Origin of the sequence: Spirillospora sp. NPDC047418, assembly GCF_040643275.1 — a bacterium.
Classification (GTDB): Bacteria; Actinomycetota; Actinomycetes; order Streptosporangiales; family Streptosporangiaceae; genus Spirillospora.
This window is the reverse complement of the sequence record NZ_JBEYTW010000078.1, coordinates 1-42,388: the sequence shown is the minus strand read 5'-3', so window position 1 is coordinate 42,388 and position 42,388 is coordinate 1. Positions and strand designations below refer to the sequence as shown.

Genomic DNA, 42,388 nt, shown 5'->3' with positions numbered 1-42,388 from the left:
TACCTATCTATAAATAATCTTTAATAATCCTCGACGGCACCGTGATGGGGTGCGGGGCCGCTCCGGGCAGGCCGGCACGCTGGGTAAACGAACGGGCCGGTGCGCGATCGCGCACCGGCCCGTCGAACCCCGGACCCTACTTCGTGAAGGAGAGGCCGCTCCTCGGCTCGACCGTCAGCCGGTCGGCGGCCTCGTCGAGGTCGACCACGACCTCGTCGCCGTCGCGGACCTCCCCGGAGAGCAGCTCGCGGGCGAGCTGGTCGCCGATCGCCGTCTGCACGAGCCGGCGCAGCGGCCGCGCCCCGTACAGCGGGTCGTAGCCGGTCAGCGCCAGCCATTCGCGCGCGGCGGGCGTCACTTGCAGCGTCAGCTGCCGGTCGGCGAGCCGGTCGCCCAGCTTGTCGACCTGCAGGTCCACGATGCGGGTCAGCTCGGTCGTGGAGAGCGCGTCGAACAGGATCACGTCGTCGAGGCGGTTCAGGAACTCCGGCTTGAACGAGTTCCGGACGGCGTTCCACACCGCCTCCCGCTTCGCCCCGTTCTCCAGCGTCGGGTCCACGAGGAACTGCGACCCGATGTTGGACGTCAGGATCAGGATCGTGTTGCGGAAGTCGACCGTGCGGCCCTGCCCGTCCGTCAGCCGGCCGTCGTCCAGCACCTGCAGCAGGATGTCGAAGACCTCGGGGTGCGCCTTCTCCACCTCGTCCAGCAGGACCGCCGAGTACGGGCGGCGCCGGACGGCCTCGGTGAGCTGCCCGCCCTCCTCGTAGCCGACGTATCCGGGCGGCGCGCCGACCAGCCGCGCCACGGAGTGCTTCTCGGAGTACTCGCTCATGTCGATGCGGGTCATCGCCCGCTCGTCGTCGAACAGGAACTCCGCGAGCGCCTTCGCCAGCTCGGTCTTGCCGACGCCGGTCGGGCCGAGGAACAGGAACGAGCCGGTCGGACGGTCCGGGTCGGAGATGCCCGCGCGGGCGCGGCGCACCGCGTCCGACACGGTGCGGACCGCGGCCTCCTGCCCGATCAGGCGCCTGCCCAGCTCGTCCTCCATGCGGAGCAGCTTCGCCGTCTCGCCTTCGAGCAGCCGGCCGGCGGGGATGCCCGTCCACAGCGCGACCACGTCGGCGACGTCGTCCGGGCCGACCTCCTCCTTGACCATCGCGTCGCGGTTCTCGGCCGCCTCCGACGCCTCCTCCAGCTGCTTCTCCAGCGCCGGGATCTCGCCGTAGGTGAGTCGCGCGGACGTCTCCAGGTCGCCGTCGCGCTGGGCGCGCTCGGCCTCCCCGCGCAGCTGGTCGATCGTCTCCTTGATCTCGCCGACCCGGTTCAGGCTCGCCTTCTCCTTGTCCCAGCGGGCGACGAGGCCGGTGAGGTGCTCCTGCTTGTCGGCGAGGTCCGCGCGCAGCCGGTCGAGCCGCTGCCGGGACGCCTCGTCGGTCTCCTTGGCGAGGTTCAGCTCCTCCATCTTCAGCCGGTCCACCGAACGCTGCAGCTCGTCGATCTCCACCGGACGGGAGTCGATCTCCATCCGCAGCCGGGACGCGGCCTCGTCCACCAGGTCGATGGCCTTGTCCGGCAGGTACCGGGAGGTGATGTAGCGGTCCGACAGGGTCGCCGCCGCGACCAGCGCCGAGTCGTTGATCTGCACCTTGTGGTGCGCCTCGTAGCGGCCCTTCAGCCCGCGCAGGATCGCGATCGAGTCCTCCACGGTCGGCTCGCCGACGAAGATCTGCTGGAAGCGGCGCTCCAGCGCCGGGTCCTTCTCGATGCGCTCGCGGTACTCGTCCAGCGTCGTCGCGCCGATCATGCGCAGCTCGCCGCGCGCCAGCATCGGCTTCAGCATGTTGCCGGCGTCCATCGCGCCCTCGGCCGCGCCCGCCCCGACGACGGTGTGCAGCTCGTCGATGAACGTGACGATCTGCCCCTCGGACTCCTTGATCTCGTTCAGGACGGCCTTCAGCCGCTCCTCGAACTCGCCCCGGTACTTCGCGCCCGCGACCATCGCGCCGAGGTCGAGGGAGACGAGCTTCTTGCCGCGCAGCGACTCGGGCACGTCGCCCGCGATGATGCGCTGCGCGAGCCCCTCCACCACGGCGGTCTTGCCGACGCCGGGCTCACCGATGAGCACCGGGTTGTTCTTCGTCCGGCGCGACAGCACCTGCACGACCCGGCGGATCTCCGCATCGCGGCCGATGACCGGGTCGAGCCGCCCGTCGCGGGCCGCCGCCGTCAGGTCGACGCCGTACTTCTCCAGCGACTGGTAGGTGCCCTCGGGGTTCTCGCTGGTGACGCGGGCGTGGCCGCGCACCTTCTCGAACGCGTCCAGCAGGGCCTGCGGCGTCGCGCCGAACTCCTTCAGCAGGCCCGCCGCGGGGCCGCCGTCCGCGGCGAGGCCGACCAGCAGGTGCTCGGTCGAGACGTACTCGTCCTCCAGCTGCTGCGCCCGGTTCGCCGCCGTGTTGATCGACCGCTGGAGCTGCACCGCGAGCCGCGGCGACGACACCGTCGACCCCTGCGCCTTCGGCAGCGCGGCGAGCTGCTCCTCCGCCCGCCGCTTGATCGCCTGCCAGTCGGCGCCGACCGCCTCCAGCAGCGGCACCGCCGTCCCGTCCGGCAGCGCGATCAGCGCCACCAGCAGGTGCTGCGGCTCGACCTCGGGGTGCCCCTCCGCAGCCGCCCTGCGGACCGCGACCGACACCGCCTCCTGGCTCTTCTGCGTCAGCTTGTAGTCCATGTCCTGTCCCCGTGAATGTGCTGTGCTTACCCGGTGTCGCTTACTCGGTGTTCCGTTCGTGCCAGACGACGACGCTCGTATGCCTGATGGGCACCAGGTCGGCGCCGGGAGTGCCGGTCGGCTCGCCGTGCCGCCGCTGCTGCGCCAGCCGCGCCGCGACCGCGCGGGTCGACTCGAGTTCGTTCGCGAGCTCCTCCAGCGCGGCGTGCGCCTTCACGAGCTCCTCGCGGAGCCGCACGTTGTCGCGCTGCAGCTCCAGGATGTGCTTGATGCCGGAGAGGTTGATGCCCTCCTCCTGGGAGAGCCGCTGGATCTCCCGCAGCATCACGATGTCGCGCATCGAGTAGCGGCGGCCCCGGCCGGCCGTCCGGCCGGGGCACACCAGGCCCATCCGGTCGTAGGTCCGCAGCGTCTGCGGATGCAGCCCGGACAGCTGCGCCGCCACCGAGATCACATAGACCGGAGTGTCATCGCCGAAGGGGTCCATGAGGGTCTCACTCCTGTCTGGCCTTCTGGAGCACGTCGGCGCGGAGGTCCTCGCCGCCGCCCGCCTCGCGGAGCTTGGCCAGCGCCTCCCGCGACTGCTCGTCCAGCTTCGGCGGGACGTGGACGTCGACGGTGACCAGCAGGTCGCCCTTCGTCCCGTCGCGCCGGGGCGCGCCGCGGCCCTTCACCCGGAACTTGCGGCCGTTCGGCGTGCCCTCCGGCAGCCGCAGCGTGACGGGCTGCCCCTGGAACGTCGGCACCCGGATCTCGGCGCCGAGCGCCGCCTCGGGGAACGTCACCGGGATCGTCAGCGTCAGGTTGTCGCCGCTGCGCCCGAACACCGCGTGCGGACGCACCTTGATGTTCACGTACAGGTCGCCGGCCGGGCCGCCGTTCTCGCCGGGCGCGCCCTTGGCCTTCAGCCGGATCTTCTGCCCGTCCGCGACGCCCGCCGGGATGCGCGCCTGGATCGTGCGGGTGCCGGTCGCGCGGCCGCTGCCGTGGCAGATCGGGCACGGGTCGTCGACGACGAGGCCCCGGCCGCGGCACTCCTTGCACGGCTCCTGGAAGCCGAAGTTGCCGAGGTTGCGGGTCTCGTGCCCGGTGCCCTCGCAGTTCGGGCACACCCGCGGCACCGTGCCGGCCTTCGCGCCCGTCCCGCGGCAGCTGTCGCAGGCGGCCTCGCTGGTCAGCTTGATCGGGACGGTCACGCCGTTCATCGCGCGGCCGAACGACAGCGTCACCTCGGTCTCGACGTCCGCGCCGCGCCGCGCGCGCCGCGTCGTCCCCGTGGTGCGGGTGCCGCCGCCGCGGCCGAACAGGCCGCCGAACAGGTCGCCGATGCGCTCACCGGCGCCGCCCGGCTGCGTCCCGGTGCCGCCGCCGCCCTGGCCGAACAGGTCGCCGAGGTCGAACCCGAACCCGCCGCCGCCCTGCTGGCCGCGGAACCCGCCCGGCATCGACCGGACGGAGTCGTACTCCTTGCGGCGCTTCTCGTCGGACAGCACGTCGTACGCCTCGGAGACCTCCTTGAAGCGCTCCTCGGCGTCGGCGTCCCCCTTGTTGGCGTCCGGGTGGTACTTGCGCGCCAGCTTCCGGTAGGACTTCTTGATCTCCTCCTGCGAGGCCGTCTTCGCGACACCGAGGACCTTGTAGTAGTCCTTCTCCAGGTAGTCCTTGGTGCTCACGGCGCCCCGCCTTCTGCTATCGCCACTTGCCACATGCCTTCATGCCCCCGTGTGGGCCCGCCCCGCTTCACGTGGGACGGGCCCGTGGGGCCTCATTCGCCCGATTCGCCGTCCGGGCCGCCCGCCTCGCCGGCGGACTCCGCCGCGTCCGGGTCGGGGTCGGCCACCGCGACGCGCGCCGCCCGCAGGATGCGCTCGCCGATCCGGTAGCCGGGCTGCAGGACGTCCACGACACTCGTCTCGGTCACCTCGGGCGAGAGCGAGTGCATGAGCGCCTCGTGCACGTTCGGGTCGAAGGGCTCGCCCTTCTCCCCGTACCGCACCAGGCCGAGCTTGCCGGTGACCGCCTCCAGGCTCTCCGCGACGGACCTGAACCCGCCGGTGAGCTCGTCGTGGTCACGGGCGCGGCCGATGTCGTCCAGGATCGGGAGCAGTTCGGACAGCACCTGCCCGAGGGCCTGCTCGCGGACCGCGACCCGGTCGCGCTCGACGCGCTTGCGGTAGTTGTCGTACTCGGCCTTCAGCCGCTGGAGGTCGGCGACCCGCTCCGAGAGCTGGGTCTGCAGCGCGGAGACCTCCTCGCCGGCGGCCTTGCCTGCCTTGCCGGCGCCCCCGTCGGCCGGGGCCTCCGGGGCAGGCGGACCCCCCGCCTGCGCCCGGACTTCCCCCGTTTCGGGGTCGATGCGCCGCTTGTCGCGGATCACCGGACCCTCCTTCTCCTCGCCCTCGTTGTGGGAGGGCGTCACGATGCGTCCTTGGGCTTGTCCTCGTCCACGATCTCCGCGTCGACGACCTCGTCGTCCTGCGGCCCCTGCGCGTCGGCGGTGGGACCGTGGTCCTCGGCGCCCGCCTGAGCGCCCTCGGGGTTCTGCGCGTACATCGCGGCGCCCATCTTCTGGCTGATCTGCGCGAGCTTCTCCGCAGAGCCCTTGATGGCGTCGACGTCGGTGCCCTCCAGGGCCTTCTTCACCTCGGCGACCGCGTCGCTCACCTCGGTCTTCAGCTCCGCGGGGACCTTCTCGTCGTTCTCCCGCAGGAACTTCTCGGTGGAGTACGCGAGGGTGTCGGCCTGGTTGCGGACGTCGGCCTCCTCCTTGCGCTTGCGGTCCTCCTCGGCGTAGTCCTCGGCGTCGCGCATCATCTTCTCGATGTCGTCCTTGGGCAGCGCGCTGCCGCCCGTGATGACCATCGACTGCTCGCGGCCGGTGCCCTGGTCCTTCGCGCTGACGTTCACGATGCCGTTCGCGTCGATGTCGAAGGTGACCTCGATCTGCGGGACGCCGCGCGGCGCCGGCGGCAGACCGGTCAGCTGGAACGTGCCGAGCTTCTTGTTGTACGCGGCGATCTCGCGCTCGCCCTGGTAGACCTGGATCTCCACGGACGGCTGGTTGTCGTCGGCGGTGGTGAACGTCTCCGACCGCTTGGTCGGGATCGTGGTGTTCCGCTCGATGATCTTGGTGAAGATGCCGCCCTTGGTCTCGATGCCGAGGCTGAGCGGGGTCACGTCCAGCAGCAGGACGTCCTTGACCTCGCCCTTCAGCACGCCGGCCTGCAGGCTGGCGCCGATCGCGACGACCTCGTCCGGGTTGACGCCCTTGTTCGGCTCCTTGCCGCCGGTCAGCTCCTTGACCAGCTCGGACACCGCGGGCATCCGGGTCGAGCCGCCGACCAGCACGACCTGGTCGATCTTGTCGACGCCGATGCCGGCGTCCTTCAGCACCGAGTGGAACGGCGCCTTCGTCCGGTCGAGCAGGTCGGAGGTCATCCGCTGGAACTCGCCCCGGGTGAGCTTCTCGTCCAGGTGCAGCGGGCCCTCGCTGGACGCGGTGATGTAGGGCAGGTTGATCTGCGTCTCGGACGAACCGGACAGCTCGATCTTCGCCTTCTCCGCGGCCTCGCGCAGGCGCTGCAGCGCCATCTTGTCCTTGGACAGGTCGACGCCGTTGGCGTTCTTGAACTTCTCGACCAGCCAGTCGACGACCTTCTGGTCCCAGTCGTCGCCGCCCAGGTGGTTGTCGCCGCTGGTGGCCTTGACCTCGACCACGCCGTCGCCGACCTCCAGCAGGGAGACGTCGAACGTACCGCCACCGAGGTCGAAGACCAGGATGGTGGCCTCGTTCTCCTTCTCCAGGTGGTAGGCGAGCGCCGCCGAGGTCGGCTCGTTGATGATGCGCAGGACGTTCAGGCCCGCGATCTGGCCGGCCTCCTTGGTGGCCTGCCGCTGGTGGTCGGAGAAGTAGGCGGGAACCGTGATGACCGCGTCGGTGACGGTCTCGCCCAGGTAGGACTCGGCGTCCCGCTTCAGCTTCTGGAGCACGAACGCGCTCATCTGCTGCGGGTTGAAGTCCTTGTCGTCGATCTTGACCTTCCAGTCGGTGCCCATCTCGCGCTTGACCGACCGGATGGTGCGGTCCACGTTGGTGACCGCCTGGCGCTTGGCGACCTCGCCGACGAGAACCTCGCCGTTCTTGGCGAAGGCGACGACGGACGGCGTGGTCCGCGACCCCTCCGCGTTCGCGATGACGGTGGGCTCGCCGCCCTCCAGAATCGCGACGACCGAGTTGGTCGTCCCGAGGTCGATGCCGACCGCACGTGCCATGTTCTCGTCCTCCGTCTTTTCCGGTTAACCCCGTTGCCGGTGTCATGCAGCCCCGGTCGCCGCCGAGGGCGCGGCCGGTTCGTCTTCTGTCCGCAAGATTGCCCGGATCGTGGTCCCTTGTCAAATGACTTGAGCCGACCCGACTCAACTTTGCTGACGACCTCTACAACAGGACGATTGAGCCACCTATTCCGGTTCCCCGAACGACCCCGCCGACGCAGAGATCGCCTGGACGGAGGAGCACGCGCCCGCCTGTCGTCCCCCGTCAGGAGGACCACCTCCTCCCCACGGCCCGGGGACGTCACCACCTCGTCCACATGACCCCGGCGTCGTCGCGCCGAGCGTGGCCGACGAGGCCGAGGACGATGTACTCGCTCTTGCCGTACAGGGACACCGTGACGAGCCGGACGGCACCGCACACACCCGTGGCCGCCCCGCGAAGAGCGAGATCGACATGGGTGAACGCGGCGTCCATGTCGTCGGTCACCCCGGCGTGGCCGTTCCCGACGTCCCAGGCGTACATCCGCGGCGGCACGTCCGCCCGTCCCTTCACCGCCAGCCCCCGATCAGGACGCGCCGCCGCCGCTTCGGCCGTCCATGGCCCGGCCGCGCCGATTCGCGGGGCCGTGAGGGAGCGGCCGGACGCCCCCGCAGCTTCCGTCCGATGGGCGGGACCGTCCGCCGGACGGCGAGGACCGCGCGGATTTCGTCGGCGAGAAGCCGAGGGGTGACCGCCTCCACCAGACGATCGTCGACCAGCGCCCACCAGTGCCCGGTGTAATCGCCGAGCCATGCCCGGACGCCGGGGAAAGCGGCCTCCAGCTCCCGCCGGATCTGGTCGGGGTCGACGTAGACCCAACTCGTTGCGGAGCAATCAGCTAGGTTGCCCATAGATCGGACCTCACTCCGATTGAGGCCCCGGGCGTCATGGTGTTGCTGCACCTGTCCGGGGCCGCCCTATGTCTACGAGCGCGCAGGGGCGCGACTCGCTGTTGTCGCGCCACGCGACCGGGAGCCCGGGGGTGAGCCCCCGGCCGCGCGACACCCGCCGGCACGAACTCGCAGACGCCGCACCAACGGTCCACGTGATCACCGTCCGCACCTGGGGGCAGTGCGGCGATGGCCACGCTGTGCGCTCTCGCAACTGCGCTGAGTGGCTGAACGCACTCGCCTATCATGACCCGCACTTGTGCGGAGCGCCAGTGTTAGCGTGAAAGATCTGTTACGAATTGGCCACGCATGGTGATCGCTCTGATGGAAGGCTGCTCCCATGCCTGTTGAGCACGGACCGACCGCACGGCATCGCCGACTCGCGGCCGAGCTGCGACGCCTTCGTGAGGCGGCAGACCTGACACCCGAGGTGACCGCCGGCATCCTCGGCTGGAGCCGAACCAAGCTCGTACGGATCGAGACAGCCAAGAGCATGCCTTCCGTCGGCGACGTCGAGCGCATCCTCGACGTCTACGGAACCGACTATGCGACGCGGGCGGCGCTGCTCCAGCTCACCCGCGACGTTCGCACGCGTGGTTGGTGGGCGGCGTTCGGCGACGTCCTGGCCGGCGGCTACGCCGAACTGGAGGACGCCGCCGATCGCATCCGGATCTGGCAAACGGAAGTTGTTCCGGGTGTACTCCAGACCCCTGATTACGCTCGTGCCCTGATCGCGGGGACATTTGCGGACGACCGGGATGAGATCGACCGGAGGTTGCAGGCGCGGATGGCAAGACGTGCACGCTTCGCACGTACAGACGCCCCCGAACTGGACATCCTCCTGGCAGAAGAGGTCTTCCGTCGGCCGGTCGGCGGGCCGACTGTGATGATTGGCCAGCTCACTGCACTCCTGGAGGCGATGGAACACGCGTCGATAGCTGTTCGCGTCGTCCCGATCCCGCTCGGATACCGGCCTGGGCTCGGCGAGGGCTCAGTGGAAATTTTTGAGTTCTCAGCGCCTCTGGAACTCGACACCGCACATGTGGAAACTATGGGAGGAAGTATGTACATCGAGGACATTGCGCAAGTGCGACGCTGTGGCTCGATGCTGGACCGCATCGCGGACGTGGCGTTGTCTCACGATGAGACGGTGGCGCTCATGACCACTATCCGGGAGGAGTTCCGAGTTCATGACCAGGCCTGAGCTCTTGGCCGAGCCTCAGTGGCGTATCAGCACCCACTCGGGCGGAGGCAACAGTTCGTGCGTGGAGGTGGCGCTGAACGTTCCTGGTGTTGTGGGTGTTCGTGATTCGGTGGATCCGGATGGACCCGTGCTGGTGTTCGGGCCGTCCGCATGGCGTGTGCTGACTTCGCGGATCAAGAACGGCGAGGTGTAATCGAGGCGTCAGGGGTGGCGGACGGCCTTCCAAGCCCACTGCCTGCGGCCTTGGGCCGCCCTGGGTGACCGTCGGCGGTTCGCCGTCGCGGGACTCGGCGCGCGCCCATGAGCCGTCGCCCGACCACATCAGCGCCACCGTGTGCCGTCGCCCTCGTCGGTGAAGCCGTGCCGGACCCCACGCGTGATGCCGCAGCGTCCCATCGTCCTGCTTGGTGGGCGCCGCCGCGCCGGGCCGCCACGTTGTTGATCTGCGGCGTGTTGTTGTTTTGGGTGCGCTCATAACAACAACACGCCGCAGGTCAACGCATCCGGTGAGTGTTGGTCGCCGTCGGCGCCAGGTCGCCGCTCACCAGCGCTGGCTGCTGCCTGCCCAGCGAGATCGCCGTCCCGGTTGCGACCATCGGATGCGCGCCGACCGGCCGGTGGGCTGCGCCCGGCCGGAGTTCGGGCGGGCGCAGGCCGGTGCGGGGTTAGCCGAGGGGCTCCTGTGTCTGCTCGGCGGGTATGGAGAATCGCCAGGCGATGAACCCGGCCGTTGCGAGGCCGGTGGTCGCTAGGAGGCTGGCGGTGAGGAACGGGTCGGTACCGTTCAGGGCCGGGGCGAAGCCGATGCCGACGTAGAGGGTGATCCCGGTGGAACCGCCCAACTGGTCGGCGGCTCGTTGTACGCCGGAGGCGATGCCGGCGTCGTCTTCGGTCACGCCGGTCACCGCGACGTACTGCAGGCCGACGATTCCGAGCCCCATCCCGGCGGCGATCAGCACCATGGCCGGGATCAGCGCCGGGCCGGTGGCTTCCAGGCGGGCGACCAGTGCGATGACGATCATGGCCGCCGCGGTGAAGCCGATGCCGGCCAGGACGCAGGCTCGCGCGCCCCACCGTCCGAGCAAGCGGGGAACCAGCACCGAGGCCACGATCAGGGACACCGCCAAGGGCAGCATTGTCAGACCGGCCTGGAGTGGGCCGGCGCCCAACCGGTCCTGCAGGTAGTAGGTGAACAGCAGGAACGAGGCGGACAGGGCCGCGCTCAGCAGGGCGGTGGCGAGGTTGGCCAGGACGCGCGGCCGGTTGCGGAAGAACCGCAGAGGCACGAGCGGGTTCCGTGAACGGCATTCGACCTTAATGAACAAGGCGCCCGCCGCTACCGCACCGACCAGCGCGACCGGCGGCAGCCATGGCAGCGTGCCGTTCGCCTTCCCCGCCTCGACGACCCCGAGGGTGAACAGCAGTGGGGCCGCGGTCAGCAGAAACGCCCCGGGGACGTCCAGCGGTGTGCGCTCGGCGGGCCGTTCGCCCGGTATGAGAAACACCACCGCGGCGAGCACGACCAGGATGAAGGGCACGGACACCAGGAAGACCCACCGCCAGCCCAGCAGCTCGGTGATGATGCCGGAGACCACGAACCCGAGGACGAGACCGCAACTCGCGACGGCCGCCCATACGCTCAGCGCCCGCGACCTGCGCGGTCCCTCGGGGAACATGAGCACGATCACCGCCATCGCCGCCGGCAGCGCGATAGCTTCACCGGCCCCCTGCAGCAGCCGCGCCGTCACCAGCACGGCGAAGGACGGCGCGAGCCCGGCCAGCAGGGATGCGGCGCCGAACAGCGTTGTGCCGAGCAGGAGGATGCGACGCCTTCCGAGCACGTCGCCCAGTCGGCCGCCGAGCATCAGCAGCCCGCCGCCGGTGATCGTGTACCCGACCACGACCCAGGTCAGTGCGTGATCGTCGACGCCGAAGCCGGCGCCGATCGAGGGCAGGGCGACATTGACCACGGTCACGTCGACCGCGATGAAGAACTGCAGCATGGCCATGCCGCACAGCACTGGCCACGCGCGCGCTGGGGACGATGCGTCCCGGCGCGAAGAGAGAATGCCTGAAGGCATCAAGCGCTCCGTTGCTCAGAAGAAGTTCCGAGCAGCACGAACGTGCCGCTTCGGATCGTCCACGAAGCGGCGGAACGTTCAACGAGAAGTGAGACGAACGCCCCGCCGCTAGCGGAGCGTCCTCGTCACTGCGGCGCAGGCGGCCGCGCACGAAGCGCCGGACATGCCGCCGATGCTACCGACTTCTGCCGTGAAGTTGATCAGCCGTTGCGGGTGATCAACATCGACCGTCCGGTACGGGGCGGTTCTTGGCAGAGGAGAGTTGATGACGCACAGACGTCGGAGCCGGGCCTTGCTCGGTGTCCTGCTCGCGGCCGGGGCGCTGGCCGCGGTCGCGCCGCCCGCGCAGGCCGCGCCGCCCCCGGCGGGCGGGCTGGAGCCGGGGCAGTCGTGGAAGGTGACGCTGCTGACCGGGGACGTCGTCTCCGTCCGGACGGTCAAGGGCAAGCCGCCGCTCGTCTCGGTGACCCCGGTGCCCGGCAGGGAGAAGCGGTCGTTCCGCAAGGAGATCCGGCCGGACGGGCACGTCGTCGTGACGCCGATCGATGTCGCGGGCCTCGTCGGGCGGGTTCTCGATCCGGAGTTGTTCGATGTCACCGCGCTGATCGCGCAGGGCTACGACGACGCGCGCAGCAAGGACCTGCCGCTGATCGTGCAGCGCGAGAAGGGCGTCCGGTCGCTGTCGGCGCTCGGTGGGGCGGTCGACCAGGGCAGGGAGCTGCCGAGCATCGGCGCCGTGGCCGTGCGGCAGTCCAAGGGCGATGCGGGTGGGCTCGGGCAGGCCCTCGCCGGGATGCGGGGGCCGTCGGTCAAGGCGACCGGCGGTATCCGGCAAATCTGGCTGGACGGCAAGGTCAGGGCGAACTTCGCTCCGACCGCGACCCGCCGGGTCGACCGCAACCTGCGGCAGGTCGGGGTGCCGGCGGCGTGGCGGGCCGGGTATACCGGCAAGGGCGCGAAGGTCGCCGTCCTCGATACCGGTGTGGATGCCGGGCATCCCGACCTGAAGGGGCGCATCGCCGAGTCGGCGAACTTCTCCGAGTCGGCCGACACCGTCGACCGCTTCGGGCACGGCACGCATGTCGCCTCGACCGTCGCGGGGACCGGCGCCGCGTCCGGCGGGGAGCGCAAGGGCGTCGCGCCGGACGCCGACCTGCTCATCGGCAAGGTTCTCGGCGACGACGGGTTCGGCACCGACTCCAGCGTCATCGCCGGGATGCAGTGGGCCGCGTCGCGCGCCGACGTCGTCAACATGAGCCTCGGCGGCGCTCCGACCGATGGCAGCGACCCGGTCTCCATGGCACTGACGAACCTCACCGCCGAGTACGGGACGCTGTTCGTCGTCGCCGCGGGCAATGAGGGCACGTTCGCGTCGGTCGGCTCGCCCGGCACGGCCGAGGCCGCGCTCACGGTCGGCGCCGTCGACGGCCGCGACCGGCTCGCGGAGTTCTCCAGCCGCGGCCCGGTCGGGATCGCCGCCAAGCCGGAGATCGTCGCGCCGGGCGTCGACATCGTGGCCGCCCGTGCCGCTGGCACGGCGGCGGGCACTCCGACGGGGGCGCACTACACGAAGATGTCGGGTACGTCGATGGCGGCGCCGCACGTCGCGGGCGCCGCCGCGCTGCTCGTGGCGAAGCACCCCGACTGGAAGGCCGCCCGGCTCAAGGCCGCCCTTGTCGGCACCGCCGACCCCGCCACCGGCGGCGACGTCTACGAACTCGGCGCGGGACGGCTCGACGTCGGCGAGGCCGCGCAGGCGCCCGTCCTGGCCAACCAGGGCATCGCCGACCTCGGGACGTCGAAGTACCCCGAGCACCGGGCCCTCTCCACGCGACTCGGCTGGACGTCGAACACCGGCCATCCGGTCGGGCTGCGGCTGAGCGTCAAGGTGACCGACCGGGAAGGACGCGCGGCGGACGGTGTCGCGAACGTGCCATCCAGTGTGAGCGTGCCGGCAGGCGGTACCGCGACGGCGCCGCTGACCGTGGACGCCTCCCGTGTCGGTGACCGTCCCGGCCTGTACACGGCCGTGGTCACGGCCGAGGGCGGCGGTGTCACGCTGGAAACGCCCGTGACGTTCTACGTCGAACCGGCGACGCATACGCTCACGCTCAAGGCCACGCAGTTGCCGGGTACCGACCCGGAGAACTTCTTCGCAACCGCCACCGTGGTCAACCTCGACGACCACTCGCTGTACTCCGAGGGTGTCCGCGTCGGGGCCGAGGGCGCGACGGAACTCCGCGTCCCCGCGGGCCGCTACGCCGTCCTCGGCAACGTGGAAGACTTCGGCGACTGGCGCTCGGCCCTCGTCGGCGACCCCGAGGTCGCCGTCGACCGGGACGTGACCGTGACGCTCGACGGCGCCGCGTCCGTCGAGATCGGAGCGAGCGTCGAAGGCGTCGAGACCACGACGACGATGGCCGCCGCGGACATGGTGCAGGACGTCGGCGACGGGCTCTGGTTCTACTCCGTCTACGCCTTCGACCCCGTCAACGCGCCCGTCTACGCGCAGCCGATGGAAGGCGTGACGAAGGGGACGTTCAAGGCGGCGACTCAGTACCGGCTGACCGCGCCCGGTGCCGTGTACGACATCGTCCACCCGCTGGGCAACGGGATCCCCACCGACCCGACGCACACCGTCACCACCGCCGAACTCGAGCGGATGGCTCGCGTCCACCAGGAGTTCGCCGCGTTCGACGGGGACACCGGTCGGGCCATGATGGAGAAGCGCTACGGCATGAGCCCGGAGGGCCTGCTCACCTTCGAGGGGAGCGGCGACGTCCAGCCCGGAACGTCCCGGACCGACTACGTCTCGACCGGGTCCGGCATGCTCTGGATGAGCGAGGGATTCGTCAAGTTCGGTGAAGACTTCTGGGTCGACCAGGGGGAATTCACCGATCTGAAGCCGGGACAGCGGATCTCGCACCGGTGGGGACGCCAGCCGCTGCGCCCCGGCCCGTACTCCGGCACCGGCATCACGCCCAGCGGATGTGCCCGGTACCCCACGGCTCGCACCGGGGACAACGTGCGCGTCTCGCTGGTCGACCTCCAGACCCGTCCGGACGGTTTCGACTGCGCCATGCATGAGGTGAAGGGGCACATGACGCTGTTCGCCGGCGAGCGGAAGGTCGGTGAGAAGGACGGCCCGTTCGGCGACTTCACCGTCCCATCCGGGGCGGCGGATTACCGGCTGACGTATGAGAACGACGCGTCGGCCATCATGCCGGTGTCGACGCGGACATCGACGTCCTGGACGTTCCGTTCCCGTACGCCGCGCGGGCGCAAGAGCGCCAATCTCCCGCTCCTGCTAGTCGACTACGACCTTAACCTCGACATGCACAACCAGCCCGCCGGTGAGCCCGCCGTGTTCACCGTCGCGCGGATGGCGGGCTCCGGCGGAGCGAAGGCGAAGGTCACCGGGCTGCGGTTCTGGACGTCCGCGGACGACGGCACGACGTGGCAGGCCGTCCAGGTGAAGGACCTCGGCGGCGGGCGGTTCAGCGCCCCGCTCCCGGCCCCCGTCAAGGGGCAGGCCGTGTCGCTGCGGGTCAGCGCGCGGGACGCGGGCGGCAGCGGCGTCGATCAGCGGATCATCCGCGCCTACCGCGTCCGGTAGCCCGGCTGTGACGAAAGCGGTGAGGGGGTCCGGGTGATACGTGTGTGACCGCCATCCGTGCGACGGAAAGGCACCACATGACGGGGAACCCCCTCGCCGCGGCGCGACCGGACCGGCCTCCCGCCGGTCCGGCCGCGCCGCTGCCGTCCCTGCACGACCCGGAACGGTTCGGTGACGTCTTCGACGCCTACTTCGCCGAGATCCACGGGTACGCCGCCAAGCGCCTCGGCCCCGACGCCGCGTCCGATGTCGCGTCGCAGACGTTCCTGGAGGCGTTCCGCCACCGCGACCGCTACGACCCGGCGCGGGCGAACGTGCGGACCTGGCTGTACGGCATCGCCACCAACGTCATCGGCAGGCACCGGCGCAGCGAGGTGCGCGGGCTGCGGGCCCGCGCACGGCTCGGCCCCGTCCGGGACGAGGCCGGGCACGCCGACCGGGTGGACGCCCGGGTCAGCGCCCAGGGCCTGCGCGGACGGCTGGCCGGCGCCATCGCCGCGCTGCCCGACGGCGAGCGCGACGTGCTGCTCCTCGTCGCGCTCGCCGACCTCACCCACGAGGAGGTCGCGGCGGCCCTGGACATCCCGTACGGGACGGTCGGGTCGCGGCTCAGCCGGGCCAGGAAGAAGGTGCGCGAGGCACTCGGCGGGACGAACCCGATGCGCGAAGGGGAGCACGACCATGGATGAGCTGCAGATGATCCGCGAGGCGTACGGGGAGCCGGAGCCGCCGACCCTGCGGGAGATGACCGAGGCCCGTGCCGCGGTGTTCGGGACACCGCCGCGCACGCGCGTCCGGTTCGGATGGCGGCTCAAGGCCGGTGTCGGCCTGGTCGCCGTGGGCGCGGCCACCGCGGTCGCGATCGCGGCCGTCGGGTCGGGGTCGCCCGCCCCGCCCGCGACCCCCGCCGGGACGGACCTGGGCGAACGGGCCGTGCTGGCGGCGGCGGAGAAGGCCGCGGTACAGCCGACCGGCAAGTACTGGCACTCCGACATGGTCGACGGCCAGTCGTACATCATCCGCGCGAAGACCGGGACCTACGCGATCACCGCCGGGGGCACGGAGGTGTTCAACTGGACCGGCCTGAAGCCCGGCATGGGCGAGGGGTCCTTCGACCGGGACCTCCCGGCCCATCCGGCGAGCGCGCGGGACGAGGCGCTGTGGAAGAAGGCCGGATCCCCGTCGACGTTCAGGGTCTGGTCGAACGGCCGGTTCTCCACCTACACCGCCGAGGCGGCGACGTGGCGGCCGGAGGGCCGGGACGCCGACGGCGACCCCGGGGGCGGCGGGAAGTTCTACGGGGGGCTCGGGCGATCCTCGTTCGAGGACCTCCAGGACCTGCCGTCCGACCCGTCCGAACTCGCCGAGAAGTTCTTCAGCCGGTCGGCGATCGAGCGCGTGCCCCGCGAGCAGTGGGAGCGGCTGCACGGGAAGGGGAACATGGACGAGGTGGTGCCCGCCATGCAGATGCGGCGGGCGATGGCGATGCTGAGAGGCCCGCTGCCGCCGAAGGTGCGGGGCGGGCTGATGCGGGCGCTGGCGGCGCAGCCGGGCATCCACGCGGCCGGCCGCGTCACCGACCCGCTGGGCCGGACGGGTGTGGCCCTGGCCACCGGCGAGCGCAGCGTCACGAGCACCGCCGCGTCCGCCGCGTCCGGCACGCCCAAGGCCGAGCAGGGGACGTACCGCTACCGCAAGGTGATCGTCTTCGACGAGGGCACCGGCGCGCTGCTGTCCCTCCAGGACCAGCTGACCACGCCCGGCGGCCCGTACGCGGGGATGAAGCCGGGCTTCGTCATCGGCTACGGGGCGCAGCGCAGCTCCGGCTGGTCGGACGCCAGGCCGAAGCCGCCCGCGGAACCGCCCTTCTGACCGGAGGACGCGCGCCCTCCGCCCAGGTCTCCGGTCGGAGGACGCGCGGCCGTGTGAAGGTGCGTGGGCGTGAAGGCGGATCGGGGGATCGGCTGAGAACGGGGTGACCGAGCAATCGAGTACCCCCACAGCGAGGATCACCTCATGGTCCACCACCACCCGCCGGATACCGGTGGGGACGCGTCCGACACGGAGGCGATCGTGCGGTCGCGGCGCGATCCCGCCGCGTTCGCGGAGATCTTCCACCGCCATTTCGCCGCGATCCACGGGTATGTGGCGCGGCGGCTCGGCGCGGACGCCGCGGACGACATCGCCGCCGAGGTCTTCCTGGCCGCGTTCCGCAAGCGCGGCCGGTTCGACCCGGCGCGCGGGGCGGTCCGCCCCTGGCTGTACGGCATCGCGACCCGGCTGATCGGGACGCACCGGCGCGCCGAGGGGCGCCGCTACCGGGCGCTGGCGCGCACGCCCGCCGACCGTTTTGAGGACGGTCACGAGGACCTGGTCGCGGCCCGCGTCACGGCCGGCGGCGCGGGCCAGGACCTGGCCGACGCGCTGGCCCGGCTGCCGCGCGGGGACCGGGACGTCCTGCTGCTGGTGGCGCTGGCCGACCTGTCCTACGAGGAGGTCGGGCAGGCGCTCGGCCTGAAGACGGGCACGGTCGCGTCCCGGCTGCACCGTGCCCGGCGCCGCCTGCGGGAGTCGCTCGGCGGAACCAACCCCGCGCTGATCGTTGAGGAGACGCCCGCATGAACAGGAACGAGATGGACCGGGTCCGGGGCCTGCTGCGCGAGCCGCCGCCCCCGTCGGCGGAGAGCACGGCGAAGGCGCTGGCGATGCTGGAGGACGAGATGGCCGGGAAGCGCGGCGCGAGGACGACAGGCACGGGGACGGGGCGGCGGCGGTTGGGCTTCGGGTGGCCGGCCGGGCTGGGGCTCGGACTGGTCGCGGCGGGGGCCGCGGCGGCCGTCGCGGTCGTGCTCACCGGCCAGGGGACCCCGGGGACCCCGGGGGCGCCGGGCTCGCCGGGCGCGCCCGACGGCGTCGACCTCAACAAGCAGGCGGTGCTCGCGGCGGCGGCCAAGGTCGAACTGACCCCGACCGGTAAGTACTGGTACACCGACCGCATCGACGGACAGTCGTACATCATCCGGGCGAAGACCGGCACGTACGCGATCGTCGGCGCGGCGAGCGAGTCGTTCAACTGGACCGGCGTGAAGAAGGGGACCGGTGAGGCGTACTACGGGCGCGACCTGCCGGCCCGGCCGCTCACGGCGCAGGACGAGGCGCTCTGGAAGAAGGCCGGATCGCCGTCCGAGTTCCGGGTCTGGTCGAACGACCACTACTACACCTACGCGGCCGAGGCGACGAAGTGGCGGTCGGACGGTCCGGAGGTTGGTATCGACCCGGAGGGCGGCGGCGAGTTCCTCGGTGAGCCGGCCGAGGAGTGGCAGAACCTGCCCACCAACCCCGCCGAACTCGCCGAGAAGTTCCTGAGCGGCGAGGAGGCGGGCCGGGGAATGAACCCCGTGGCGAAGAGCGGCCGGAAGCCGACCGAGGCGCAGACGGCCTCCGCCGGGATCTGGCGGACGTCGTCGATCCTCGGCGGCACCCCCGTCCCGCCGAAGGTGCGGGCGGGGCTGATGCGGGCGCTGGCCTCCCGTCCGGGCATCCAGGCGATCGGCCGCGTCGCCGACCCGCTGGGCCGTAACGGCGTTGCGCTGGCCTCCCCCGAGCGGACCGCCACGATCACCGGGGAGTACGGCGGGCCGAAGGCCGAACGAGGCGCCTACGGCCACCGCCTGGTGATCGTCTTCGACGAGAAGACGGGCGGCGTCCTGTCGGTCCAGGACACGCTGACCAGGCCCGGCGGCCCGTACGCGGAGATGAGGCCGGGCTTCGTCATCAACTACGTGGCCGTCCGCTCGTCGGGCTGGACCGACACCAAGCCGGAGCCGCCCGCGAAGCTGCCCTTCTGACCTTTCCGCGAGGACCTTCCGGACCGGGGGCGGTGACCGCCGCGTTATCCCCTGGCGAACGCCGCCTCCCCGCCGATGCCCTCCGCCCACCGTCCGGGCGGAGGGCATCGTGCCGCCAAAGGGCTTGGGGCGGTCAGGGGCGGCGGGATTCGAGGCCGTCGAGGACGCAGGCGAGGCCGAACGCGAACCGGCCCTCCAGGACGTCGCCGGTCTCCTTCATCCAGATGTCGCGGATGTGGGACGCGAGGCCGGGCCGCTCCGCGTCCAGCCGGGTCAGGTAGGGGTGCAGGTCGCGGACCCAGTCGGCGGAGGACGTCCCCTCCTGGTTGCGCTGCCAGCTCGCCTCGCTGCCGGCCGCGCCGATCACGTAGTCGACCACCGCCGACCAGGCGTATTCGAGGCCGAAGCCGGTGAATCCGGCGGCACCGAACGCGGCGAGCACCTCGTCCAGGACGCGGGTGGCGTTCGGGCCGATCATCGGACGGCCGCCGAACAGCGTCACCGTCCACGGATGCCGGTGGATCATCGCGCGGAGGCTGCGCGCGTAGCCGGTCGCGGCGGCCCGCCAGTCGCCGCCGGACGGGACCGCCACCTCCGCCATGACCCGGTCGATGGCGAGTTCCAGCAGTTCGTCCTTGTTCGCGACATGCCAGTACACCGAGGTCGCGCCGGAGTTCAGGCGCGTGCCGAGGCGGCGCATGCTGAGGCCGTCCAGCCCCTCGGCGTCGAGCAGGTCGAGCGCCGCGTCGACGATCTGCGTCCGGGTGAGGGCCGGCCGGCCGCGCCGGGCCCGCTCCGGACGCACCCAGACGGACGCCGCCTTCTCCTCCGCCATCCCATGCCCCTTCCGTTTCTCGTACAGGGTACGAGACTTGAACATCGTACGAGCTTAGTCGTACAGTGTGCGAGTTAACTCGAACGGTGTACGAGAAATGGAGAGTGGACATGACCCCGCATCCGCGGCGCTGGCAGATCCTCGGCGTCCTGTGCCTCAGCCTCTTCGTGGTCGTGGTCGACAACACGATCCTCAACGTGGCGATCCCGTCCCTGCTGAAGGACCTGGACGCCACGATGTCCGACGTCCAGTGGACGATCGACGCCTACTCGCTGGTCTTCGCCGGGCTGCTGATCACCGCCGGCAGCCTCGGCGACCGGCACGGGCGGCGCCGCGCCATGCTGGCCGGCTTCGCGCTGTTCGGCGCCGGCTCGCTGCTCGCCGCGTTCGCCGCGAGCCCCGCCCAGCTCGTCGCGATGCGCGGGCTCATGGGCGTCGGCGGCGCGCTCCTCATGCCCGGGACGCTGTCGATCATGGCGCAGGTGTTCGGGCCGGACGAGCGCCCCAAGGCGTTCGCGATCTGGGGTGCCACGTCCATGGTCGGCCTCGCCGCCGGGCCGACGCTCGGCGGGTTCCTGCTGGAGCACTTCTGGTGGGGCTCGGTCTTCCTCGTGAACGTGCCCGTCACCCTGGTCGCGGTGGCCGGGCTGCTCGTCCTCGTCCCCGAGTCGCGCGGGCCGCGCCGCCGCCCGGACGTGCTCGGCGCCGTGCTGTCCACGGCCGGCATGGCGACGCTGGTGTGGGCGATCATCTCCGGGCCCGCGCACGGCTGGACCGGCCCCCGCACGGTCGGCGGCCTGCTCGCCGGGGTCGCCGCGCTCGTCCTGTTCGTCTGCTGGCAGCACCGCAATCCCGAGCCGATGCTCGACCTGCGGCTGCTGCGCGACCGGAACTTCTCCGGCGCCGCCGCCATGATCGCGCTGTTCGGCTTCGCGCTCGCGGGGATGCTGTTCGCGCTGACCCAGCTGCTCCAGCTCGTCCTCGGCTACGGGCCGCTCAAGGCGGGCTTGGCGCTGCTGCCGGTCGCCGTCTCCGCCGGTCTCGGCAACGGCCTCGGCGCGTCCCTGGAGTCGCGCTTCGGCGCCCGTCCCGCACTCGTCACCGGGTTCGCCGTCGCCGCGGCCGGCTTCGGCGGCCTCGGCCTCGCCGGGGACGGCGGCTACGGCCTGCTGGCCGTCGGACTCTCCGTCCTCGGCTTCGGCGCCGGGCTCGGCACCCCGCCCGCGTACAGCACGCTGATGGCCGCGGTCCCGCCCGAGGAGGCGGGGGTCGGCTCGGCGGTGAACGACGCCGGCCAGGAACTCGGCAGCGCACTCGGCGTCGCCGTCCTCGGCAGCATCGTCTCCGCCGCCTATGCCGGTGCCCTACCCGGCACCGTCTCATCCGCCGCCCGCCACTCCCTCGGCGAAGCCCTGGCGCTCGGCGACCCCGGCCTCGCCCACGCGGCCCGCGAAGCCTTCACCGACGCGGTCGCGGTCGCCTCCTACGCCGCCTGCGCCGCGATGCTGACCGCCGCCCTCTTCGCCGCCTTTATCCTCCGCCCCGACCGCCCGGTTCCCACCAGCGAGCGTCCTGAGGAGGCGCGCAAGAACTCCCGCGTCGTCAGGCAGTGAGGTCGGACGGGGCGGTACCGGTCTCGTCCAGGGGGAGGTCCAGGGTGGCGCGTTCGGTCAGCCAGGCGCTGGGACGGTAGCGGGGGTCGCCCGTCACCTGCTGGAGGCCGCGCAGGATCCGAAGGATGCGGTCGGCGCCCTCGTGCCGGCCCCACTCCAGCGGGCCGCGCGGGTAGCCGAGACCGAGGCGGACGGCGGTGTCGATGTCCTGTGGACGAGCGAGCCGTTGCTCGGCGATTCCGCAGCCCACGTTCACCACGGAGGCCAGGAGGCGCTGCGCCACTGGGGCCGGAGCGTCGCGGACGACGGAAACGGCGCGTCCGGTCGCCGCGAGGGCTGCGATACCCGCGCGCCCTGCGTCCACGTCCACGCCCGGATGCACCATCACGGTGAGGCGGGTGAAGAACCCGCCCAGCGGGTCAACGCCCAAGGTGCGCTCCAACGGAAGGCCCTCTGCCGCCGCCACGGTGCTCTGCCCCAACGGGGCGACGAGCACGACTGCGTTGGCCGAAGGCCCTTCCCCGGACTCGACCTCTACTCCCGCTGCGGAAAGCAGCGCGCCCAGTGCTTCACGGACGTCGCCGTGTACCCACACTGGGCGCGGCTCCACCGCCGGGACAGTGACCTCCGGTGGCTCTTGCTTGGCGCCGTCCACGTACTTGTAGAAACCCTCACCCGTCTTGCGTCCGTACAGGCCGGCCTCCAGGCGTGCCCGCCCGAGCCTGGACGGACGGAACCGGGGCTCGGTGTAGAACCCCGTCCAGATGGACTCCATCACCGGGTGTGACACGTCCATCCCCGTGAGGTCGAGCAGCTCGCACGGACCCATTTTCAGGCCCAGGACGTCCCGCGAGATCCGGTCGATGTCCACCGGCTCAGCGGCACCTTCGGAGAGGACCTGCAACGCCTCCGTCACCAGGCCGCGCCCAGCATGGTTGACGAGGAACCCAGGCGCGTCCGGCGCGATAACCGGTTCATGCCCAAGACGCCGGACGAGGTCGGCGAGCGCGTCGGGAATCCACTCCGCCGTACGCGCCCCCGGAATCACCTCCACGAGACGCATCAACGGCACCGGATTGAAGAAATGCAGCCCCGCCACCCTGGACGGATCCTCCAGAGCCGCCGCGATCGCCGTCACCGGCAGCGAACTGGTGTTGGTCACCAGGATCGTGTGCTTCGGGCAGACCTTCTCCAGGGACGCGAACAGTTCCCGCTTGGTGTCGATGTCCTCCCGGACGGCCTCGACCACGAGATCGCAGTCCTGGAGCGGGGTCAGCGGCTCACCGACCGGCCGCAGCCGTGCTTTGGCGGCCTCCGCGTCCTCGGCGGTCATCCGGCCCTTGCCGACGAGCTTGTCGAACATGCCGCCGATGTACTCGGTGGCGGCGACCACGGCCTCCATCCGGATGTCGGCCAGCTCCACGGTCAGCCCGCCCGCCGCGGCGAGCTGCGCGATGCCGCGCCCCATCGCCCCGGTACCGATCACCCGGATCGTCGTCGCCTGCCGCGCCCAGTGCTCCACCGTCGCCTCCTCGCTCGTCCGCTCCCCCCGCATTCAACCGTGACGTCCGTGCGGGTCGTAATCTGCGGGGTGCCCGCAACCGAACCCGTGAGGAGCCCACCATGCGCGATGCGGTGATCTGCGAGCCGCTGCGTACCCCGATCGGCCGGTTCGGCGGGACGCTGAAGACCGTCCCGCCCGTCGAGCTCGCCGCCACCGCCATCCGCGCGCTGGTCGAACGGACCGGCCTGCCCGGCGACGCGGTCGACGAGGTCGTCCTCGGCCACTGCTACCCCACGTCCGACGCCCCCGCCATCGGACGCGTCGCCGCGCTGGACGCCGGGCTCCCGGTCTCCGTCGGCGGCAGCCAGCTCGACCGGCGCTGCGGGTCGGGCCTGCAGGCCGTCCTCAACGCCGCCATGCAGATCCAGACCGGTGTCAGCGACGTGATCATCGCGGGCGGCGCGGAGAGCATGAGCAGCGCGCCGTTCTATACGACGAAGGCGCGCTGGGGCGTGCGCGGGCCGTCCCTCGAACTGCACGACGCGCTCGCGCAGGGCCGCGTCACCGCCGGCGGCGTCAACTATCCGGTGCCCGACGGCATGCTGGAGACGGCCGAGAACCTGCGCCGCGAGTACGGCATCGGACGCGAGGAGCAGGACGCGCTGGCCGTCCGCTCCCACCAGCGTGCGGTCGCCGCGCAGAAGTCGGGCGTGTTCGCGGAGGAGATCGTCCCGGTGACCGTGAGGTCGCGCAAGGGCGACACGATCGTGGACACCGACGAGCACCCGCGCCCCGACACGACGATCGAGAGCCTGGCGAAACTCCGTCCCGTCCTCGGCGGGCAGGACGCCGAAGCCACCGTGACGGCCGGGAACGCCAGCGGCCAGAACGACGCCGCCGCCGTCTGCGTCGTCACGACCCCCGAGCGCGCCGCCGAACTCGGGCTCCGCCCGCTCGTCCGACTGGTCTCGTGGGGCCGCGCCGGAGTGCCGCCGAAGACGATGGGCATCGGGCCCGTCCCCGCTACGGCCAAGGCCCTGCGAGCGGCCGGCCTCACCCTCGCCGACATCGACCTCATCGAGCTGAACGAGGCGTTCGCCGCGCAGGTCCTCGCCGTCACCCGCGAATGGGGCCTGGAGGACGCCGACTGGGACCGGGTCAACGTGCACGGCTCCGGCATCTCCCTCGGCCACCCCGTCGGCGCGACCGGCGCCCGCATCCTCGCCACACTCGCCCGCGAGATGCACCGCCGCGACGCCCGCTACGGCCTGGAGACGATGTGCATCGGCGGCGGCCAGGGCCTCGCCGCCATCTTCGAACGCCTCTGACCACCCGTCCGCCCGGACCGGGCCGCAGGCCGCTCGGCCCCGGCCCGGGTCGGGGCTCAGACTGCTTCGGCGTTGAGGGTTCGCGCTACCGGGTGCCGGGCCGCGACGCGGGCGGGGAGAGCGGTGAGCGCGGCCGTGACGGGTAGGGCGGCCAGTGCTGCGGCGAACAGCGTCCAAACGGGAGGCCAGCTCGTGTTCGGCGCGGCGAAGGGCAGGCACAGGATGAGGCCCATGGGGACGCCGACGACGGCACCGGGCAGCGTCGGGAGGAGCTGGGCGGCGGACAGCCCGGCGGTGACCTGCCCGGGGGTGGCCCCCAGGGTGCGGGCGATGGCCATGGTGCGCCGGGACTCCTGGGCCGTGGTCCACGTGATGGTGATGGTGTTGATCGCGGCGAGGACGATCAGCGCGGCGGTGACGGCCAGGATCACATGGTGCTGCTGGGCGTCCCGTAGGTCGTTCGCCATGGGAGAGCCCGGGTAGCCCTTCATGGGCTGGGCGTAGATCACCAGCAGGCCCGTGACCGTGGTCATCGTCGCCGCGGTGTTGCAGGCGTGCAGGATGGCGCGGCCGGGCCTGCGGGCGATCAGCCGCAGCCCGAGCAGCAGCGGGGTCGGCAGCAGCGCGGAGAACCTCGTCAGGTGGGCCCGCTGCTGGGGCAGGTGGGCGCCGTCGGCCAGAGCCGTGACGGTTGCGGTGCGCAGCGCCCGGACGGTCGGGCCGAGCGTGGTGAGCCCCGCCACCGCCAGGGCGACGGCGGCCGTGAGGACGATGGTGCCGCCGCTCGGCCCGGTCGCGGTGGTGATCAGACTGCCACTGGGGTTGACGACGGCGGGCTCGATCAGCCGTGCGATGACCAGGCCCAGCGCGTCGGCGAGCAGCGCCAGCGTCAGGTATTCGGCGAGCAGCACGGCGGCGATGAGGCCGGGCGTGGCGCCGACCGCCTTGAGCAGCCCCACCCGGCGGGTCTGCTCGGCGGCGCGTCCCGCGGCCAGCGTCGCCACGCCGCCGATGGCCAGGAAGCCGAGCAGCCAACTGCCGATGACCAGGATCGGCTGGCTGTCCCTGAGCATGACCGAGTTCTGGTCGGCCACGAACTGCCAGGCGCTGACGTTCACCCAGGTGTCCTCGAACGCCGGGGCGACGGCGGCGACATGCCGCGCGAACGCCTCGGCCGCGCCGGGGTCGCGCAGCTTCAGGTAGATGAAGGACGTCACCTGGGCGTCGGGCGACTCCAGCGCCCGGGTGTCCGGTTCGGCCAGCCAGACGACGCCGCCGCCGTCGCTCGGCCCGCCGTTCGGACCGATCCCCAGCGCCCACGGGTAGATCGAACGGGCCGCCGTCACGGCGATCCCGGTGACGGGGAACGAACGGCCGGCGATCGTGACGTGGTCGCCGACCTGGACGTCCAGCGCGGTGGCGAAGCCGCGCTCGACCACGGCGCCTCCCGGACGGACCCAGCCGCCCGACGTCACCAGCGGACGGTCCACCGGGCCCGGCGGCCTATCGGCGACCTGCACCACCGCGGCGCCCGTCGAGCCGTGCGCCGTGAGCGATGTGTAGTACTGGCGGTGCGGGCCGCTGTGCGCGACCACCCCGGGCGCCCGCTCCAGGGACTTCAATGCCGTGATCGTGGTCGGATCGGTGCCGGGGGAGTACGCGGCGACGTCCGGCCCGGCCGTGGCCGCGCGCGTCTGCTGGTAGAGCTTCCCGGTCGCGCCGTGCAGGGATCCGCCCAGGCTCAGCATGGCGGTGGCGGCGGTGATCGACACGAGCAGGATCGCGGCCTGGGCCGGGTGCTGCCGCACATCGGCCACGACGAGGCGCAGGACGAGAAGGAGGAGTCCCACGACGATCAGTCCTCCAGCCCGATCAGCCCGCCCAGGCCCCCCACCCGCTCGCGACCCGGAAGGCCATCCCCCAGCCACTCGCCACCCACCGGACCACGGCCCACCGGGCCGTCGCTTGCCGGACCGCCGCCCGGCGGACCAGCGTCCACCGGATCAGCGTCTACCCCCTCGGTGTTCGCCGGGCGGGTGCCTGGCAGGTCAGTGCCCGCCGGGTCGGTGCCCACCGGCTCCCTGCCCATCGAGTTGGTGTTCGCCAGCAGGGTGTCGTCGACGAACGTCCCGTCCCGCATCGAGAGCAGCCGGTCGGCGGTGGCGGCGACCCGCTCGTCGTGTGTGACGATCACCAGGGTCTGGCCGGTGGAACGCAGCTCCGCGAAGAGGCGCAGCACATCGAGCGTCGCCGCGGTGTCCAGGTTCCCGGTCGGCTCGTCGGCCAGCAGGACGAGCGGCTCGTTGGCCATCGCGCGGGCGATGGCGACCCGCTGGCGTTGCCCGCCGGACAGCTGTGAGGGCAGGTGCCGGGCGCGGTCGGCGAGCCCGAACCGCTCCAGCAGGTCGGCGGCGCGACGCCTCGCCGCGCGTGGTGAGCGTCCGGCGAGGAGCGCGGGCAACTCCACGTTCTCCGCCGCCGAAAGCTCCTCCACCAGGTGGAACGCCTGGAAGACGAAACCCACCGACCGGCGCCGCAACCGGGCCAGCCCCCGCTCGCCGAGGGTGTCGATCCGCCGTCCGGCCAACCACACCTCCCCGCCGCTGGGCCGCTCCAAGCCGCCCAGCAGATGCAGCAGGGTGGACTTCCCGCAACCGCTGGGCCCCATCACCGCCAGCATCTGTGCCGCCGGTACGTCTAGGTCGACGTCATCGACCGCCCGGACCAGGCCCTGCCCCTCGCCGTGCTCCTTGCGCAGGCCGCGGACCTGCAGGACGGCGCCGAACTCGTTCATGCACCCTCGGATTCGTTCTCGGTCCTCGACCAGCGGCGCTCGCAGGCCTCCAGCCAGCGCAGGTCCGCCTGCAGCCGCAACGCGACGCCTTCCAGCAGCAGGCCGGCGGTGGAGCCGTCCGGCTCGGCGAGCACCGCGCGCTGCACTTCGCCCAGGCGCCGCAGCAGTTCGCGGCGCTGCGCGTCCACCAGGGCGACGGGGTCGGCGAGCCGGGCCGCAGCGGCGGCGGCGAGCTTGAGATGGAACTCCGCCAGGTTCGGTTTCGGCCAGTTCACCTCGGTCAGCCACGCGGCCACGCGCTGCTGCCCGGCCGGCGTCAGCGCGTACACCTTGCGGTCGGGACGGTCCGGGAGGCCGTCGGCGCGTTCGCAGGCGACCAACCCCGCCTTCTCCAGCCGGGCCAGGGTCACGTAGACCTGGCCCGCGTTCATCGACTCGCCGAGCGGCCCGAGGGCCCGCCGCAACCGCGCACGCAGGCCGTACCCGTGTGACGGTTCCTTCGCGAGCATCGCCAGCACCGCGTCCTGCATGCGCGATCGTCCCTCCTGGTGTGGCGGTGGTACAGATCGCCGCGCCGCTGGTGACGCCGCCGGGAACGCCGCGCTCACACCTAACGGCTAGCTAATAGCTAACCGTTAGCTGATGTGTGCGTCAAGCGGAACCGCCGGCCCGGCGGTCGGGCCGCCGGACCGGGGGCGTTGGCGTCCAGGAGGGGGTGCGGCCGGTCAGGGCGATGAGGCGGTCCAGGGCGGGGGCGTCGGCGGGGACGTCGACGGCCGGGCCGAAGAGCCCGGGGATGCCCTTGCCGTCGCTCTGCTCCACCGCGGGGGCGACGAAGGCGAGGCAGGAGTCGATCTCGTCCTCGCCGACCTCGTAGGGCTGGCCGGTGGTGCGGGCGATGTCCCAGCCGTGCACGACCAGCTCGTTCATCGCGACGTTCCCCGCCTCGGCGCCGGGCAGATCGAGGCCGCCCGCCTTCGTCATCCCCTGCCAGGCGTCGGGGGAGCGCCAGGCGGCGGCGAGGGCGTCGAGCTGCTCGGGGATGCGGGCACGCCAGTCCGGCGGGAGGCTGGACGCGTCGGCGGACGGCGGCGGCGACTCTCCGCCCGGGAAGTGCTTGGCGGCGGCCCAGGTGAAGGCGAGGGCCAGGCCGTTGACATGGTCGAGGAGCGCGCCGAGGGAGGTGTCCGCGCAGGGGGTCGGCGCGGTGAGCCGGTGGTCGGGGACGTTCGCGAGCAGCGCGGCCATGCGCCGGGACGCGGGCGTGAGGTCGGGCGTCGAGGTCATCTCGGGTCCTCCGTTGGTCGTACCGGTGGACGGGACCGCCCTGGACGGGCGCCGCCCTGTGGTATGGACTCGGGAACCCGCTGATACTCATCGGAATGCGCATCTCTAAGGTATGACGGGCGACACATACCCGGTTCGGTGCCGCACCACCCCGGGAAGGGGCCGAATGCAGGTCTGACCAGGGCGTGTGACGCATAAGCTACTACCGAGTAGTATTCGGGCCCGGATGACGAGCAGTTTGTCGCGAGCCCTACGCTGACTGCCATCGCCCGTACCCCAGGAGGACGGAACAGTGTTCTGGATCACGTTGGTCATTGGGCTCGCCGGTACGGCGGTCGCTCTGGCGCTCGCCGGTCGGCGGGTGCTGTTCCTGTACAAGATCGCCATGAGCGGGGAGCCCGACCCCGAGCGGACGCTGCAGGTCAAGCGTGAGCCCAGGAAGGCCGTCGAGGGCCAGGCCGTCGAGGTCCTGGGGCAGCGCAAACTGCTGAAGTGGACGCTGGCGGGCGCGGCGCACTTCGCGGTGATGTGGGCGTTCTTCCTGCTGCTGACCGTCTACATCGAGGCCGCCGTCGCGCTGCTGTTCGGGCTGGACGCCAAGATCCCGGGCCTGCAGACCTGGCCGCCGATCGGCTTCGTCCAGGACACCATCGCGCTCGCGTGCACCGCCGGCCTGATCACCTTCACCGCGATCCGGTTCAAGAACTCGCCGAAGCGGCTGGACCGCAAGTCCCGGTTCAAGGGCTCGCACCTGTCCGGCGCCTGGTGGACGCTGTTCCTGATCTTCAACGTGATCTGGACGATGTTCTTCTTCCGCGGCGTCGAGCGGGCCAGCGGCAACTTCCCCTACGGCAAGGGCGCCTACTTCTCCTACCTGGTCGGCCAGCCCTTCGAGGGCATGAGCCACGACACGCTGGAGATCCTGGAGTCGATCGGGCTGCTGCTGCACATCGCCGTCGCGCTGATCTTCCTGGTGTTCGTCGTCCACTCCAAGCACCTGCACATCTTCCTGGCGCCGCTGAACGTCATGTTCAAGCGCCGCCCGGACGGCCTCGGCGCCGCGCAGCCGATGATGTCGGGCGGCAAGCCGCTCGACTTCGAGGAGGCCGACCCCGACGAGGACGTCTTCGGCCGCGGCAAGATCGAGGACTTCACCTGGAAGGGCTTCCTCGACATGGCGACCTGCACCGAGTGCGGTCGCTGCCAGTCGCAGTGCCCCGCCTGGAACACCGGCAAGCCGCTGTCGCCGAAGATGCTCATCCTGGAGCTGCGCGACCACGCGCTCGCCAAGGCGCCGTACCTCACCGCGTCCGAGGAGGAGCGCGCCAAGTTCACCGACGAGCAGAAGCTCGCCATGCAGGTGGACAAGCCGCTCGTCGCCGACGACGGCGTCATCCACCCCGACGTCCTGTGGTCCTGCACCAACTGCGGTGCGTGCGTCGAGCAGTGCCCGGTCGACATCGAGCACATCGACCACATCCTGGACATGCGCCGCTTCCAGGTCATGATCGAGTCCTCGTTCCCGAGCGAGGCCGGCGTCATGCTGAAGAACCTGGAGAACAAGGGCAACCCGTGGGGCATGTCGGAGATGAAGCGCCTCGACTGGATCGAGGAGCTGGACTTCGAGGTGCAGGTCGTCGACGACAAGGTCGCCGAGGACACCGAGTACCTGTTCTGGGTCGGCTGCGCCGGCGCCCTGGAGGACCGGGCCAAGAAGACCACCAAGGCCGTCGCCGAGCTGCTGCACATCGCGGGCGTCAAGTTCGCCGTCCTCGGCCCCATGGAGGCGTGCACCGGTGACCCGGCCCGCCGCCTGGGCATGGAGTTCGTCTTCCAGATGCTCGGCCAGCAGAACGTCGAGACGCTGAACGACGCGGGCGTCAAGAAGATCGTCGCGACCTGCCCGCACTGCTTCAACACCCTGGCCAACGAGTACCCGCAGATCGGCGGGAACTACGAGGTCGTCCACCACACCCAGCTGCTCGCGCACCTCGTGGACACCGGCAAGCTCACCCCGGTCACCCCGATCGAGGAGAACATCACCTACCACGACCCCTGCTTCCTGGGCCGCCACAACAAGGTCTACAAGCAGCCGCGCGACATCATGGCGACCGTCCCCGGCGTCAAGACGCAGGAGATGCACCGGCACAAGGACCGCGGCTTCTGCTGCGGCGCCGGCGGCGCCCGGATGTGGATGGAAGAGCGCATCGGCAAGCGCATCAACACCGAGCGCGTGGACGAGGCCCTGGAGACCAACCCCGACACCGTCTCCACCGCCTGCCCGTTCTGCCTGGTGATGCTGGGCGACGCCATCAACGAGAAGAAGAACGAGGGCGCGGCCAAGGAGTCGCTGGAGGTCGTGGACGTCTCCCAGCTCCTCATCCGCTCCATTAAGGGCGACGACGGCGGCAAGACCACCGAGAAGGAGACCGTCGCCGCCGAATAACACGGCACGTAGCAGGACCCCAGGTCGCACCCGGCCTGGGGTCCTTCCCATCTGCCGAGCGTGACGCCCGAGTCCGAGGTCAGATGACGAGTTCGTTGTCGCGCAGCGGCGGGACGGCGATCATCGTCTCGCGGCATGCGTGCACGACCTGGTAGGGCAGGATCCGGCGGGCCACGAGGTCGTCCACGGAGGCGAGCGGGCCGTGCGCCGTGCGGGCGAGCACGATGAGCTTCGCGTGGTGGGCGTCCAGTCCGGGCAGCGAGGCGAGCACGTGCTCGGGCGCGGAGTTGACGTCCACCAGCCCGCCGTCGTCGAATCCGCTGGGCAGGTCAGGACGTCCGATCCCCAACCGGTGGGCGATCGCCGGGTGGGACGCCGCCAGTGACCGGGCCTGCTCCCGGCGGATCCTCCGCTCGATCAGCTGGACGTCCGGCACGGGCGAGCCGCCCTGGTGCACCGGTGGCGGCGGCGAGTCGGCCGTGAGAAGGGCGAGGTGCACGGCGCCGCCGAACATCGTCGCCAGCAGCGCGAAGAAGAGCGGACCGTCCCACGGGCTGCTCTGATCGGGGTCGCCGCTCGTGGCACCGACCAGGAAGACGACCGACAGCGCCAGATAGCCGGCCGCCATCAGCCCGAGCCCGCGACTCCGCCGGCGCGCCGCGTAGTAGGCGACCAGAGTCCAGGTCAACAGGCCGAAGCTGAGCGGCGGAAGCACCAGAAGGACGGCCCGCAGCACCCACGGAACCCGCCGCCCCGCCGGCGACGCGGACGGCGCCCAATCACCGAACCGCGCCCCCGCAACGGGCCTGACCGCCGGCGAACCGCCGTACGGCAACTCGGGCCGCGGGGCGCCGTGGAGCGGGCGGGCCGGCGGGACGCCGTGCAGGAGGTCCGTTGGCGGCACGCCGAGCAGCGGGGTGGTCGGCGGCAGGGCTGGTTGTGGGATGGAATGGGCTGGTTCGGGGTGGGCGGGCGGTGTGTCGGGTTGCTCTGGTGTTGCCGGCGCCTTCGTCTTCGGGGGCGGTTTCAGGGCGGGGTCGGAGCGGAGGATGGCGAGGTGCAGGTCGCGTAGCCGTTCGCCGGGTTCGACGCCGAACTCGTCCGAGAGGAAGTCGTGCGCGTCGCGGTAGGCGGCGAGGGCCTCGGCCTGGCGGCCGCACCGGTAGAGGGCCAGCATGAGCAGGTACCGGAAGCCCTCGCGGAGCGGGAACTCGGCGACGAGCCGGAGCAGTTCGGGCACCAGCCGCGCGTGTTCCCCCGACTCCAGACCGGCTTCGGCGCACGCTGCCAGGGCCGCCGCGCGCATCTCCTCAAGGCGGTCGCGCGCCGCGTCGAAGAAGGCGCCGCTCAGTCCCGCCAGCGCCGGGCCCCGCCACATGGCGAGCGCCTCGCGGAGCATCTCCTCGGTGCGTGCCGCGTCCCCGGCGGCGTGCGCCGCCTTCACCCGCTCCTGGAAGACCTCGGTGTCGAGGCCCTCCGGCGGGACGTGCAGCGCGTACCCGCCGGCGGTCAGCGTCAGCAGCCGTCCCGGAGTGCGCGGCGAACGGTCCGGTTCCAGGACGCGGCGCAGCCCGGCCACGTACTTCTGGACGACGTTCGCCCCGTTGTCAGGGGGATCGTCCCCCCACACCGCCGCCACGATCGACGCCGTCGGCACCGGGCGGCGGGGCGTCAGCAGCAAGACGGCGAGGACCGCGCGCTGCTTGCCCGGCCCGAGGTCGAGCTCCCGTCCGTCCCGCCAGGCGGCCGGCCGGCCCAGGATCTCGAAGCGCGGTGACGATTCCTCGCCCGACAGCGCGACCACCCCCGTTCCCGGTCCCCGGCAGTCGTTCGGCAGCAGGGGCGCAGTGACCGCAGCATAACGACAGTGGTCCCGCATCCGCCCGCGTCAGGCTCTTTCTGGACATCGCGGGTGATGTCCCATGAAAGGCACAGAGGGGGAACAGGGGATGCCTCAGCATCGACTGCGGGCCGGCCGGCTGTCGGCCGTGATCGTTCTCGCGCTCGCGACCGGCGCGGCCTGCGGGCCCGCCGAGGACGCCGCGACGACATCGAAGACGGCGCCGGCGTCCGCGCGTCCGTCCGCGAGCGCGACCGCCGCGGCGTCCAACGGGGTGGAGAAGCTGCGGCCCGCCGAGATCCTGTCGCGCGCCCGCAAGGCGACGGCGTCCGCGCGCTACCTGCGGATGCGCGGCCAGATCGAGGACGGCGACGGCAAGATCGCGCTCGACTTCCGCTTCGCGGGGAAGACGAAGGCGACCGGCTGGTTCCAGCAGGGGAAGCAGCGCGTCGAGATCATCAGGGTCGGCAAGACCGTCTACTTCAGGGGGAACAAGGCGTTCTTGAAGGAGATCGGCGGAAAGAGCGCGGTGCAGTTGCTCTCCGGCAAGCACATCAAAACGACCGCGAACAGCGCCGACTTCAAGGACCTGGCCGCATTCACGGACCGGATGTCCCTGATGAAGGAGGCTCTGAAGGAAGCAGGCACCTGGAGGACGGGCCGGGCCGGGACGGTCGCCGGAACGCCCGCCCTCACCCTCACCGGCGGGCCCGGCGTGGAGATCCAGGTCGCGACGCGGGGAGAGCCGTACGTGCTGCGGCTGGACGGCGGGCCCGGCAACCGCATCGAGTACCTCGCCTACGGGACGCCGGTGGACGTCAGCCGCCCGCCCGCCGAGGCCGTGGTCGACGGCGACGGCCTCTGATGATCGTCCGTCCGCTCGGCGCGTCCCGGGGCCGCGGGCGCGCGCCGGGCGGGCGGCGCCTCCTCCCGCCGTGGTCGGCGACGACGGCGAGGTTCCGAACCGGGGCTCCCTGGTAAGACACGGGGATGGCCGTGCTCGTGTCCGTCCTCGCGTTCGTGATGACGCTCGCCGGTGGCTTCGCGGCGATGCGGATCCGCGACCGGCGGCACCTCGTCCTCGGGCTGGCGGGCGGGCTCATGCTCGGCGTCGTCGCCTTCGACCTGATCCCCGAGTCGCTGGAGATGACCCGGGACCACCCGCTCGGCGTGCCCGCGCCGATGATCGGCTTCGCGGCCGGGTTCGTGCTGCTGCACGTGGTCGAGCAGGCCGTCGCGATCCACCGGGCGCACGAGGACGAGTACGCGCCGCACGTCCACGCGCACGGCATCGGCGGCGGCGGCTCCGACGCTGCCGAGGGCGCGAACGGGGGCGGGGGCGCGGGCGGATTGCTCGCCGCGTCGGCGCTCGTCCTGCACAGCCTGGTGGACGGCCTCAGCATCGGCCTCGGGTTCCAGTCCGGCACCGACGTCGGCGTGTTCGTGGCGCTGGCCGTGATCACGCACGACTTCGCGGACGGGTTCAACACCTTCACCGCGGCCTCGCTGAACCGCGCCGACCGCCGTCCCGCCATCCTCCTGCTGCTCGCGGACGCCGCCGCACCCGTCGCCGGCGCCGCGATCGGGACACTGGCGACCGTCCCGGAAGCCGTCCTCGGGCCCTACCTGGGGACGTTCGCGGGCGTCCTGCTGTACCTCGCCGCCGCCGAGATCCTGCCGGAGGCGCACAGCGTCCACCCGCGCGTCATGACGCTCTGCGCCACCGGACTCGGCATCGTGGCCGTCCTGTTCAGCGTGAGCCTCGCCGGATGACCCCGCGCACGGCGAAGGGCCGCCCGGGGTCACCGGACGGCCCTTCCTCCGCTACTGGACCGCACCTGTTCGGCCGCCCGTAGAAACGGTCAGCCGTAGAAAACGGTCAGCTGTTGAAGACGGTCAGCTCGTCAGAGACGTCGCGTAGCTCTGGTTGGTCTTCAACCACTCGTCGACGGCCTTGTCGGGGTTGCCCTTGTACTTGTTCTCCATGAGGTCCTCAAGGGACCCCAGCTGCTTGTCGTCCATCTTGAACTTCTTCAGCCAGGCGGCGACGTCCGGCTGGTCCTTGGCGAAGCCCTTACGGCCGACGGTGAAGATGGTGTCGGGCTTGCCCATCGCGCCCTTCGGGTCCTTCAGGTCGCGGATGGGGTACTTCGCGTACGCCCAGTGCGGACGCCACAGGGTGACGATGATGTCCTCCTTGGCGTCGATGGCCTTCTTCAGCTCGGTCAGCATCGCCGCCGTCGAGGACGTCGTCACCTTGTACTCGTCCTCCAGGCCGTACGCGGGAAGCATGTCCTCCTGCGACACCCGGTACAGGCCGGAGCTCTTCTCGATACCGACGATCTTGCCGTCGTACGTCTTGCCCTTGCCCTTGAGGTCTTCCAGCGACTGCAGCGGCGAGTAGTCCGGGACCGCGATGGTGAGCGGCGCCGAGTCGTACCAGCTGCCGACCTTCTCCAGCTTGTCGCCGTACTTCTTCCAGTAGTCCTCGTGGGTGCCGGGCAGCCAGGAGTCCAGGAACAGGTCGACATCCCCCTTGGACATGCCCTGGTACAGCGGGCCCGTGTCGAGGTTCTTGACCTCCACGTCGTAGCCCTTGTCGGTCAGCAGCCGCTTCCAGAGCGCGGTGGCCGCCTCACCCTCGGCCCAGCCCGTGACCATGCCGATCGTAATGCTCTTGCCACTATCGCCGGAGCCGGAATCAGAGTCCGAATCGCCGCATCCCGCGGCGGTCAGGCCCAGCGTCAATGACAACGCCGCGACCATCACTCCCTTGAATTTGAGGCGCATGCCCTTCCTTTCGTTGCTTGCATGGTTTGAGGTGGGGGAGCGGGACTTCCGCCGGGCCCAGGTCCTATCGGCCCGGGCCCTTCCGGCATCAGCCGGAGGTGCCGACGAGGTCGGCCGCCGCCGGCTCGGACACGTCGCGGGGGGCCGTCCCGCGACTCGCCTTGCCGCGCGAGAACAGCGTGCGCAGGAAGCTCGGACCATCGCTCAGCGAACCGGTGAGCCGGTCCAGGTAGATCGCCAGGACGACGACGGCGACACCGCCCTCGAAGCCGGCGGCGACGTCCGTCCGCTGGATGCCGGTCAGCACCGTGTCGCCGAGGCCGCCCGCGCCGACCATGCCCGCGATGACCACCATCGACAGCGACAGCATGATCAGCTGGTTGACGCCCGCCATGATCGACGGCATCGCGAGCGGGATCTGGATCCGGGTCAGGATCCGGCTCGGCGGCGTCCCGAACGCCTCGCCGGCCTCGACCATCTCCGGGTCGACGCCGCGGATGCCGAGTTCGGTCAGCCGCACTCCGGGCGGCATCGCGAAGATCACCGTGGCCACGACGCCGGGCACGGCGCCGATGCTGAAGAAGAAGATCGCCGGGATCAGGTAGACGAACGCCGGCATCGTCTGCATGAAGTCGAGGACCGGCCGGACGATCCGGCTCACCACCTCGTTGCGGGCCGCCGCGATCCCGACCGGGATCGCCAGGACGGTCGAGATGACCGCCGCGACCAGCACCTGCGCCAGCGTGTCCATGGCCGGTTCCCACAGTTCCATGCTGTCGACGAGCAGGAAGCCGAGGATCGTGGCCACGCCGAGCCGCCAGCCGCTGATCACCAGCGCGATGAGGGCCAGCACCGCGGTCAGGCCCAGCGGCGGCAGGAACGTCAGCACGGTCGTCAGGGTGTCGACCGACCACTCGATCGCCGAACCGATCCCGTCGAACAGCCACGACAGGTTGTCGGTGCACCAGCTCACCAGGTTGTCGAACCACTCTCCGACGGGTACCCGGGGCAGGTCGATCGCATCACTCACCGTCGCCGCCCTCCTTCGCCATCGCGAGTTCCGGCTCCTGCTCGACCACGTCCTCCACGTGCGCGTTGATCGCGCCGAGCGCCGCCAGCAGCGTCACCCGCGGGATCACGCCCAGCAGCGTCCCGTCCTCGTCCGCGACCGGGACCGGCAGGTCGCTCTCGGCGACCCGGACGAACAGGTCGGCGACCGGGGTGTCCGGCGCCACCGGCTCCGGGTCCTCCGGGTCGATCAGCCCGTCGAGCGTCTGGACGTTCTCCTGCACCGCGTCCGCGATCAGCGTGGCGCGGACCCGGCCGACGAGCTTGCGGTCGCGTCCGATGACGAACGCGGCCGACGTCTGGTGCTCGCGCATCGTCCGCAGCGCCGTCCGCGGGCCCGTGGACGCCAGCACCGTGACCAGCGGCTTCTCCATGACCGACGACGCGGTCAGCACCCTGGTGCGGTCCACGTCCGCGACGAACTGGGCAACATAGTCGTTCGCCGGGTCGGTCAGGATCTCCTCGGCGGTGCCGATCTGCACGATCCGGCCCTCGCGCATCACCGCGATGCGGTCTCCTATGCGCATGGCCTCGTTCAGGTCGTGCGTGATGAAGACGATCGTCTTCCCGAAGCGCCCCTGCAGATCGAGGAGCAGGTCCTGGACCTCCCTGCGGATCAGCGGGTCCAGCGCGCTGAACGCCTCGTCCATCAAGATGATGTCGGTCCCGGAAGCGAGCGCCCTCGCCAGCCCGACGCGCTGCTGCATACCGCCCGACAACTGGCCGGGAAGCATGTCCTCCCAGCCCTCAAGACCTACGAGACCCAGGAACTCCCGGGCCTTCTTCTCACGTTCTTCCTTCGGGACGCCGCGGACCTCGAGCCCATACGCGGCGTTGGCCAGAACCGTCCGGTGAGGGAACAACGCGAAGTGCTGGAAGACCATACTGATCTTGTTCTGCCGAAGCGTTCGCAGCGCCTTCGGCGACATCTTCGCGATGTCCTGCCCGTCGATCTCGACGCTCCCGGACGTAACCCCGAGCAGCCCGTTCAGCATCCGGATCAGGGTCGACTTACCCGACCCCGACAGGCCCATGACCACGAAGATCTCGCCCTCGCGGACCTCGAACGAGGCGTCCACCACGGCAGGTGTGACCCCGAGGTCGCGGATCGCCGCCAACTCGGCGCCCGCCTTCAGTTTCCGTTGTGCCTCTGCCGTCTTGCGACCGAAGAGCTTGGTGACGCTTTCCGCGCGGAGTACTGACACGATCTCCTTCCGGGTTCCCACGTCGAAGCGCGGAAACGGGTCGCCCTGAGCGCCTGGGCCTCAAAAGAGGCTGTCAACCGGACGCCGTACCTGTGCGTCACCCGAAACTACCCGCCCAGAGAACATGTTTCATCTTTTGGGTGTTCTCATCACATTCAGGTAACGAATGAGCTACACCTTTGTCCGGTGGAAGCTCAGATACGACCGCGACGGCGTCGGCCCCCGCTGGTTCTGGTACCGCGACCCGTACTTCGCCGACCCGTACGGGTACTCCGCCGGCGAACTCGTCCGGAACAGGCACATCTGCCCGATCTTCATCCCCGGCCACAACTTGATCGGCAACGTCGCCACGTTCGACAGCTCCAACGTCACGTGACCGCCGAACCCGGGATCGATCCACCCGGCCGTCGAGTGCGTCAGCAACCCGAGCCGCCCGAGCGAACTCTTCCCCTCCAACCGCGCCGCGAGATTGTCCGGCAGCCCGAACACCTCGTACGTCGACGCCAGCACGAACTCCCCCGGATGCAGGACGAACGCCTCGTCGGCCTCGACCTCCACCAGCCGCGTCAGATCCGGCTGCTCCACAGCCGGATCGATGTGCGGATACTTGTGGTTCTCGAACACCCGGAAGTACCGGTCCAGCCGCACGTCGACACTGGACGGCTGAACCATGCCCGGCTCATACGGGTCGATCTTCACCCGCCCAGACTCGAGCTCGGCCCTGATGTCACGATCGGAGAGCAGCACCCCGAAACGCTATCCCACCCCACACCCACACCCACGATCCGGTACAGTAACTCCGACATGGGGCGCCCACCGCCCCCACGCGGGTGTAGTTCAATGGCAGAACTTCAGCTTCCCAAGCTGACAGCGCGGGTTCGATTCCCGTCACCCGCTCCACCGTTCCCCCAGGTCAGAGGCTTGACGGCCTCCTAGTGATCTTGTTTCAAGATCACGTGTCAATCAGATGTCAATGAGACCCGATGTGATCATGTGGCATGTGATGCCATGTCGGCGGTCTCGGCGGACCACCTGAACCCACCAAAGTGGACATCCGCGTCGCACGGCTCCCCGCTGCTGGTTGTCAGACTCCGAGGCCTGTCGGCTTCGGCGCGCTTGATGCTGGATGGCGTGCGGCTCAGGTGATCAGGAGGCCTGCGCGTCCGGCCAGGCGCCACACGGCACGTCCGCAACCGGCACCACGCGCTAACAGCGTCCGCCTGCCAAGAGCCGGTCGAGCAGGCTCCTTCTCCGTGGCTTCGAACTCTTCGCTGGTGACGACACCGGCGTTCACGGAGCTCACTGAGCCGCTTGAGCAATGCCATGACCGCCTCAGACATGGCGCGGCCTGAGCCGAGGGTGTCGCCTGCAGAGTGTTTGGCTGGGGCACCACCGGTGGAAAGGCGTATCCGTCAGTGGTGCCACGTGCGTACCGAGATCCCGCTGCTCGTCGAGCCGCCGCTGATGCAAAGCCGCCCGCAGACGGCGCACTACCTGGTTGATCAGTCCGCGGACCTGCACTGCATGGAGTCGAACACCGCGGTCTCGTGTGGGTCACCGGGCTGGATGATGGACACCTAGGACGTTCCCCGATCTTCTGCGTCTTCTGCAGCAGGGGCCTGCGACACATCCATATCTGGATGTGATGAGCGGGCATCGGGCCTGCCTGGCGCCCCCCGATCCCGCTGGTCTCGAAGTACAGGAAGTGGTGATGAGCCGATAGTGCAGCGTGAACCGCTCGCCGGTGGCGCGGACGGTGGCGTTGCTGGAGTCGCCCTCCCAAAGATGCGTCCCTGACCGGAGCGGATCGTCGTCGGCTACCTGTTCGTGCGCGGCCCTGTTGAGGGGGCGAGTAGGGCGCTGGCGTTAATGAAGGTGTAGACGTACCACTAGTTCGTGCCTCGCCTATGGCGCCGCCGGCCGACCGGCCCGTCGGGTCGCTGAAGGACAAGATCCGTGCCCTGACGCAGGCTGTCGAAACAGCGTCTCAGGCCCGCATTGATCAAGCTCAACGCCCAGCCGCACCTGACAGCAGGCAGAAACTGTGGAGAGCCCATTGCCGAGAGATCAGCAGGGCGGGTTCGGCGAGCGGTTTCGGGAAACGGACCAGGAGCAAGCCCGGCACCGGGCCGCAGGCCGACTCAACCACGAAGGACATTCCGTTGCGAACCCTCGTAGGGGCGATGAGGACCGCTTCGTGTTGACGTCCAAGCAGTGGGCCGACGCGTTGCGAACCCTCGTAGGGGCGATGAGGACAGCACGAGGAGTACGGGGAGGAGGCCGCGGCCGTCGGGTTGCGAACCCTCGCAGGGGCGATGAGGACAGGTCGAGTTCGCCGAGTTCATCGAGGACCACCTGTTGCGAACCCTCGTAGAAGCGATGAGGACCTGTACGGCGAGCCGGACGCCGACGGCGTGTACGTTGCAAACCCTCGTAGGGGCGATGAGGACGGGATTGGAAAGAGAGCCAGGGCGACGACGGCCGCCGCACGTTGCGAACCCTCGTAGGGGCGATGAGGACGCGTCGTCCTCCCGGACGACATGACCAGGGGCCTGACGTTGCGAACCCTCGTAGGGGCGATGAAGACACCTTCCCGACCGCGCTGATCGCGGCGTGCTGCATGTTGCGAACCCTCGTAGGGGCGATGAGGACAGGTCATGATGCGCAAGCTCCCCATCGTCCGGCCGGGGTTGCGAACCCTCGTAGGGGCGATGAGGACCGGCGGCCCACCCGCCCGATCCCGCTGGAGCTTCAGCGCGTTGCGAACCCTCGTAGGGGCGATGAGGACCGCAGGCCCTCCCCAGCCACCGGCCTCCGTCCGCACGTTGCGAACCCTCGTAGGGGCGATGAGGACCGCTGCGTCTGCGCACCATGACCACCGCGGAGATGTTGCGAACCCTCGTAGGGGCGATGAGGACATGGTCGACCGGGTCACCGCCGCGACCCTGTCGGCCACGTTGCGAACCCTCGTAGGGGCGATGAGGACGGCGGCCCCCGCCTCTCGGGTGACGGTGACGATCAGTTGCGAACCCTCGTAGGGGCGATGAGGACGCTATCTGAACCAACTGGCCGAGGTACGCCAGCGCATGTTGCGAACCCTCGTAGGGGCGATGAGGACCAGTACATCGTGGCGATCGGCCGGTGGAACGACACCTCGTTGCGAACCCTCGTAGGGGCGATGAGGACTCGCGCGCCGCGCGCATCTGACCGGCCCGGACGGGAGTTGCGAACCCTCGTAGGGGCGATGAGGACAACGGGGAACCCGCCAGCTAACTCAGATACCCCAGTAGTTGCGAACCCTCGTAGGGGCGATGAGGACCCCAGGGTAAAGCCGCAGGTGCGCAGGGGGAAGAAGGACCGGTCGGAAGCGAACTTTGCAGCGATCCGTCGGTTGTGCAGTCGACCCCGGCGTGTCGCTGAAATTTTCTTGATCAACGTGTGCATGGCTCGGGTCGTTGAGGAGGCGCGTGAGGCCGGTCGAGTTTCGTGGGCGGCTTCCGTACCGCTCCGCCTCGGGGGCTCAGCCGACCTCAACCACTTAGCTGGAGTATGCCTGACGATGCACGTGGCAGCACAGCGCAAACCGATCTGGTCGCGCATTGTCCAGCACATCGCCCTGGAGCTTCTGTGCACAACCTCCTCCGTCCATCGGTTGGGGGCATGAGAGCAAAGTTGCGTAGCGAACTTCGGGATGGTTCGAAGAGATGCGTCAGTGATGGGATGCCGAAGCCCCCGTGGGCACGGGTGGCTTCCGGCGCGGCCGGGGTTGATCCCCACGACCTCGGCGCTCGGCCATGATGCCGGGCTCAGGCTGATGGAACTGGCGGCTTAAGGAGAGGGAGTTCCCGGTACTCCGGTTCTTGCTAGAGCACGGATGATTCCCTGGGCGGACTGAATGTGGGACTCCTTGGGCGAGTCGGAGAGTCAGGATTACGCGCAGAAACGTGAGTCGCTGGCTACGGGCCTTACGATGTCCGAGCACTTGCTCAGAACCGACGCCAAACCCGCAGGCGTCAGCATCGGTGAGATCGTCCTATCGCGACGCTGACTCCGACAATTTCTACTGGAGCACTGATGTGTCTGGACGCCCTTGCCTGTGTCTACAGCAGTATCGGGAACCGTAGCGGCATCGCGTGGAGCACGTCCTCCGGTCAAGCCAATGACCGATCCTGAGACGTATGCGCGACGCATCCGCGCCCGTCCCTACGGCCCGCGCGAGTTGGTGGGGGGTGGAGTCGTCGCCTGGTTCCATGGGCCGTTCGCCGTAATGACCTTGACAGACGGCGAGACGGCCATCACTGTTCGCATCGACCTCGACACGCCCTCGCTCAGTGCTGACCTTCTTCAGTTGTTCAAGGCTGCGAGAGGCAGGACGGTTGCATGCCTGCCGCAGGCCGACCGGCTGGTTGCAGAACGGTTGATCGGTGATGACATCCCTGTCGTCGTGCGCCGGTTTGTGGTACAGCCAGTGACAGAGGGCACTTCACTCACCCTGAGCGTGACCGACTTGGAGGTGAGCGTGACGTTAAGCGTGCGCGACACCGGTCGGCTCGCCACGGAGATCCGCCGGTGGATAAGCGTGTAGTGATCAAGGGATCACTGAGCGGCCGTGACGGTGGTCACTGCATCGACCACTCGATCCGTCCACTCCACGCCCGCGGTGGCCACCAGGACTGCGAGGCGACGCACCATGCGAGCCGCCCGCTCCGAGGTGATGCCCAACCTCTGGGTGGCCATGGCAACCGGATCCGTGTGCCGCCCGGCACCTATCGCGCAAACGGCGGCGATGACTTCTCGGTAGGACTCACGGCGTGCTGCACACGGCTTGGGCTCATCCGCGCGGGCAGACAGCAGGCGAGCCAACGTCGCTCGTGCCTGATCTTGTTTGGCGGCCCTAGCCTCGGGCTTTCACTGGACGGCGGGTCGGGAGTGACCGTTTGGACAAGAAAAGTGCCCTCGAGCTGGGAGGATAGGGCTTGTCGAAGGTCCTGTC

The 42,388-nt window shown here is 70.5% G+C and carries 32 protein-coding genes, 1 tRNA gene, 1 pseudogene and 1 CRISPR repeat array; of the genes and pseudogenes, 15 read left to right on the top strand and 19 right to left on the bottom strand.

Going from position 1 to position 42,388, the window contains the following annotated elements; translation table 11 throughout:
• Positions 1-136: 136 nt before the first annotated feature.
• From clpB to ABZ806_RS34065, 7 genes are all read right to left on the bottom strand, one after another.
• Entirely contained in the window at positions 137-2,734 is a 2,598-nt protein-coding gene (clpB, locus tag ABZ806_RS34095) for an ATP-dependent chaperone ClpB (protein WP_500221576.1), read from the bottom strand.
• Positions 2,735-2,774: 40 nt separating this feature from the next.
• On the bottom strand, positions 2,775-3,221 hold the full coding sequence (locus ABZ806_RS34090; RefSeq protein ID WP_500221575.1) for a heat shock protein transcriptional repressor HspR: 447 nt from the start codon (positions 3,219-3,221) through the stop codon (positions 2,775-2,777).
• A gap of 7 nt (positions 3,222-3,228) precedes the next feature.
• A complete protein-coding gene (dnaJ, locus tag ABZ806_RS34085; RefSeq protein ID WP_500221574.1) occupies positions 3,229-4,407 on the bottom strand; it encodes a molecular chaperone DnaJ in 1,179 nt (392 codons plus the stop codon).
• A 92-nt stretch (positions 4,408-4,499) separates the two neighbouring features.
• Complete coding sequence (gene grpE / locus ABZ806_RS34080; RefSeq protein WP_500221578.1) at positions 4,500-5,156, bottom strand: nucleotide exchange factor GrpE; 657 nt, start codon at positions 5,154-5,156, stop codon at positions 4,500-4,502.
• Positions 5,150-7,006, bottom strand: a complete 1,857-nt coding sequence (dnaK, locus tag ABZ806_RS34075) for a molecular chaperone DnaK (protein WP_500221573.1) — start codon at positions 7,004-7,006, stop codon at positions 5,150-5,152. Before dnaK ends, grpE begins: the two co-directional genes overlap by 7 nt.
• 301 nt (positions 7,007-7,307) lie before the next feature.
• Positions 7,308-7,559, bottom strand: a complete 252-nt coding sequence (locus ABZ806_RS34070) for a hypothetical protein (RefSeq protein WP_500221572.1) — start codon at positions 7,557-7,559, stop codon at positions 7,308-7,310.
• Positions 7,556-7,897, bottom strand: a complete 342-nt coding sequence (locus tag ABZ806_RS34065) for a hypothetical protein (RefSeq protein WP_500221571.1) — start codon at positions 7,895-7,897, stop codon at positions 7,556-7,558. Before ABZ806_RS34065 ends, ABZ806_RS34070 begins: the two co-directional genes overlap by 4 nt.
• 379 nt (positions 7,898-8,276) lie before the next feature.
• Here ABZ806_RS34065 and ABZ806_RS34060 point away from each other — a divergent pair, with 379 nt between their 5' ends.
• Both ABZ806_RS34060 and ABZ806_RS34055 read left to right on the top strand, forming a co-directional pair.
• Positions 8,277-9,140, top strand: coding sequence for a helix-turn-helix domain-containing protein (locus ABZ806_RS34060; RefSeq protein ID WP_500221570.1), 864 nt, complete (start codon positions 8,277-8,279; stop codon positions 9,138-9,140).
• A complete protein-coding gene (locus tag ABZ806_RS34055) occupies positions 9,127-9,333 on the top strand; it encodes a DUF397 domain-containing protein (protein ID WP_500221569.1) in 207 nt (68 codons plus the stop codon). The genes ABZ806_RS34060 and ABZ806_RS34055 overlap by 14 nt, the downstream gene beginning before the upstream one ends.
• 472 nt (positions 9,334-9,805) lie before the next feature.
• On the opposite strand, the gene ABZ806_RS34050 is transcribed toward ABZ806_RS34055, so the two are convergent.
• Complete coding sequence (locus tag ABZ806_RS34050; RefSeq protein WP_500221568.1) at positions 9,806-11,149, bottom strand: MFS transporter; 1,344 nt, start codon at positions 11,147-11,149, stop codon at positions 9,806-9,808.
• 337 nt (positions 11,150-11,486) lie between these two features.
• Between ABZ806_RS34050 and ABZ806_RS34045 the strand changes: the two genes are divergently transcribed.
• The 5 genes from ABZ806_RS34045 (at position 11,487) to ABZ806_RS34025 (ending at position 18,685) form a co-directional block, all read left to right on the top strand.
• The gene (locus tag ABZ806_RS34045) at positions 11,487-14,837 is read left to right on the top strand and encodes a S8 family peptidase (protein ID WP_500221567.1); all 3,351 of its coding nucleotides are present in this window, start codon (positions 11,487-11,489) and stop codon (positions 14,835-14,837) included.
• Positions 14,838-14,914: 77 nt separating this feature from the next.
• Positions 14,915-15,526, top strand: coding sequence for an RNA polymerase sigma factor (locus ABZ806_RS34040; protein WP_500221566.1), 612 nt, complete (start codon positions 14,915-14,917; stop codon positions 15,524-15,526).
• Positions 15,519-16,709 (top strand): hypothetical protein, encoded by a 1,191-nt coding sequence (locus ABZ806_RS34035; RefSeq protein WP_500221565.1) that lies wholly within the window; start codon positions 15,519-15,521, stop codon positions 16,707-16,709. The genes ABZ806_RS34040 and ABZ806_RS34035 overlap by 8 nt, the downstream gene beginning before the upstream one ends.
• A 144-nt stretch (positions 16,710-16,853) precedes the next feature.
• On the top strand, positions 16,854-17,459 hold the full coding sequence (locus ABZ806_RS34030) for an RNA polymerase sigma factor (protein ID WP_500221564.1): 606 nt from the start codon (positions 16,854-16,856) through the stop codon (positions 17,457-17,459).
• Positions 17,456-18,685, top strand: coding sequence for a hypothetical protein (locus tag ABZ806_RS34025; protein ID WP_500221563.1), 1,230 nt, complete (start codon positions 17,456-17,458; stop codon positions 18,683-18,685). The genes ABZ806_RS34030 and ABZ806_RS34025 overlap by 4 nt, the downstream gene beginning before the upstream one ends.
• 133 nt (positions 18,686-18,818) lie before the next feature.
• On the opposite strand, the gene ABZ806_RS34020 is transcribed toward ABZ806_RS34025, so the two are convergent.
• Positions 18,819-19,565 carry a TetR/AcrR family transcriptional regulator gene (locus ABZ806_RS34020; protein WP_500221561.1) on the bottom strand — a complete coding sequence of 249 codons (747 nt, stop codon included), beginning with the start codon at positions 19,563-19,565 and terminating at the stop codon, positions 18,819-18,821.
• Between the two features lie 65 nt (positions 19,566-19,630).
• On the opposite strand from ABZ806_RS34020, the gene ABZ806_RS34015 reads away from it, so the two are divergent.
• A complete protein-coding gene (locus ABZ806_RS34015) occupies positions 19,631-21,133 on the top strand; it encodes an MFS transporter (RefSeq protein WP_500221560.1) in 1,503 nt (500 codons plus the stop codon).
• Here ABZ806_RS34015 and ABZ806_RS34010 read toward each other — a convergent pair.
• Positions 21,123-22,655: a 3-hydroxyacyl-CoA dehydrogenase gene (locus ABZ806_RS34010; protein WP_500221559.1), complete on the bottom strand. Its 1,533-nt coding sequence runs from the start codon at positions 22,653-22,655 to the stop codon at positions 21,123-21,125. The two genes, ABZ806_RS34015 and ABZ806_RS34010, sit on opposite strands and share 11 nt — an antisense overlap.
• 101 nt (positions 22,656-22,756) lie before the next feature.
• On the opposite strand from ABZ806_RS34010, the gene ABZ806_RS34005 reads away from it, so the two are divergent.
• The gene (locus ABZ806_RS34005; protein ID WP_500221558.1) at positions 22,757-23,965 is read left to right on the top strand and encodes an acetyl-CoA C-acetyltransferase; all 1,209 of its coding nucleotides are present in this window, start codon (positions 22,757-22,759) and stop codon (positions 23,963-23,965) included.
• Between the two features lie 56 nt (positions 23,966-24,021).
• Here the strand turns inward: ABZ806_RS34005 and ABZ806_RS34000 are convergent, their stop codons facing one another.
• From ABZ806_RS34000 to ABZ806_RS33985, 4 genes are all read right to left on the bottom strand, one after another.
• A complete protein-coding gene (locus ABZ806_RS34000) occupies positions 24,022-25,815 on the bottom strand; it encodes an ABC transporter permease (protein WP_500221557.1) in 1,794 nt (597 codons plus the stop codon).
• 5 nt (positions 25,816-25,820) lie between these two features.
• Positions 25,821-26,759, bottom strand: a complete 939-nt coding sequence (locus ABZ806_RS33995) for an ABC transporter ATP-binding protein (protein ID WP_500221556.1) — start codon at positions 26,757-26,759, stop codon at positions 25,821-25,823.
• Entirely contained in the window at positions 26,756-27,289 is a 534-nt protein-coding gene (locus ABZ806_RS33990; RefSeq protein ID WP_500221555.1) for a PadR family transcriptional regulator, read from the bottom strand. The genes ABZ806_RS33995 and ABZ806_RS33990 overlap by 4 nt, the downstream gene beginning before the upstream one ends.
• A gap of 121 nt (positions 27,290-27,410) precedes the next feature.
• Positions 27,411-28,046 carry a TIGR03086 family metal-binding protein gene (locus tag ABZ806_RS33985; protein ID WP_500221554.1) on the bottom strand — a complete coding sequence of 212 codons (636 nt, stop codon included), beginning with the start codon at positions 28,044-28,046 and terminating at the stop codon, positions 27,411-27,413.
• Between the two features lie 292 nt (positions 28,047-28,338).
• Here ABZ806_RS33985 and ABZ806_RS33980 point away from each other — a divergent pair, with 292 nt between their 5' ends.
• Entirely contained in the window at positions 28,339-30,492 is a 2,154-nt protein-coding gene (locus tag ABZ806_RS33980) for a (Fe-S)-binding protein (RefSeq protein ID WP_500221553.1), read from the top strand.
• Between the two features lie 79 nt (positions 30,493-30,571).
• On the opposite strand, the gene ABZ806_RS33975 is transcribed toward ABZ806_RS33980, so the two are convergent.
• Positions 30,572-32,296, bottom strand: coding sequence for an AfsR/SARP family transcriptional regulator (locus ABZ806_RS33975; RefSeq protein ID WP_500221552.1), 1,725 nt, complete (start codon positions 32,294-32,296; stop codon positions 30,572-30,574).
• A gap of 145 nt (positions 32,297-32,441) precedes the next feature.
• Between ABZ806_RS33975 and ABZ806_RS33970 the strand changes: the two genes are divergently transcribed.
• On the top strand, positions 32,442-33,197 hold the full coding sequence (locus tag ABZ806_RS33970) for a hypothetical protein (protein ID WP_500221551.1): 756 nt from the start codon (positions 32,442-32,444) through the stop codon (positions 33,195-33,197).
• A 125-nt stretch (positions 33,198-33,322) separates the two neighbouring features.
• Positions 33,323-34,105: a ZIP family metal transporter gene (locus ABZ806_RS33965; protein WP_500221550.1), complete on the top strand. Its 783-nt coding sequence runs from the start codon at positions 33,323-33,325 to the stop codon at positions 34,103-34,105.
• A 123-nt stretch (positions 34,106-34,228) separates the two neighbouring features.
• Here ABZ806_RS33965 and ABZ806_RS33960 read toward each other — a convergent pair whose 3' ends face one another.
• The 4 genes and pseudogenes from ABZ806_RS33960 to dcd form a co-directional block, all read right to left on the bottom strand.
• Complete coding sequence (locus tag ABZ806_RS33960) at positions 34,229-35,098, bottom strand: glycine betaine ABC transporter substrate-binding protein (RefSeq protein ID WP_500221577.1); 870 nt, start codon at positions 35,096-35,098, stop codon at positions 34,229-34,231.
• Positions 35,099-35,324: 226 nt separating this feature from the next.
• A pseudogene (locus ABZ806_RS33955) lies at positions 35,325-35,975 on the bottom strand (ABC transporter permease); the annotation flags it as partial.
• 169 nt (positions 35,976-36,144) lie between these two features.
• Complete coding sequence (locus ABZ806_RS33950; RefSeq protein ID WP_500221549.1) at positions 36,145-37,395, bottom strand: quaternary amine ABC transporter ATP-binding protein; 1,251 nt, start codon at positions 37,393-37,395, stop codon at positions 36,145-36,147.
• A gap of 171 nt (positions 37,396-37,566) precedes the next feature.
• On the bottom strand, positions 37,567-38,142 hold the full coding sequence (gene dcd, locus ABZ806_RS33945) for a dCTP deaminase (RefSeq protein ID WP_500221548.1): 576 nt from the start codon (positions 38,140-38,142) through the stop codon (positions 37,567-37,569).
• A gap of 79 nt (positions 38,143-38,221) precedes the next feature.
• Between dcd and ABZ806_RS33940 the strand changes: the two genes are divergently transcribed.
• From ABZ806_RS33940 to ABZ806_RS33930, 3 genes are all read left to right on the top strand, one after another.
• Positions 38,222-38,295: transfer RNA gene (locus ABZ806_RS33940), tRNA-Gly, on the top strand.
• A gap of 525 nt (positions 38,296-38,820) precedes the next feature.
• A complete protein-coding gene (locus tag ABZ806_RS33935; RefSeq protein ID WP_500221547.1) occupies positions 38,821-38,976 on the top strand; it encodes a hypothetical protein in 156 nt (51 codons plus the stop codon).
• A gap of 580 nt (positions 38,977-39,556) precedes the next feature.
• A CRISPR array of direct repeats spans positions 39,557-40,714; the repeat unit is 30 nt; unit sequence GTTGCGAACCCTCGTAGGGGCGATGAGGAC.
• Positions 40,715-41,554: 840 nt separating this feature from the next.
• Complete coding sequence (locus ABZ806_RS33930) at positions 41,555-41,980, top strand: hypothetical protein (protein WP_500221546.1); 426 nt, start codon at positions 41,555-41,557, stop codon at positions 41,978-41,980.
• Positions 41,981-42,388: the final 408 nt, after the last annotated feature.

What these genes read in the sequence shown, in the direction of transcription:
- clpB (WP_500221576.1), bottom strand. Translation starts at nt 2,734, where the DNA reads ATGGACTACAAGCTGACGCAGAAGAGCCAGGAGGCGGTGTCGGTCGCG.
- ABZ806_RS34090 (WP_500221575.1), bottom strand. Translation starts at nt 3,221, where the DNA reads ATGGACCCCTTCGGCGATGACACTCCGGTCTATGTGATCTCGGTGGCG.
- dnaK (WP_500221573.1), bottom strand. Translation starts at nt 7,006, where the DNA reads ATGGCACGTGCGGTCGGCATCGACCTCGGGACGACCAACTCGGTCGTC.
- ABZ806_RS34065 (WP_500221571.1), bottom strand. Translation starts at nt 7,897, where the DNA reads ATGGGCAACCTAGCTGATTGCTCCGCAACGAGTTGGGTCTACGTCGAC.
- ABZ806_RS34060 (WP_500221570.1), top strand. Translation starts at nt 8,277, where the DNA reads ATGCCTGTTGAGCACGGACCGACCGCACGGCATCGCCGACTCGCGGCC.
- ABZ806_RS34055 (WP_500221569.1), top strand. Translation starts at nt 9,127, where the DNA reads ATGACCAGGCCTGAGCTCTTGGCCGAGCCTCAGTGGCGTATCAGCACC.
- ABZ806_RS34050 (WP_500221568.1), bottom strand. Translation starts at nt 11,149, where the DNA reads ATGGCCATGCTGCAGTTCTTCATCGCGGTCGACGTGACCGTGGTCAAT.
- ABZ806_RS34045 (WP_500221567.1), top strand. Translation starts at nt 11,487, where the DNA reads ATGACGCACAGACGTCGGAGCCGGGCCTTGCTCGGTGTCCTGCTCGCG.
- ABZ806_RS34040 (WP_500221566.1), top strand. Translation starts at nt 14,915, where the DNA reads ATGACGGGGAACCCCCTCGCCGCGGCGCGACCGGACCGGCCTCCCGCC.
- ABZ806_RS34035 (WP_500221565.1), top strand. Translation starts at nt 15,519, where the DNA reads ATGGATGAGCTGCAGATGATCCGCGAGGCGTACGGGGAGCCGGAGCCG.
- ABZ806_RS34030 (WP_500221564.1), top strand. Translation starts at nt 16,854, where the DNA reads ATGGTCCACCACCACCCGCCGGATACCGGTGGGGACGCGTCCGACACG.
- ABZ806_RS34025 (WP_500221563.1), top strand. Translation starts at nt 17,456, where the DNA reads ATGAACAGGAACGAGATGGACCGGGTCCGGGGCCTGCTGCGCGAGCCG.
- ABZ806_RS34020 (WP_500221561.1), bottom strand. Translation starts at nt 19,565, where the DNA reads ATGTTCAAGTCTCGTACCCTGTACGAGAAACGGAAGGGGCATGGGATG.
- ABZ806_RS34015 (WP_500221560.1), top strand. Translation starts at nt 19,631, where the DNA reads ATGACCCCGCATCCGCGGCGCTGGCAGATCCTCGGCGTCCTGTGCCTC.
- ABZ806_RS34005 (WP_500221558.1), top strand. Translation starts at nt 22,757, where the DNA reads ATGCGCGATGCGGTGATCTGCGAGCCGCTGCGTACCCCGATCGGCCGG.
- ABZ806_RS33995 (WP_500221556.1), bottom strand. Translation starts at nt 26,759, where the DNA reads ATGAACGAGTTCGGCGCCGTCCTGCAGGTCCGCGGCCTGCGCAAGGAG.
- ABZ806_RS33990 (WP_500221555.1), bottom strand. Translation starts at nt 27,289, where the DNA reads ATGCAGGACGCGGTGCTGGCGATGCTCGCGAAGGAACCGTCACACGGG.
- ABZ806_RS33985 (WP_500221554.1), bottom strand. Translation starts at nt 28,046, where the DNA reads ATGACCTCGACGCCCGACCTCACGCCCGCGTCCCGGCGCATGGCCGCG.
- ABZ806_RS33970 (WP_500221551.1), top strand. Translation starts at nt 32,442, where the DNA reads ATGCCTCAGCATCGACTGCGGGCCGGCCGGCTGTCGGCCGTGATCGTT.
- ABZ806_RS33965 (WP_500221550.1), top strand. Translation starts at nt 33,323, where the DNA reads ATGGCCGTGCTCGTGTCCGTCCTCGCGTTCGTGATGACGCTCGCCGGT.
- ABZ806_RS33960 (WP_500221577.1), bottom strand. Translation starts at nt 35,098, where the DNA reads ATGGTCGCGGCGTTGTCATTGACGCTGGGCCTGACCGCCGCGGGATGC.
- ABZ806_RS33930 (WP_500221546.1), top strand. Translation starts at nt 41,555, where the DNA reads ATGACCGATCCTGAGACGTATGCGCGACGCATCCGCGCCCGTCCCTAC.